Annotated in this window: 58 protein-coding genes (1 of these 58 only partly in view); 33 read left to right on the top strand and 25 right to left on the bottom strand. The window is 44.2% G+C overall.

The window, feature by feature from the left end:
- The 8 genes from C9I43_RS10345 to C9I43_RS10310 form a co-directional block, all read right to left on the bottom strand.
- On the bottom strand, positions 1–16 hold the start of the coding sequence (locus C9I43_RS10345) for a DUF885 domain-containing protein (RefSeq protein ID WP_107883401.1). The gene continues 1,835 nt to the left of window position 1, outside the view; only the first 16 of its 1,851 coding nucleotides appear in the window; it begins with the start codon at positions 14–16; its stop codon lies off the left edge, out of view.
- 152 nt (positions 17–168) lie between these two features.
- Complete coding sequence (gene hemW, locus C9I43_RS10340) at positions 169–1,335, bottom strand: radical SAM family heme chaperone HemW (RefSeq protein WP_107883400.1); 1,167 nt, start codon at positions 1,333–1,335, stop codon at positions 169–171.
- Positions 1,335–1,952, bottom strand: coding sequence for an RdgB/HAM1 family non-canonical purine NTP pyrophosphatase (gene rdgB, locus C9I43_RS10335; RefSeq protein WP_076496568.1), 618 nt, complete (start codon positions 1,950–1,952; stop codon positions 1,335–1,337). Before rdgB ends, hemW begins: the two co-directional genes overlap by 1 nt.
- 139 nt (positions 1,953–2,091) lie before the next feature.
- Entirely contained in the window at positions 2,092–2,526 is a 435-nt protein-coding gene (locus C9I43_RS10330; protein ID WP_107883399.1) for a DUF4426 domain-containing protein, read from the bottom strand.
- A gap of 86 nt (positions 2,527–2,612) precedes the next feature.
- Positions 2,613–2,912 carry a DUF167 family protein YggU gene (gene yggU, locus C9I43_RS10325; protein WP_107883398.1) on the bottom strand — a complete coding sequence of 100 codons (300 nt, stop codon included), beginning with the start codon at positions 2,910–2,912 and terminating at the stop codon, positions 2,613–2,615.
- Positions 2,912–3,460, bottom strand: coding sequence for a YggT family protein (locus tag C9I43_RS10320; protein ID WP_076496571.1), 549 nt, complete (start codon positions 3,458–3,460; stop codon positions 2,912–2,914). The genes yggU and C9I43_RS10320 overlap by 1 nt, the downstream gene beginning before the upstream one ends.
- Before the next feature lie 50 nt (positions 3,461–3,510).
- Entirely contained in the window at positions 3,511–4,329 is an 819-nt protein-coding gene (gene proC / locus C9I43_RS10315) for a pyrroline-5-carboxylate reductase (protein WP_107883397.1), read from the bottom strand.
- Positions 4,330–4,556: 227 nt separating this feature from the next.
- Complete coding sequence (locus C9I43_RS10310) at positions 4,557–5,255, bottom strand: YggS family pyridoxal phosphate-dependent enzyme (protein ID WP_107884108.1); 699 nt, start codon at positions 5,253–5,255, stop codon at positions 4,557–4,559.
- A 35-nt stretch (positions 5,256–5,290) separates the two neighbouring features.
- Here C9I43_RS10310 and C9I43_RS10305 point away from each other — a divergent pair, with 35 nt between their 5' ends.
- From C9I43_RS10305 to hemH, 4 genes are all read left to right on the top strand, one after another.
- Positions 5,291–6,328, top strand: a complete 1,038-nt coding sequence (locus C9I43_RS10305) for a type IV pilus twitching motility protein PilT (protein ID WP_076496574.1) — start codon at positions 5,291–5,293, stop codon at positions 6,326–6,328.
- A 9-nt stretch (positions 6,329–6,337) separates the two neighbouring features.
- Positions 6,338–7,450, top strand: coding sequence for a PilT/PilU family type 4a pilus ATPase (locus C9I43_RS10300; protein WP_107883396.1), 1,113 nt, complete (start codon positions 6,338–6,340; stop codon positions 7,448–7,450).
- Positions 7,451–7,634: 184 nt separating this feature from the next.
- Positions 7,635–8,174 (top strand): glutathione peroxidase, encoded by a 540-nt coding sequence (locus C9I43_RS10295; protein WP_107883395.1) that lies wholly within the window; start codon positions 7,635–7,637, stop codon positions 8,172–8,174.
- A 33-nt stretch (positions 8,175–8,207) separates the two neighbouring features.
- A complete protein-coding gene (gene hemH, locus C9I43_RS10290) occupies positions 8,208–9,221 on the top strand; it encodes a ferrochelatase (RefSeq protein ID WP_107883394.1) in 1,014 nt (337 codons plus the stop codon).
- 73 nt (positions 9,222–9,294) lie between these two features.
- Here the strand turns inward: hemH and ruvX are convergent, their stop codons facing one another.
- The 4 genes from ruvX to C9I43_RS10270 form a co-directional block, all read right to left on the bottom strand.
- Entirely contained in the window at positions 9,295–9,720 is a 426-nt protein-coding gene (ruvX, locus tag C9I43_RS10285) for a Holliday junction resolvase RuvX (protein ID WP_076496578.1), read from the bottom strand.
- Positions 9,721–9,750: 30 nt separating this feature from the next.
- Positions 9,751–10,314 carry a YqgE/AlgH family protein gene (locus tag C9I43_RS10280; RefSeq protein WP_076496579.1) on the bottom strand — a complete coding sequence of 188 codons (564 nt, stop codon included), beginning with the start codon at positions 10,312–10,314 and terminating at the stop codon, positions 9,751–9,753.
- Between the two features lie 68 nt (positions 10,315–10,382).
- On the bottom strand, positions 10,383–10,712 hold the full coding sequence (yciH, locus tag C9I43_RS10275; RefSeq protein WP_107883393.1) for a stress response translation initiation inhibitor YciH: 330 nt from the start codon (positions 10,710–10,712) through the stop codon (positions 10,383–10,385).
- A gap of 165 nt (positions 10,713–10,877) precedes the next feature.
- Positions 10,878–11,195, bottom strand: a complete 318-nt coding sequence (locus C9I43_RS10270; protein WP_076496581.1) for a hypothetical protein — start codon at positions 11,193–11,195, stop codon at positions 10,878–10,880.
- Between the two features lie 191 nt (positions 11,196–11,386).
- Here C9I43_RS10270 and C9I43_RS10265 point away from each other — a divergent pair, with 191 nt between their 5' ends.
- On the top strand, positions 11,387–11,947 hold the full coding sequence (locus C9I43_RS10265; RefSeq protein WP_076496582.1) for a DUF4136 domain-containing protein: 561 nt from the start codon (positions 11,387–11,389) through the stop codon (positions 11,945–11,947).
- A gap of 378 nt (positions 11,948–12,325) precedes the next feature.
- Entirely contained in the window at positions 12,326–12,967 is a 642-nt protein-coding gene (locus C9I43_RS10260) for a trimeric intracellular cation channel family protein (RefSeq protein ID WP_076496583.1), read from the top strand.
- A 61-nt stretch (positions 12,968–13,028) separates the two neighbouring features.
- On the opposite strand, the gene tpx is transcribed toward C9I43_RS10260, so the two are convergent.
- The 3 genes from tpx to C9I43_RS10245 all read right to left on the bottom strand — a co-directional run bounded on the left by tpx (position 13,029) and on the right by C9I43_RS10245 (position 15,265).
- A complete protein-coding gene (gene tpx / locus C9I43_RS10255; RefSeq protein WP_107883392.1) occupies positions 13,029–13,619 on the bottom strand; it encodes a thiol peroxidase in 591 nt (196 codons plus the stop codon).
- A 179-nt stretch (positions 13,620–13,798) separates the two neighbouring features.
- Positions 13,799–14,626 carry a mechanosensitive ion channel family protein gene (locus tag C9I43_RS10250; RefSeq protein WP_107883391.1) on the bottom strand — a complete coding sequence of 276 codons (828 nt, stop codon included), beginning with the start codon at positions 14,624–14,626 and terminating at the stop codon, positions 13,799–13,801.
- 33 nt (positions 14,627–14,659) lie between these two features.
- Positions 14,660–15,265, bottom strand: coding sequence for an OmpA family protein (locus C9I43_RS10245; RefSeq protein WP_107883390.1), 606 nt, complete (start codon positions 15,263–15,265; stop codon positions 14,660–14,662).
- Between the two features lie 326 nt (positions 15,266–15,591).
- Between C9I43_RS10245 and ltaE the strand changes: the two genes are divergently transcribed.
- The gene (gene ltaE / locus C9I43_RS10240; RefSeq protein WP_107883389.1) at positions 15,592–16,605 is read left to right on the top strand and encodes a low-specificity L-threonine aldolase; all 1,014 of its coding nucleotides are present in this window, start codon (positions 15,592–15,594) and stop codon (positions 16,603–16,605) included.
- A gap of 102 nt (positions 16,606–16,707) precedes the next feature.
- On the opposite strand, the gene C9I43_RS10235 is transcribed toward ltaE, so the two are convergent.
- Positions 16,708–17,283 carry a nuclear transport factor 2 family protein gene (locus C9I43_RS10235; RefSeq protein ID WP_107883388.1) on the bottom strand — a complete coding sequence of 192 codons (576 nt, stop codon included), beginning with the start codon at positions 17,281–17,283 and terminating at the stop codon, positions 16,708–16,710.
- A 28-nt stretch (positions 17,284–17,311) separates the two neighbouring features.
- Positions 17,312–18,136: a M90 family metallopeptidase gene (locus C9I43_RS10230; protein WP_107883387.1), complete on the bottom strand. Its 825-nt coding sequence runs from the start codon at positions 18,134–18,136 to the stop codon at positions 17,312–17,314.
- A gap of 273 nt (positions 18,137–18,409) precedes the next feature.
- Between C9I43_RS10230 and C9I43_RS10225 the strand changes: the two genes are divergently transcribed.
- The 5 genes from C9I43_RS10225 (at position 18,410) to C9I43_RS10205 (ending at position 21,228) form a co-directional block, all read left to right on the top strand.
- Positions 18,410–19,009, top strand: a complete 600-nt coding sequence (locus C9I43_RS10225; protein ID WP_076496590.1) for a dienelactone hydrolase family protein — start codon at positions 18,410–18,412, stop codon at positions 19,007–19,009.
- A gap of 185 nt (positions 19,010–19,194) precedes the next feature.
- On the top strand, positions 19,195–19,404 hold the full coding sequence (locus C9I43_RS10220) for a DUF3820 family protein (protein ID WP_076496591.1): 210 nt from the start codon (positions 19,195–19,197) through the stop codon (positions 19,402–19,404).
- Positions 19,405–19,530: 126 nt separating this feature from the next.
- Positions 19,531–19,833 carry an NrfJ gene (locus C9I43_RS10215; protein WP_076496592.1) on the top strand — a complete coding sequence of 101 codons (303 nt, stop codon included), beginning with the start codon at positions 19,531–19,533 and terminating at the stop codon, positions 19,831–19,833.
- A 181-nt stretch (positions 19,834–20,014) separates the two neighbouring features.
- Positions 20,015–20,524, top strand: coding sequence for a GNAT family N-acetyltransferase (locus tag C9I43_RS10210; protein WP_107883386.1), 510 nt, complete (start codon positions 20,015–20,017; stop codon positions 20,522–20,524).
- Between the two features lie 176 nt (positions 20,525–20,700).
- A complete protein-coding gene (locus C9I43_RS10205; protein ID WP_076496594.1) occupies positions 20,701–21,228 on the top strand; it encodes a GNAT family N-acetyltransferase in 528 nt (175 codons plus the stop codon).
- 58 nt (positions 21,229–21,286) lie between these two features.
- Here the strand turns inward: C9I43_RS10205 and C9I43_RS10200 are convergent, their stop codons facing one another.
- Positions 21,287–21,997, bottom strand: a complete 711-nt coding sequence (locus C9I43_RS10200) for a pirin family protein (RefSeq protein WP_107883385.1) — start codon at positions 21,995–21,997, stop codon at positions 21,287–21,289.
- Between the two features lie 11 nt (positions 21,998–22,008).
- Positions 22,009–22,452 carry a DoxX family protein gene (locus C9I43_RS10195; protein ID WP_107883384.1) on the bottom strand — a complete coding sequence of 148 codons (444 nt, stop codon included), beginning with the start codon at positions 22,450–22,452 and terminating at the stop codon, positions 22,009–22,011.
- A 195-nt stretch (positions 22,453–22,647) separates the two neighbouring features.
- On the opposite strand from C9I43_RS10195, the gene C9I43_RS10190 reads away from it, so the two are divergent.
- On the top strand, positions 22,648–23,541 hold the full coding sequence (locus C9I43_RS10190; protein ID WP_107883383.1) for a LysR family transcriptional regulator: 894 nt from the start codon (positions 22,648–22,650) through the stop codon (positions 23,539–23,541).
- Between the two features lie 50 nt (positions 23,542–23,591).
- Here C9I43_RS10190 and C9I43_RS10185 read toward each other — a convergent pair whose 3' ends face one another.
- Both C9I43_RS10185 and C9I43_RS10180 read right to left on the bottom strand, forming a co-directional pair.
- On the bottom strand, positions 23,592–25,337 hold the full coding sequence (locus C9I43_RS10185) for a bifunctional metallophosphatase/5'-nucleotidase (protein WP_107883382.1): 1,746 nt from the start codon (positions 25,335–25,337) through the stop codon (positions 23,592–23,594).
- A gap of 99 nt (positions 25,338–25,436) precedes the next feature.
- The gene (locus C9I43_RS10180; RefSeq protein ID WP_076496599.1) at positions 25,437–26,528 is read right to left on the bottom strand and encodes a CNNM domain-containing protein; all 1,092 of its coding nucleotides are present in this window, start codon (positions 26,526–26,528) and stop codon (positions 25,437–25,439) included.
- A gap of 151 nt (positions 26,529–26,679) precedes the next feature.
- On the opposite strand from C9I43_RS10180, the gene rlmN reads away from it, so the two are divergent.
- From rlmN to der, 8 genes are all read left to right on the top strand, one after another.
- On the top strand, positions 26,680–27,801 hold the full coding sequence (gene rlmN, locus C9I43_RS10175) for a dual-specificity RNA methyltransferase RlmN (protein WP_076496600.1): 1,122 nt from the start codon (positions 26,680–26,682) through the stop codon (positions 27,799–27,801).
- 32 nt (positions 27,802–27,833) lie between these two features.
- On the top strand, positions 27,834–28,622 hold the full coding sequence (pilW, locus tag C9I43_RS10170; protein ID WP_076496601.1) for a type IV pilus biogenesis/stability protein PilW: 789 nt from the start codon (positions 27,834–27,836) through the stop codon (positions 28,620–28,622).
- On the top strand, positions 28,619–29,674 hold the full coding sequence (locus C9I43_RS10165) for a RodZ domain-containing protein (RefSeq protein ID WP_107883381.1): 1,056 nt from the start codon (positions 28,619–28,621) through the stop codon (positions 29,672–29,674). Before pilW ends, C9I43_RS10165 begins: the two co-directional genes overlap by 4 nt.
- A 48-nt stretch (positions 29,675–29,722) precedes the next feature.
- Positions 29,723–30,838, top strand: a complete 1,116-nt coding sequence (gene ispG / locus C9I43_RS10160) for a flavodoxin-dependent (E)-4-hydroxy-3-methylbut-2-enyl-diphosphate synthase (protein WP_076496603.1) — start codon at positions 29,723–29,725, stop codon at positions 30,836–30,838.
- A 147-nt stretch (positions 30,839–30,985) separates the two neighbouring features.
- Positions 30,986–32,266, top strand: a complete 1,281-nt coding sequence (gene hisS / locus C9I43_RS10155; protein ID WP_076496604.1) for a histidine--tRNA ligase — start codon at positions 30,986–30,988, stop codon at positions 32,264–32,266.
- 24 nt (positions 32,267–32,290) lie between these two features.
- Positions 32,291–32,911, top strand: a complete 621-nt coding sequence (locus C9I43_RS10150) for a tetratricopeptide repeat protein (RefSeq protein ID WP_107883380.1) — start codon at positions 32,291–32,293, stop codon at positions 32,909–32,911.
- 11 nt (positions 32,912–32,922) lie between these two features.
- Positions 32,923–34,110: an outer membrane protein assembly factor BamB gene (bamB, locus tag C9I43_RS10145; RefSeq protein WP_107883379.1), complete on the top strand. Its 1,188-nt coding sequence runs from the start codon at positions 32,923–32,925 to the stop codon at positions 34,108–34,110.
- 79 nt (positions 34,111–34,189) lie between these two features.
- Positions 34,190–35,656 (top strand): ribosome biogenesis GTPase Der, encoded by a 1,467-nt coding sequence (gene der / locus C9I43_RS10140; RefSeq protein ID WP_107883378.1) that lies wholly within the window; start codon positions 34,190–34,192, stop codon positions 35,654–35,656.
- A 93-nt stretch (positions 35,657–35,749) separates the two neighbouring features.
- Here der and xseA read toward each other — a convergent pair whose 3' ends face one another.
- Positions 35,750–37,096: an exodeoxyribonuclease VII large subunit gene (gene xseA, locus C9I43_RS10135; RefSeq protein WP_076496608.1), complete on the bottom strand. Its 1,347-nt coding sequence runs from the start codon at positions 37,094–37,096 to the stop codon at positions 35,750–35,752.
- 121 nt (positions 37,097–37,217) lie between these two features.
- Between xseA and guaB the strand changes: the two genes are divergently transcribed.
- Positions 37,218–38,684 carry an IMP dehydrogenase gene (gene guaB / locus C9I43_RS10130; RefSeq protein ID WP_076496609.1) on the top strand — a complete coding sequence of 489 codons (1,467 nt, stop codon included), beginning with the start codon at positions 37,218–37,220 and terminating at the stop codon, positions 38,682–38,684.
- Positions 38,685–38,797: 113 nt separating this feature from the next.
- On the top strand, positions 38,798–40,375 hold the full coding sequence (guaA, locus tag C9I43_RS10125) for a glutamine-hydrolyzing GMP synthase (protein ID WP_107883377.1): 1,578 nt from the start codon (positions 38,798–38,800) through the stop codon (positions 40,373–40,375).
- Between the two features lie 396 nt (positions 40,376–40,771).
- Here guaA and C9I43_RS10115 read toward each other — a convergent pair whose 3' ends face one another.
- Positions 40,772–41,566, bottom strand: a complete 795-nt coding sequence (locus C9I43_RS10115) for an AraC family transcriptional regulator (RefSeq protein ID WP_107883375.1) — start codon at positions 41,564–41,566, stop codon at positions 40,772–40,774.
- 92 nt (positions 41,567–41,658) lie between these two features.
- Here C9I43_RS10115 and C9I43_RS10110 point away from each other — a divergent pair, with 92 nt between their 5' ends.
- On the top strand, positions 41,659–42,849 hold the full coding sequence (locus tag C9I43_RS10110) for an MFS transporter (protein WP_107883374.1): 1,191 nt from the start codon (positions 41,659–41,661) through the stop codon (positions 42,847–42,849).
- Positions 42,850–42,985: 136 nt separating this feature from the next.
- Here the strand turns inward: C9I43_RS10110 and C9I43_RS10105 are convergent, their stop codons facing one another.
- On the bottom strand, positions 42,986–43,870 hold the full coding sequence (locus tag C9I43_RS10105) for a LysR family transcriptional regulator (RefSeq protein ID WP_107883373.1): 885 nt from the start codon (positions 43,868–43,870) through the stop codon (positions 42,986–42,988).
- Between the two features lie 134 nt (positions 43,871–44,004).
- Between C9I43_RS10105 and C9I43_RS10100 the strand changes: the two genes are divergently transcribed.
- From C9I43_RS10100 to tadA, 4 genes are all read left to right on the top strand, one after another.
- Positions 44,005–45,393: an amidohydrolase family protein gene (locus C9I43_RS10100; RefSeq protein ID WP_107883372.1), complete on the top strand. Its 1,389-nt coding sequence runs from the start codon at positions 44,005–44,007 to the stop codon at positions 45,391–45,393.
- Positions 45,394–45,415: 22 nt separating this feature from the next.
- On the top strand, positions 45,416–45,892 hold the full coding sequence (locus C9I43_RS10095; protein ID WP_107883371.1) for a DMT family transporter: 477 nt from the start codon (positions 45,416–45,418) through the stop codon (positions 45,890–45,892).
- A gap of 139 nt (positions 45,893–46,031) precedes the next feature.
- The gene (locus C9I43_RS19220) at positions 46,032–46,262 is read left to right on the top strand and encodes an SMP-30/gluconolactonase/LRE family protein (RefSeq protein WP_107883370.1); all 231 of its coding nucleotides are present in this window, start codon (positions 46,032–46,034) and stop codon (positions 46,260–46,262) included.
- 377 nt (positions 46,263–46,639) lie between these two features.
- Positions 46,640–47,167 (top strand): tRNA adenosine(34) deaminase TadA, encoded by a 528-nt coding sequence (tadA, locus tag C9I43_RS10085; protein ID WP_107883369.1) that lies wholly within the window; start codon positions 46,640–46,642, stop codon positions 47,165–47,167.
- 331 nt (positions 47,168–47,498) lie between these two features.
- On the opposite strand, the gene mltF is transcribed toward tadA, so the two are convergent.
- Positions 47,499–48,926, bottom strand: a complete 1,428-nt coding sequence (gene mltF / locus C9I43_RS10080) for a membrane-bound lytic murein transglycosylase MltF (protein ID WP_076496613.1) — start codon at positions 48,924–48,926, stop codon at positions 47,499–47,501.
- Positions 48,927–49,206: 280 nt separating this feature from the next.
- Here mltF and purL point away from each other — a divergent pair, with 280 nt between their 5' ends.
- The 5 genes from purL to cydX all read left to right on the top strand — a co-directional run bounded on the left by purL (position 49,207) and on the right by cydX (position 57,223).
- Positions 49,207–53,088 carry a phosphoribosylformylglycinamidine synthase gene (gene purL, locus C9I43_RS10075; RefSeq protein ID WP_107883368.1) on the top strand — a complete coding sequence of 1,294 codons (3,882 nt, stop codon included), beginning with the start codon at positions 49,207–49,209 and terminating at the stop codon, positions 53,086–53,088.
- 829 nt (positions 53,089–53,917) lie between these two features.
- Positions 53,918–54,070 carry a hypothetical protein gene (locus C9I43_RS18895; protein WP_181317872.1) on the top strand — a complete coding sequence of 51 codons (153 nt, stop codon included), beginning with the start codon at positions 53,918–53,920 and terminating at the stop codon, positions 54,068–54,070.
- A 284-nt stretch (positions 54,071–54,354) separates the two neighbouring features.
- Positions 54,355–55,917, top strand: a complete 1,563-nt coding sequence (locus C9I43_RS10070; RefSeq protein WP_107883367.1) for a cytochrome ubiquinol oxidase subunit I — start codon at positions 54,355–54,357, stop codon at positions 55,915–55,917.
- 23 nt (positions 55,918–55,940) lie between these two features.
- A complete protein-coding gene (gene cydB, locus C9I43_RS10065; protein ID WP_076496616.1) occupies positions 55,941–57,080 on the top strand; it encodes a cytochrome d ubiquinol oxidase subunit II in 1,140 nt (379 codons plus the stop codon).
- A gap of 26 nt (positions 57,081–57,106) precedes the next feature.
- On the top strand, positions 57,107–57,223 hold the full coding sequence (gene cydX, locus C9I43_RS10060; RefSeq protein WP_076496617.1) for a cytochrome bd-I oxidase subunit CydX: 117 nt from the start codon (positions 57,107–57,109) through the stop codon (positions 57,221–57,223).
- The last annotated feature ends 448 nt before the right edge of the window (positions 57,224–57,671 follow it).

Below are 57,671 nucleotides of genomic sequence, written 5' to 3'. Positions count from 1 at the left end.
TAGTTTTTATTGGCATGATCGGGCTTCCTAGATTGAGTTGCATCAATTCTAAAGAAGCTGAACAAAAATGTATGGATATTAATGTTAGAAAATGTGTTAGTGGTAATGCAGTTAAACTGCAACATTGACGACTAACACATTATTTTATAGCTATTTTAACGTTTAAACTCAGCAGAATTGTGTCAGTAAATCATTAACAAACATATGACCTTTACTGGTTAGTTGCCAATGTTCTGCTGATTCTGTGAGTAAACCGCGCTGTTTGGCTTTTTCCATGCCGGCGATCAATGTCTCTCTGTGCTGTCCGGTGCGCAGTTCAAATTCTTGCTTAGGGATAGGTGTCATTAAGCGCAGGCGATTCATTAAATATTCAAGCGCGCGATCTTCCTCTGCAACTTCAATCGATTCGAAGGTGTAGTTGCTGGCACTCAGATATCCCTTGGGATGTTTAATTTTTACCGTGCGTATAATGCGGTTTTCTTCTGGCAGCGTCACTTTACCGTGGGCGCCACAGCCTATGCCTAGATAATCACCAAACTGCCAGTAGTTGAGATTGTGCTTACATTGGTAACCGGGTTTTGCATAGGCGGATATTTCGTATTGCTCATACCCTAATGCCGCCAGCTTTTGCTGACCTTGCTCATAGATATGCCACAGCGCTTCGTCATCGGGCAGCTGCGGCGGTTTTGAGTGGAATAGGGTGTTGGGCTCAATCGTTAACTGATACCAAGATAGGTGCGGCGGGTTCAGCGCTGCTGCCGTGTCGATATCGGCCATGGCTTCGGCAAAACTTTGGTTGGGTAATCCATGCATTAAATCGAGGTTAAAACTCAAGTATCCCGCTTGGCTGGCTTTTTGAGCGGCGACTTGTGCCTCGTTTTGATCGTGAATACGTCCAAGTAAGTTGAGCTTATCCTTAGAAAAACTTTGTACACCGATAGATAAACGAGTCACGCCCGCTGCACGATAGGCACTAAAGTCATCGTGCTCTAAGGTGCCAGGGTTGGCTTCCATAGTGATTTCAATATTATCACTAAAGGGAATTAGCGCATTGGCACCATCGAGTATGCGTTTGATTTGCAGAGCATCGAAGAGGGATGGTGTGCCGCCACCGATAAAGATGGTATGAACTTGCCGCCCTTGGACGAGATGTAAATCTTGGCGTAAGTCTTCTAATAGTGCATCAACATAAGCTTCTTGCGGCAGCTCACCATTTTGGCCATGGGAATTAAAGTCACAATAAGGACACTTTTGTACGCACCAAGGAATATGGATGTACAGACTCAGTGGTGGCAGTTCAAGCTTTATCGCAGTAGTCACAGCAGTTGATGACATTATTGTGCATTCCCGCCAGTTAACACGCCTTGGGCTTGCATGGCCGCAATGAGTTGCACTAGGGCTTTACCGCGATGGCTTAAGGTATTTTTCTCGTTGCTGCTTAGTTCAGCTGCGCTACATTGGAAGTTTTCAGGGATAAAAATCGGATCGTAGCCGTGGCCATTTTCGCCACGCTGACTAACGTCAATTTGGCCTTCCCATGACGCTTGGCAAATAATTGGGGTTGGGTCTTTCGCGTGGCGCATATACACCAGCACGCATTGAAATCTCGCACTGCGAGGTGCAGGCTTATCTTTTAATGTCTCAAGTAGTTTTAAGACGTTATCTTGATCTTTCGCATTTTCGCCCGCGTAACGCGCTGAATAAATGCCGGGAGCGCCTTGGAGTAAATCGACTTCTAAACCTGAATCATCGGCAATGGCTGCAAGTCCGGTGATTTCGGCGGCATGCCTGGCTTTGATAATGGCGTTTTCGACAAAGGTAGTGCCGGTTTCGGCCACTTCACTGACATTAAATTTGCTCTGTGGCAGCACTGTAACACCGTAGCTTGCGAGCATTTGATCGAATTCAGCGAGTTTGCCTTTATTACCACTGGCGAGGACGATTTGTTGCATGTAACACCTATATCATTGGGGCGATTTATACTGCGGCAATGATACCCAAGCTGAGGGCTAAAGGACAGAAAAAGGGAGGGACGGTACTGGCTTGTACCGTCCAAAAGTGACTTATTATTTGCGATAACCGCAACCTAGCTTATTCGACGTAGAATTTTTGCTTAAACTGCAAATTGGTATTTAACTGGTTACCGTGCTTTATCGCGATATTGAAATTGATCTCTTGATCATCGCGGTAAGGGATTTCTGCAATATAGTAAATCGCATCACCTTCGCGGATCTCTTTGAAAGTTAAGTTGATTCGTGCATCTAGTAAATTATTAGCGACACCGGTGATTTCAACAGGCACCGCGGGTTTATTGGTTTCGCTATTATCTAGTACGGCAATATTAATAATACCTCTATAGCTACTGCGCTGAATACCATAGGATTTAGCTATGCTAGGTGTTAGGAATGTACTACCAAGAGCCATATAGTGAATATCGAAATTACCAATAGTTTCTTTTTGTTCAGCATTTGCAACGCCGCAAAGGCTCGCAGTGAGAGCGAATATAGTGAGAAGATGACGCAGCATAATGGGGTACCTTTCTGTTATGGGGTGAGTACATTTTTCAATAAATTATTGGTATTTAATGTGGCTGTTTTTCAACTGTATCAACCTTAGTTACAGTTGCTCATCAGTTCAGTAATGACACTTGGGATTAGTTTGGGGTCGATAACTCGAATTTGCTTATGCCTGCCAAGTTCACCTTTTACTATATGAATATTACTCTTTGGCACTTTAAAGGCTTTGGCTAAGTATTTGCTTAAATGGGCATTGGCTTTGCCATCTATGGGCGGCGCGGTGATGGCCACTTTTAGCTCATCACCGTGTAATCCTACAATTTGATCACGACTAGCTTTCGGCTGAATATACAGATTAAGCAGCAAGTCACCTTGCTGCAAAGTCACTGCACACATTAGATCACAGCCCAATATGGAATATATTGAGCGAGTAGCATATTGAGGAAGTTCATTCCAATGATAACCAGCATTACCGATAAATCTAAGCCACCTATAGGCGGTATTATACGGCGGATTGGTGCAAGTACAGGTTCAGTGAGTTGACCCATGACCATCACAATCGGATTATAGCCTTGGTTAAACCAACTTAAAATTGCACGTATGATGAGCATCCAGAATAATAAAACACCGGCTTTTTTGATCACAGATACGACAGCAAACATCAAAAACAACAGTATATCTATACCACCGCCAGCGATAAGACTGATCAGCAATACTTTTACAATAACAACCAGTAATGCCAGCACGAAAGATGCGGTATCAAATCGCCCTAGTGAAGGCAGAATACGGCGCATTGGCGCAATAATGGGCTGAGTCGCTTTAACAATAAACTGGCTAAATGGATTATAAAAGTCGGCTCTTGCCATTTGGAGCCAGATCCGCAAAATCACTACCATCAAGTAGAGATCGAATAGAGTGGTGATTAAAAAGGTCAATGCATTCATCGATATTTTTACCTATTTAAGTTCGATACAAAACGCGTTAAGGGTATAAGTTAAAATGTCTTCGCCATTTCTTCTGCACGCTTAATGCAATTATCCATGGCCTTTTTGACTAAGCCTCGCATATCCGCAGCTTCAAAGGTCGCAAGTGCTTGCGCGGTTGTACCACCCTTTGAGGTCACATTTTCTCTTAGATTACCTAAAGTAAGCTGCGGATTTTGCTTTGCCATCATAGCAGCACCGAGTGCGGCTTGCTGCACTAAACTTCTGGCTTTAGCTTCATCCATACCCATTTCTTTGCCCGCATCTATCATAGATTCCATCAGCAAAAAGAAATAAGCTGGTGAACTGCCTGATAATGCAATCACTTGGTCTAATTCTGATTCTTCATTCACCCACACGATTTCGCCGCCGCTTGACATCAAACGATCGCAAATAGCTTTTTGAGTGCTTGAGATAGCTTGAGGCGCATAAAGGCCCGTCATACCCACACCTATTTGCATCGGTGTGTTTGGCATCGCGCGGATAAGTGTAATATTTTGTACTAAATAGTCGGTATAACGCTGTGCTTTAATGCCTGCTGCGATAGTAATGACTAACTTTGTTGACATATCAACAGTTTGTAATGCTTCACAAACCTGCTGCATTAATTGTGGTTTTACCGACAGCACTATGACATCGGCAGTTTGCGCTGCAGCTAAATTATCTTGAGAAACCAAAATGCCTAAATCCGCTTGGAGTGCATCGAGTTTACCTTGGCTAGGATTGGTCGCTTGAATAAGTTGAGCAGGGTAGCCACTGTTCACTAGGCCACTGATGATACTGCGCGTCATGTTGCCGGCACCGATAAAGCAGATTTTTTGTTGACTCATTTGATTCTCTTCAGTGTGTTAACCGTTATCTTGTAACAGATTCACCTTAAATTAAGATGATAAAACGGTTAGTCATTTGAATGTTAAAGCCTGATTGAACGGCTTAAGCTCGTTGATCTTATAATCGTTAAAACTTATGGAACGTAAATAAAGTATTTGGGCGAAATCCATTAAAAACAAGGCTAAAGTAACACGCTATCATTACATTTTATGCCAATGAGTCATTTTTATGCTGGATAATTGCGCTCACCAAAAATAGCACTGCCAATGCGTACCATAGTTGAACCGCAGCGAATGGCTGCATCTAAGTCATTACTCATACCCATTGAAAGCGTATCTATAGAGGGGTAATGCAATTGAAGTTCTTGGAATAATTTATGTAATGTCGAAAACTCTTTCAGTTGTAACTCGGTATCGGCGGTTGCTGTGGGGATCGCCATTAAGCCTCTCAGTGTTAAGTTAGGTAACTGAGTTATCAGTTTAGCGAGTGGTAGCATTTGGTCTGTATCTATACCCGATTTTGTATCTTCAGCGCTGATATTAATTTGAATACAGACATTTAATGGTGTTAATTCGTTTGGGCGTTGATCATTAAGACGTTGTGCAATTTTATCGCGAGACACGGTATGCATCCAATCGAAATGTTGCGCGACTATGTTGGTTTTATTGGATTGAAGTGGGCCAATAAAATGCCATTCAATATCAGGATAAGTCGCTTTAAGTGCGGTAATTTTTTCAGCGCCTTCTTGCACATAGTTTTCAGCAAAGCAGCGCTGTCCGGCTTGGTAGGCTGCTATAATGTCTTCAACAGGTTTAGTCTTGCTAACGGCAAGTAAGCGAATACTGCTAGGCTGGCGATCACATTTTTGTGCGGCTTGTGCAATCCTGCTATGGGCGATTGCGAGTCTGTCTGCTATTGTTGTCATGATGTAATTATCTAGTTGCAAGGATATCCCAAACGATGGAAATCACTGAGTTATTGGCCTTTAGTGTAAAACACAAAGCTTCAGATCTACACCTTTCTGCAGGGGTATCTCCTATGATCCGTGTCGACGGTGAAGTGAGAAAAATTAACCTGCCGGCGCTCGATCATCAAGGCGTACACAGTCTAGTGTATGACATCATGAATGATAAGCAGCGTAAGGACTATGAAGAACATTTAGAAATCGATTTCTCGTTCGAAGTCCCTAATTTAGCGCGTTTTCGTGTTAACGCATTTAATCAGTCCCGCGGTGCTGCCGCTGTTTTTCGTACTATCCCGAGTGATATTTTGTCACTCGAGCAGTTAGGTGCACCGGAAATTTTTAAAAAAATTGCCAGTTTCCCCAGAGGGTTAGTGCTAGTGACTGGGCCAACGGGTTCAGGCAAGAGTACCACACTTGCTGCTATGGTGGATTACGTGAATGAAAATCGACACGACCACATATTAACTATCGAAGACCCCATTGAATTTGTTCACCAAAATAAACAATGTTTGATAAACCAGCGTGAAGTTCACCGCCATACTCACAGTTTTAATGCCGCTCTTAGAAGCGCACTACGTGAAGATCCTGATGTGATCTTAGTCGGTGAGATGCGCGATCTTGAAACCATACGTTTGGCGATGACGGCCGCAGAAACAGGCCACTTAGTGTTTGGCACCTTGCATACTACTTCCGCAGCGAAAACCATTGACCGTGTGGTTGACGTGTTTCCTGCTGGTGAAAAAAGTATGGTGCGCACTATGTTGTCGGAATCACTGCAAGCGGTAATATCGCAAACCCTGATTAAAAAGGTAGGGGGAGGCCGTGTGGCTGCACATGAAATCATGATGGGCACACCGGCTATTCGTAACCTCATTCGCGAAGACAAAGTGGCACAGATGTATTCGGCAATTCAAACCGGTATGGCACACGGCATGCAGACCTTAGAGCAATGTTTGCAGAACCTAGTCAATCGCGGTCTTATTACCCGTGAAGATGCAATGGCGAAGAGTTCAAATAAGCAAGCGACATTTTAAGGATTTATGATGGATGTTCGTCCGTATTTAAAAGTGATCGTTGAGCGCAAAGCCTCTGATTTATTTATCACAGCGGGTTTTCCGCCAAGCGCCAAAATTGACGGTGAATTGCGTCCCTTGGCCGAAAGTGCTTTTACGCCTGCTCAATCATTAGATTTTGTCGAGTCGTTGATGACTGAGGCTCAGAAAGCAGAGTTTCATAGCAGTCGAGAATGTAACTTTGCTTTTGCCGTAAAGGATTTAGGCCGTTTTAGGGTTAGTGCTTTTTGGCAGCGAGAATCTCCAGGCTGCGTTATGCGCCGCATTGAAACAAAAATTCCTGATGTAGATGAGCTTAAGTTACCGCCAATCTTAAAAGATTTAGTGATGAGTAAACGTGGTCTTATCATTATGGTGGGTGGAACGGGTACGGGTAAATCGACCTCTTTGGCGGCATTGGTCGGTTACCGCAATGGCCATGCGCGTGGACATATTTTAACAATTGAAGATCCAGTTGAATTTGTTCACGACCATAGAAAGAGCATTATTACCCAGCGTGAAGTCGGTATTGATACTGAATCTTTTGACGCTGCATTAAAAAGCTCTTTGCGCCAAGCGCCGGATGTGATTTTAATTGGTGAAATACGTACCCAAGAGACGATGGAGTTTGCCCTGTCATTTGCCGAAACCGGTCACCTTTGTATGGCAACGTTACATGCAAACAACGCTAACCAAGCTTTAGATCGTATTATGCATCTCGTGCCACAGAATAAACATCAACAATTATTATTCGATTTATCATTGAATTTACGCGGGATTGTCGCACAACAATTAATTCCTCGACTTGATGGTAATGGTCGCCGCGCAGCGATTGAAGTGTTAATTAACACCCCAAGAGTGGCGAGTTTAATCGCGAAGAACGAACTGCATTTACTGAAAGAAACTATGGCGAAATCGAATGAGCAAGGTATGCAAACATTCGATCAAGCCTTATTGAAACTCTATGTAGATGGTGAAATTAGTTATGCAGATGCACTACATCATGCTGATTCGCCAAATGATTTACGTCTAATGATTAAATTGCAAAGTAAAGAATCTACCGGTTCAGGTTTTATGGAAGGCGTCACCTTAGACATGGATTAACAAGAGTTGATTTCGACGTTAAACGGCCTCTTTATGGGCTGTTTTTTTGTTTATGTAGATAAATTTTCATCAACTAAGTGGTTTCATTTCATCGCTATGCTGCGTCAAACATAGCTTTTATTTTTTAATTCAATATGATCTTTACCTTGCATGCTGACGTAATGTAAAGGTAAAGGAGAAAGCAATGAACAAATTACCCACAATATTGGCCTTAAGCGCGAGCTTGATGAGTGTTGGCGCTATGGCGGCAACTTGCCCCGAGTATCTGAACCTTGAAGTGCGAAAACTACATTCTGAAGAAACGGTGAATCTGTGTGAGTTAACGCAAGGGAAACCGGTGTTGATTGTAAACACAGCCAGTAACTGTGGTTATACGCCACAGTTTAAAGCACTCGAAGCCTTGCATGAAAACTATAAAGACAAGGGATTGGTCGTTATTGGTTTTCCGTCGGATGATTTTTTCCAAGAAGAAAACGACGAAAAAGATACCGCTAAGGTGTGTTACATCAATTACGGTGTCACCTTTACTATGCTGGCCACATCGCCAGTACGTGGCAGCGATGCCAATAGTGTATTTAAATACTTAGCCGAAAAAACAGCGGCGCCAAAGTGGAATTTTTATAAGTATGTTGTTAGCGGCGACGGCACAGTTGTGCAGCAATTTAATTCTAAAGTGAAGCCCGATAGCGAAGAGCTTAAACAAGCGATAGAATCGGTACTGTAATCTTATTGTTATAGACTTAATTAAGAGGCTGTTTTGGCTAAATTTTCAGGCTTATCCAAAGATGTTGGACACGGGCAACGCGGCAAAGTAGGCGTGTTATTATTGAATCTAGGCACCCCAGATGAACCTACAGCATCTGCAGTTAGGCGTTATCTTGCTGAGTTTTTAGCGGATACTCGTGTAGTAGAAATTCCTAAATTAGTTTGGGTGCTGATTTTACATGGGATTATTTTGCGTATACGTCCGGCTAAATCGGCGGCGTTGTACCAGAAAGTCTGGAGCGCTGCAGGCTCACCGTTAATGGACATTAGTTTACGCCAAACGGCAAAATTGGCCGAAAAGTTAAAAACGGATAACCATGACGTTTCGGTGCATTTAGCCATGCGTTACGGTAATCCTTCGGTAGCCAGTACGTTGCAGACAATGCATCAAAATGGCGTTGATAATATCATTGTGTTACCTCTGTATCCTCAATATGCGGCGCCAACAACTGGGTCTGCTTTTGATGCGATTGCGGCTGAGTTATCTAAATGGCGTTATATACCATCATTGCATTTTATTAATACTTATCACGATAATGCTGATTTTATTAATGCATTAGTAAGCTCGATAAAGACAGATTTTGAGGCTCATGGTAAACCACAAAAGCTGGTATTGTCTTACCACGGTATGCCCGAGCGTAATTTGCATTTAGGCGATCCTTATTACTGTTTTTGCATGAAAACAACTCGGCTTGTCACCGAAAAGCTGGGTCTAGGTAAAGACGAGTTTGTGATGACTTTTCAATCGCGTTTTGGTAAAGCAAAATGGTTACAACCTTACACCGATGCGACAATGAAAGCGTTACCTCAAGAAGGTGTGCGTGATGTTGCTATTATTTGCCCAGCTTTTAGTGCCGATTGTTTAGAAACACTGGAGGAGATTGTCGGTGAAAATGGTCACATATTTACTGAGGCTGGCGGTGAGAAGTTCCGTTATATTGCTGCGCTGAACGATAATGATGACCATATCACTATGATGGCAAACTTAGTTAAACCCTATTTTTGATTCGATAAATCATAGCGTAACCGTTATATAAAAAAGGATAAGCCCACTTATCCTTTTTGTTTTTACGGTGGTTTTATTTGCCGAAATTATTTTCAAAATAGCTTTCAATAATCAGCACCGCCGACACGGCATCGATTTGGCCTTTCGTCAGCGCCTTAAAGCCACCTAATTCAAACAATCTGGCTTTAGCATCAGCAGTAGTTAATCGCTCATCTTGAGTGGCTATTTTTACTTTAAATTTAGCATTAATACGATTAGCAAATTTACGCGCCCTATGGGTCATGTCTTGTTCTGTGCCATCCATATTTAAAGGGAGACCTACGACGACTAAGTCGGGTTGCCATTCTTTGATTAAATCCCCAATGTGATCCCAGTTGGGGATGCCATCGACGGCTTTAATTGACAATAATGGTGTGGCACTGGCGGTAATTTCTTGGCCAATGGCTACGCCAATACTTTTGGTGCCAAAATCAAAGCCTAATACAGTTTTCGAGTTCATAGTGTGCAGACTTATATTAATAAATTAGGTTTAAGCGTGGCCCGCTTGAGCTGAAACTTGCCAAGCATCAAACCCAAGAGTTCGGCTAGCTTGCGGCCAACGGTCTTGGTGTTTAATGTCAAATAAGAGTGCATGTGTTGCAGGGATCGTTAGCCAAGAGTTATCGGCAAGTTCTTGTTCGAGCTGTCCTTTACTCCAGCCTGCAAAGCCTAAAGCTACAAGGAACTTATCTGGCGATCTATTACTCCCTATAGCCGTTAATACATCGCGGGAGGTAGTCAACATTAAACCGCAGTTAAGGTCAGTGCTATTGGCCCAATAAGGTTGAGAGGTATGCAGTACGAAGCCACGGTCTTGAGAAACGGGTCCACCCATCATGACATTGGAGTTAAATATAAAATCTGAGGGAATTTGCTCAGCGGGCAATTCCATTTGTTCTAATAAGGAATTGACTTCGATATCAAGTGGTTTATTGATAACTAGCCCCATAGCGCCTTTAGCATCATGTTCACAGAGATAGATAACCGAACGTTCAAAAAACGTATCATGCAGTGAAGGCATGGCAATTAAGAAATGGTTCTGCAAACTCTCCATTAAACGACTCCGTTTGGTATGGCTAAACTGTGTTAGCACATAGGGTTATATTGCTGTGTTGAGTGAGGTTAACCGCCTGCTAATTTTACTTTGTAATTCAGCTTCTCTAGTAATAGCTTGAGTTGTTCACGATTGTCTGTTTGGACTTCAATGGTAAAATCTTTAACAGTTCCACCACAGCAACATTGTTTTTTAAGGGTTTGAGCCAGTATTTTTAACGCGCTGTCATCAAGACCCAAGCCAGAAATAATAGAAACACCTTTGCCTTTTCTGCCTTTACTGTCCCTGTAGATCCTGACGACACCATCAGATTCAGGAATAAGCGCAGCGACAGGCTCTGCATTAATACGGCCTTTATCGGTACTGTATACTAAGGACACATTAGGATCTGTTTTCATAGATTTTATTCATTAGTAATAGAAGTGGTTGGTACTCTTTGAGTTTACCAAATTAGAGGGAGTTCTGGGAGGTAAAAAAAAGACCACTTAAGAATTATTACTAAGTGGTCCGAACAAAATGCTAACTCTTTGCAGGGAGGTAAGCATATTTTTTAAAAAACTAAATTAACTAATGCGTAGGACTAGCATGATAATCAACGCTGCAGCAGTGAGTAAGGCACTGGGCATGATAAATTTATGCAATTTAGGTAATGCAATTAAGCAGGCTGTGATGACAAAGCCAAAAGCCGCGACGGTCGTAAGATTGGCGCCGTTAGCAAGAGCATTAATCACTAGCCAGCCTAATACTATGACAGGTAAAACAAGCAAGCTTGCGGGTAAGTGCCTTTTTAGCTTAGCGTTATTGGCTTCAAGTGAAATCTTTTCTGGTGCAAGAAAAAAAATAATAGACGCTACAATAAATGCGCTCGCAAACCAATACATGTACGCCACCTGCTACCTTTAATCTAATTGATAACTATTATCATCTAATTTTATTTTATTTAAGTCAAGTAAAATGAAATGCGAGTTTACACATCAATTTAGTTGTAGATAAGACTATTGCTATGTAAGCTAAATTCATATTTCTAGCACCTACCTATTTTTGTTCGGTTTGAACTTCTGAGGATATTAAGATGAAAAACATTTTTGTCGCGTTAGCCGTATTGGCACTCAGTGCTTGTAGCACAATGAAGTCAGGTTGGGACTACGATCCTAGCGCCAACTTTACGCAATATAAAACCTATGCTTGGGTTGCTCAGAAATCAGACTCCACAAGTTATCATCTCGATGGTTTAATGGACCAAAGAGTAAGAGAAGCCGTTAATGCACAGTTGGCCGCCAAGGGCATGACGTTAGTCGATGCCAAAGATGCTGATGTGTTAGTTAACTACTTTACTAAGGTTGATAAAAAAATAAATGTCGACACCTTTAACAGCAATTTCGGTTATAGCCCTTACTATGGTCCTGGTTGGGGATGGGGTGGCAATATGCAAACTCAGACTACGGTTAGAGAATATGAAGTGGGTACTCTGATAATTGATTTTGTTGATAATAAAACATCTAAACTTATCTGGCGTGGATCCGTCGTTGATACTATTCGTGATAAAAACACCCCAGAAGAAAGGGTCAAAATTATCAATGAAGCCGTGGGTAGTGTGATGGAAAATTATCCTCCGAAACCTGATGCTAAGTAGTAATCGCCTATTTAAGCCCCAGTTTGAATAGCATTTTAGTAAAAATTAGCAGCCTCATGGCTGCTTTTTTTTGGCTGATGTTTATGCGTTTGCACATTAAAATAGAACTTTGACTACTATTTACAATTTAGTTAAATTTGCTTTATTAATACTTATCATTAATTTATGTGAAATAAAGGGCCGTTAATGTACTACTTTTATAACTAACTATTATTAAAGTGCTTTGTATGATGTGGTTTGATGATGAATCGTAGGCGCTTGAGTTGCTATTTAATTAGTGCATTAAATTTACTAATGATTAATTAGAAAATAAATCATTATAGAACCTCCGTTTTTTCAGGCAGAATCGGCTCCTTTGAATTGTCGGTCGTAGTTAATATGCATGAGACAGAGATTATTGGGTTACTTTGGCTAATAGGTATTCTTGCCGAGGCTATGACGGGTGCTTTAGCGGCGGGTCGCAAACAGATGGATTTATTTGGTGTGGTGATTATTGGTTGCGCCACTGCAATTGGCGGCGGCACGCTAAGGGACATGATGCTAGGCAATTATCCGTTAATTTGGGTTGAGAACGTGCACTACCTCATTGCGATAGCTTTTGCTTCGTTACTTACTGTGGTTATCGCGCCTGTGATGCGCTACTTGTCTAAGTTGTTTTTAGCTATTGATGCGTTGGGCTTAGCGGTATTTTCTATCGTGGGCGCGCAGAAGACCTTAATGCTGGGATTTAGCCCGACGATTGCCGTCGTGATGGGATTAGTGACCGGCGTATTTGGCGGTGTGATCCGTGATATTCTGTGTAATCAAGTACCTCTGATTTTTAAGAAAGAACTTTATGCGGTAATTTCATTACTAACGGCAAGTTTGTATATCGTCTTAAAAGACTATCAATTAACGGAATGGATTAATTTACTTCTTTGTATCAGCGTTGGTTTTAGTCTGCGGATGTTAGCATTACGGTATCATTGGTCTATGCCAACCTTTGATTATCAGGCCAATGGCGATCAACACACGCACTAATTTTTATAGTGGTTGTTATAAGATAGGGCAGCTAAGGCTGCCCTGTTTGATCTGATAGTGGCTACTGAGTTTGAATAGTCTTCAGCGCTTCAAGTGCGGCATCATAGTTAGGATGCTCCGCGATGTTAGGAACTAACTCTTGGTATTGCAGTTTACCTTCAGCATCAATGATAAAAATAGCTCTAGCCAGCAAGCCATAATCTTGAATTAACAAACCATATTTTTCGCCAAAATCACGCCATACAGAATCAGACAGCACTTTAATTTTATCGACGTTTTCAACTTTACAGAAACGCTTTTGTGCGAAGGGTAAATCGGCACTAATTGTTAATATAACCACATCATCAGAAAAATGGCTCACTTCGCTATTGAAACGCTTGGTTTGTAATGCACAAACACCTGTATCTAAGCTTGGGACTGCACTGATGAGTACAGTTTTACCTTTAAAATCACTTAGCATTACAGGCGTAAATTGTTCATCAACGACTTTAAATCCTGGTGCCATTTGAGCTAACTTTGGTAATTTACCTTCTAAGGTGACCGTTTTTTCGCCCATGAGAACCTGTGTCTTGTCATTGGCGATAGCATTTGGACTTATTAGAACTAAGCCATAAATGCAGCTTGCGGCTAAAAATGAAACGTATTTTTGCATGAATCCCCCTCGCAAATGAATGTCAGTATCTTGGCAGCTATCTATCGCTTACGGTACGCTAAAATGGCACTCAGAACCATAAAAAAGGCCTTATCGCATAGCGATAAGGCCTTCGAGAAATATAGATGAGCTTAACTGCACACTATTACATCTATGATTAAGTTTTTGTTGCAAAACCGTTATTGGTTCAAAGGCAATGCTTTAACGTGAATATCCATTTGAGGATATGGGATACTGATATTAGCCGCATCTAAATCACGCTTTATTTCCTCAAGAAGTTGGAAACGGGCAGTCCAATAATCCGCCTTTTTGACCCAAGGACGCACCACAAAATTAACGGTAGAGCTGGCTAATTCAGATAGTCCAATCGTATAGGCCGGATCTTTTAGCACATATTGGTTATTGTCTAAGATATCTTGAAAAATCTTTTTAGTGAGCGCCATATCGGCAGAATAAGAGACGCCAATAACGAGGTCAATACGGCGGGTATCCATCGTCGAATAGTTAGTGATGGTGCCATTCATAATAGATGAATTAGGCGCGGTAATAACCTTGTTATCTGGCGTACGCAGCTTGGTTGAGAAAATAGTAATTTCATCAACAGTACCCGCCACGCCAGCGGCTTCAATATAGTCGCCTACGCGGCAAGGGCGGAATAAAACCATCAATACCCCTGAGGCAAAGTTAGATAAAGAGCCTTGCAAAGCTAAACCTATCGCTAGACCTGCCGCACCGATAACGGCGACCAGAGATGCCGTTTGTACGCCAATTTGCCCTAATGTAGCAATCACCGCAAATACAAACACCACTGCCCAAGCGAGGTTTGCAACAAATGAAACCACAGTAGGGTCTACTTTCCGGCTATTGAGTAACTTACGCGTTAATCTTTGTGCAACACCTGCAAAGTATTTACCAACAAAAAAAATAATAAGTGCAAATAATATTTGCAAACCATAAGTGACTAGTACTTCAGGCGCTTGGTTTAATAAACCTTCTAGGTTCTCCATTGACTCACTCCCTAAATTGATGAAAAAAATGACTTAGTGATTGACGATAAATTGTACTCGTCGATTTAAACTGCGCCCTTCGCTAGAGCGATTGTCTGCGACGGGTTCAGATATTCCTTTACCGATTACGGTAAATCTATTTGGATTAAAGCCATAATCTTCAACCAAAATCCGTTTTACGTTTTGAGCTCTTTGCAGGGACAGTTGATAATTAAACTCTGGAGTCCCGACCACATCAGTGTGTCCAACTAAGGTTAATGCAACATCATTTTGTTCTAAAAATGCTTTCACAAAAGCGAGTGTTTTCCATTGAGCAAAGTTAACTTCAGCGATCGCAAAGTCAAAATACACTACCGCTGAGGAAATATCATAACAATCAGCGCTGGTGTGATTAAGATTGCCAGAATCACAATCGAGTGATGAACCTGTGGCTTCAGCTGTTTCAACCATTGTTTCAACGGGCGTTGCAGGGCAACCATTAGCCATCACTATGGTATTTAGCGGCGTATTCGGACAGGCATCTTTGATATCAGGCACGCCATCTAGGTCGCTATCCGTCCAAGCGAATACGGGGGATATTAGGCTTAAACATAGGATTAAAAACCATACTTTAATCCAACTGTACTGGGAATAATTCACCACAAACCCCTTTATATATGATAAGCCTTAGCCAGAGTCACTAAGATTTGTGCCTTGTTGTGACGCAAATATCTTAGCGAGTAATTCTATCGAGTTAGACGCCTTTGGCCAAGTTAAACCGCTTATAGTAACGAGTGGAGCGACAGCGACAATCTATTGAGTATATTCAGGTTTACACTATTTTGTATGATAAAGAGATATCGTAAGCTTACATTTATTATCAGTTAACGTGCCTCTGGAGTATACCGCAAACTATACAACATGGTTTTTTGGCGCTAGAGTCCTGTGCCTATAAAGTGCCAAGCAGACCTTAAATCGAGGACAAGATGATAGATTTACGCAGTGATACCGTTACCCAGCCAACCGCCGCGATGCGTTTGGCCATGTCCAGGGCAGAAGTCGGCGATGATGTTTATGGTGATGATCCTAGCGTCAATCACTTGCAGGAGATGGCCGCCGACATGTTTGGCTTTGAAAGTGCATTATTTACCTGCTCAGGAACCCAGGCTAATTTATTGGCGTTAATGGCCCATTGCGAACGTGGTGATGAGTACCTGTGCGGCCAGCAAGCACACAATTATAAATTTGAAGGCGGTGGCGCGGCGGTTTTAGGCAGCATTCAACCACAACCTCTTATTAATCAAATTGATGGCAGTATTGCTTTAACTGATATTGAAGCGGCAATTAAGCCTGATGATATCCATTTTGCTCGCACGCGTTTACTGAGTTTAGAAAATACGATTGGCGGTAAGGTATTGCCACAGCACTATTTAGCCAGCGCACAGGCGCTGGCTTTTAATCGTGGTTTAAAAATTCACTTAGATGGTGCACGAGTAGCTAATGCTGCCATAGCGCAAAATATTGCGATAAGTGACATTACCGCGCATTTTGATTCGGTATCGATTTGTTTATCGAAGGGTTTATGTGCGCCCGTAGGCTCATTACTGTTAGGTGATGAGCGTTTAATTAACAAAGCCATACGCTGGCGCAAGATGCTTGGTGGCGGTATGCGCCAAGCCGGAGTGCTTGCTGCTGCTGGTACACTTGCATTAACGGAGCAAGTACAAAGGTTAAGTGAAGATCATGACAATGCGGCTTATTTAGCACAACAGTTAAGTCAGCTTAGCGAATTTACGGTTGATCTCACAGCGGTGCAAACCAATATGCTATTTGTCACCTTAGCGCCAGAGGTCGATATTGAGTTATTAGTCGCACGATGCCGTAGCGAAGGGATATTGATGAGCCCAGGACGCACGATGCGCTTAGTCACCCATAAGGATATTAGTCGCAAGGATATCGATAAAGTGATCCGCATTATTAAGCTGCATTTGCAGTCTTAGTGCTATCGCCTCTTAACTGTATCCACTTTTAATGGGAGATCTGAGCGGTTAAATGCCTGAGTTTTTACTCGGGCATTATTGTTTTACTCAGTCGGGGTTATATTATTGAGGCGCTGAATCACTGGGCGTTGCGGCTGCGACTTTTATTTCAGCCATTATCTGTTTGGCAATTGCATTAGGAATCGGAAAGCTCAAGTGGTATTGAGCGATTTTCCATTTGCCATCCGTTTTGATTAACGTCCCTGTGCCGCGACTCACTCCGTAGGTAGGGCTGGTGAGTAACTCGTCAAATAACATCACATCGCCATATTGAAGCAAAGCGCGTTTGGTTAAATCATAACGCCAACCTGTTGTCGGTCTTGAATAACGTTCGAACTCTTCCATCCCCCAACGTTCATTGGCATCGGTACCGATAAAAATTGCATCTGCACGATAAAGCGCAAAATAGCGATCCCAGTCAGCATGGCTCGAATACTCGTTGAGTAGATCGAGAACCTTAGCTGCGGCTTGCTGATCGCTGTTAGCCTGAACCTGTGTCATAGCATTTGTTGCTGACAACTGTTTTGTTTGATCTTTTGCATAGGTCTGATGGCAGGCTAATATGCTGAGTAACATCATTAACGTATAAAAAATCTTCAGGTTACGATGGCGCTGATTTGAGCTTGTGTATGTCATCATATTGGTCTCATTGTCAGGTTCAGATTATTTAGTGCCAGTTGATGGGGTCGAGCTGATAAAAATGGCTCAGCTCTCGATACAAGGCGGGGTGCTGCTGGTGGAAATCCTCTGGTCGTTCAAAAAAGGTTTCGGTTATTACCGCAAAAAACTCAGCCGAATTAGTTGCACCATAATAATTAAATATAGAGGGGGCACCTACTTTGGCGCAATGCTGTAATTGGGTAAAAGCATGGCTTAGTACGTCAGACCAAGTGCTGTAGTCTGCAAAGTGCTGCAAGATAGGAGCGCCATTGGCCTGGCCATCTTCTTGATCAAGCTGATGGGCAAACTCATGGATGACGACGTTATTACCATCATTGGGATCGGCGGCGCCAGCTAAGGTATTTCTCCACGAAAGCACCACTTTGCCATATTGCCATGATTCACCCGCCAGTACATTGCGCTGTTCCCACACAATACCACTCGCATCTTGATGCTGATTATTAACGATAAAGGCATCAGGGTAGACCAAGATTTGTGTCAGTTTGGGGTAGAAATCTGTTTTACGATTTAGTAATAAAAGACAAGCTTGGGCAGCGATGGTAACTTTAACTTCATCGGTGATTTCAAAGCCATCGCAGCCGACAAACGTCTTTTCATCGATAAAGATCTGAATATGCCGCTTGAGTTGCAGTTGTAAATCTGTTGGTAGCGCATGAAAGTAAGGTAGCCTTTGTTTAAGAATTACTCGCCAGCTTTTAGGGAACGGTCTTGCCGCTATACGACGTCGATGCAATGTTTTACGCCAACGGGTTGAGATTAACCAAGCTATTGTGGCCACACTAAGTAGCACTGTGAGTGAGATCGCGAACATAATGTGCCTTTAGCGAAATGAAATGTCATTACCTATATCAGTTAATGAGGACAAAGTCGGATGAAGTCAACCTTTGCGGCATTATTTTAACATTTATAGCCCTTGGCGCAGTAAGTCGCTGCTTATTTTTTGCGTAACAATTTATTTGTGGCGTCATAACGGTGATGATTTACAGTCGCGGTTAAATTGATTTACCCTAAAGTCTAAATTTCGTGTATTTACTCGTTTAGCAACAGCCTAAGTAAAGTGCGGTTAAATGCATTTAAGGAAACCATGAGAATACTCATATCAACTGATATTTTTGGTGTGACAGCGGATATTATAAGGCTAGTTGGTAGTATAAATAACGAACACGTTATAGTGGAGATTGTTGATCCATACGATGGGGAAATAAAATGCTTTATCAATGAACACTCTGCTTATGAGGCCTTTCTGAAAGAATGTGGCCATGAGCGCTATTTTGACAAAATTCACCATGCTGTTTCATCTTCAGTAGAAGATTTAGTCATTATTGGTTTTAGTGCGGGTGCGTCTGCTGCATGGAGAGTTATGGATTGCTGCTTTAAAGCAGCACCTCTGCATTTTATTGGATTTTATCCTGGGCAAATCAGAAATCATCTTAATGTAATACCCCAATATCCGTGTACATTGATATTTCCAAACCATGAAGAACACTTTAATGTGAGTCAAGTGAGCGATGTGTTGTCCAAAGTCGATAAGGTTTATTGTATTAATACAGAATTTGGACATGGTTTTATGAATCCTTTATCTGCACATTATTCCAGTCGTGGTGCAGATGCATTTAACGCGGTCATTAACCAAATCAGTCAGCTGACAGACGTCACTATGCTTCGTCGGTTATTACAGCGTTAATCTCAATTCACAATAGTGTTAAAATTATTTTTTCTATTGATATTTAAGCCTTTTTAATTATTACATTAAACAATAGTAGGGTATTTTTATAGCATCTTTCAGCTATTTGTTGCGACTTGAACACATAAGAAAATGACTTGGTTTTGCGGTAATATATAGTGCTGGATTGCGTGGAGAATAATGAAGTGGATCAACAGTTACTGATTGATGCGGTTAACCAGACTATGCCGTTTGGTAAATACGCAGGGCGTAAATTATTAACATTACCCGAGCCTTACCTTGTGTGGTTCCATAAGCAAGGGTTTCCTCAGGGGAAGTTGGGTGAGCAATTAGCCTTAATGTATGAAGTTAAGCTAAATGGCTTAGAAGGCATGCTAAAACCGTTATTGAAATGAGTTCCCTGCCTTGGCATAAAAATATTGCTTTTGCGATAAGTGTTGTATTTCGTGATAGAGATTAGCGATTTATTGTTGTTGGCGTGCTTTAATGCGGCATATTAGTAAAACAAAAGGAACATAGGCATGATAGCGAAATTAGTAAAATTAGCAGCGGTAGCAACGTTAGCATTAGGCATGTCAAGTGCTTGGGCGCAGGGCGTAACCCACGAAGGTACTGTTGTTGATACTATGAATGGTGGCGGTTACACCTACGTACAGATTAAAGAAGCTGACACGACTTTTTGGGCAGCGGGTCCTGAAACTCAAGTGAGTAAAGGCGATAAAGTATCTGTAGTTGAACAAATGTGGATGAACGAATTCACTAGCAAAACCTTGGATCGCACCTTTGATAAACTATTATTTGTGGGTCAAATCGAGAAAAAATAGTCAGTAGCATTCAGTGCGCCCTCTTGTGCGCCATACCGATTAAGCGGCTTCGATATTTTCGAGGCCGTTTTTGTTTCTATTGCTTGATGGTGTTAAATGTCAGTTTTTGGCTATCTCGATGGTGCTAAACGCGGCAAAATGTCACTATTTTTAGCTATGCTTTAATCGAAGGAGCAATTAAGTGGCGGCGTTTGAACAGTTTGAAATTCAGCCTTATCAATCATGTTATGCCCGTGAGGTGAGTGAATTATTTCATCTTTGTGTGCATAGCATCAATCATGCCCGTTATTCATCGGCGCAGCTTGCGGCTTGGTCTGCGGCGCCCAGATCAGCTAAGCATTGGGATTTACGCTTAAGCCGCTCAAAAGCGTGGGTGGTATTGGCCAAAGGTGCCCTAGCAACATCGGCAATGTGTATCGGTTTTATTAATATTGAAACCCATTTTAGCCAGCAAGGTTACCTTGATAGTTTATATATACATCCGGATTATCAGCGCAAGGGATTAGGCGAGTGTGCTTACCTTGTTGTAGAGGATTGGGCTAAGGCACAGGGGTATTCTCGTTTGAGCCTAGATGCATCCTATTTATCGAAAGGGTTATTTAATCAAATGGGCTTTACGCAGGTACAGGCCAGTTACCAGCAAAAACGAGGGCAAATTATTCGCGGTTTTTATATGATTAAAGAGATTTAAACATTGTTCAATTTTGGTTTTAGCTAGCTTTTAGTTTGATCAACTTTTGATTCTAAAAAGTGGTGTAAAGAATTGTGTAGTAAAGCATGGGCGTAAAGCAGTTGAAGCTGACTATTTTATTTGTAGCAAAATACCGTTAATCTCAATCTGTTAATCATTTAAGATAAGGGCTGAGAATGAAGATTCGACTATTTACGCCAGCGGACGTTTCGCAGCTCGCGCTAATCTTTGAGGCGAGTGTGATGCAAGGCTCAGGCGAGTATTACTCCTTTGCTGAACGTTCAGCTTGGGCTTATATCGAAGGCGAGAGCCGCAGCGACAGTTATTGGCTTGAGCGTCTTAAAGGAACCACTATTTGGGTGGCTGAGACAGAAAACATGCTAGTAGGCTTTATTAATCTTAAGCTGGGTGATGACACTGAGGTTGAGGCTTCTGCCGAAATCGAATGTTTATTTGTTCATCCTGAATATGCACGCTCAGGTGTGGCAACCACTTTGTATTTTGCGTTATTTGAACAAGTAAAAGGCTTAGCTCTTAAACGATTAACGGTAGAGGCATCCTATTTAGCGCGGCCTTTTTTTGAGAAGCAGGGTTTTCGTAATACGCGCCGAAATGAGCATAAACGCTTTTTAAATACGCTAGATAAGAGTAAAGGGCAGGCCGCTCAAGTTCTGGTTAACTTTAGCATGACTCTTGCCCTCTAATATTTAACTACCGCTGTCAACATACGTTAGCTAGCTATTAAACCTTGTGTACCAAACTTTAGGCATTAGCCGATAAATCAAATACTAACGCCACCGCTTGACCAGAAGTCGCGCTAAAGTCGACACTGCTAAGCTGAGTTAACTGCGCGCCATCTCCTGGCGTCAATGTCGTACCATTGATATCCAGTGTGCCTTCAATCAATTGAACATACAGATGACGACTCGCTTGAGCAGGTGTTCTGTTCATTGTTACGCTTTCACCTTCGTTCAGCACTAAACGATAAACGGTGGCATCTTGTTGTACTTTAAGCGTGCCATTGTCACCAGTGGGAGTCACCACGGCCGTCAGCGCTGAGCTTTGCTCGAAGGCTTTTTGCTGATAACCCGCATCGATACTTAAGGTATCTGGGCGGATCCAAATTTGTAAAAAGTGCAGCGGCTCAGTAGTTGAGGCATTGAACTCACTGTGGTAAATACCTTTACCCGCCGACATCAATTGAAACTCGCCTGCAGGTAAGGTTTTGATATTACCGAAACTATCTTTGTGGGCGATAGTGCCGGATATCACGTAACTGATGATCTCCATATCTTTATGGCCATGGGTATCGAAACCTGCGCCGGGTGCCACTGTGTCATCATTAATCACTCTTAAGGATGAAATTCCCATGTGGGCTGGATCGTAGTAGCTAGAAAAAGAGAAAGTGTGTTGACTCTTAAGCCAGCCTAAATCTGCCTGACCGCGATCCTGTGCTTTGCGTAGTGTGATCATCTTGATTCCCCTTATTTGATGCGGCTAACTAAAAGATTGTCGAGTGATAATTTACCGGCACCTGAAACAGCCAGTGACGCTGTGGCTGCCAGTAGCGCTAAACCAAATTCATAACCGTTGTTAGCAAGGAATAACCCATTACCTATATGCACTGAGAAAATCGCCACTATCATAGTAAATGACAGTATCAAAGCTGTTGGGCGAGTCAGTAGACCCAATAACAACAACAGTCCACCAAAAAACTCACTTGAACCTGCCATTAAAGCCATTAAGTAACCGGGCGTTAGGCCAATTGATGCCATCCATTGGCCTGTTCCCTCTAAACCGTAGCCACCAAACCAGCCAAAAAGTTTTTGTGAACCATGGGCGATTAAGATAATTCCGATAGGAATACGCAGTGCCAGAGGGGCAAAACTTGGTGCCGATTTCAGTATTTTTGTAATGAGTGTTTTCATGGTATGTTCCTTGTTTCAAATTATTTAAATTATGTTTAAGTAATATTTAAGCGTGTTATTAACGGGTTCCTCATTGTCTTTAGTCGTGCATCTGAAAGAACACTTCTATTGCTAAGCAGTGTAGACTTGATCTTTACTGAATAAAATCGGAACATTTTCAATTTGTATTTCAAATAATTTGAACAAGAGGTGTGTATGTTGCCATCTATTAGTCTTGATGGATTAATCGTGCTCGATGCGATTGATAAAAAGGGCAGTTTCTCTGCTGCGGCTGAGTCTTTGTTTCGAGTACCGTCGGCGTTGACTTACACAGTGCAAAAACTAGAAAGTGATTTAGGGACGAAATTATTCGAACGTAAAGGGCAGCGCGCTGAGCTGACTTTAGTTGGTCAACTGGTATTGCGCCAAGGTCGAGAAATCCTCGCCGCAACATCAAGGCTTGAAGAGGCAGTACGTCAATTGGAGACGGGCTGGGAGTCTTCGCTAACCTTAGCCATAGATACCGTGGTGCCAGATTTACCCCTGTTGCAGTTGATTGGTGAATTTACTGAGTTAGGCAAGCAAGTGACCGTGAATATTAGTGAAGAGTCTTTAGGTGGCGGCTGGGATGCACTTTATTCTGGCCGTGCCGATATCGCGATTGGCGTGACAGGTGATCGGCCCAAAGGCCAATATCATGTGGTTGAAATGGGTGAATTAGAGTTTGTGTTTGCCTTAAATCCTGCCCACCCATTAGCGCAATATAGGGATCCTATTCCGACTGAGGCCTTATTGCAGTTTCCCTCGATTGTGGTGGCCGACAGTTCAACCGCACTGGCGCAACGTTCAAGTGGTTTATTTGATAGTCGTCAAGTGATTAGAGTGCCGAACATGCAGACCAAAATTAAGGCGCAGCAATTAGGGTTAGGTGTGGGTTATATTCCACAACACCTGATCTTGGATGCATTGGCTACGGGGACGTTAGTTGCTTGCCACGTAGACATTCCGCGCCCAGCCCAAAGTGTATTTATGGCTTGGCGTAAAGATAAAGAGGGTAAAGCGCAGGCATGGTTTACTGAGCGCTTACTCCAATGTATTTGGCCATTTTAGATGTTTGAGTTTGCCATTTAGGAACAATATGCAGATACAAGATGCCGCGTTTATTTTCCACGCGGCCTGTGGCTGGTGTAATGCACATGTTGTGACCACAAATCCGATAAATTAGGTGAGCGCTTTAAAAAACGAATAAATGCCTGTGGCAACGTTAATGATTCCATCGACTCCTGCCAGCGAGCTTGCAGCAGTGGATGATAACCTTCTTTCCCTGCAGCGGTGTAAGAGGTTGAAACCCCCATGTACAATGATTCGTACTCTACAGTCTGCCAAAGAGATTGGCTGCCCTGTTGCATCATTTCTAACCTAAATAAACGTTCGCCCAATGGACGTCTGCCATCGTAGTAATAACGCAAACCATAGGTATACGGGAAACTACCCGCGCCTGTACCTAACACACTATTGTTAGTGGCGGAGTTAATAGCAGATTCTAGTGCCTGGTACAGAAACTGGCCTTGGATTTCATACTTTACTAGCGGTAATTCGAAGGGTAGTAATTGTCCCATCACATCAGCAAGCGTCAATTGCCCTTGGGAAACAGACTGGCGCACACCGCCAGCGTTATGCAGGGCAAAGTTTATCCGTGGGTCAACAAGTTTAGCCTCTTGAAACATGCTGCGACTCACCCAAGGCGCAATTTGACTGCCGTGGGGCAAACTTTTTGAGGGCAAACGAGTATGGACTAAATTTTTAGGAACTTGTGCGATGACATAATTTTCCATCTCGGCAATAGCGGGTTTGTAGATATCCCTAATCACACCAGCGATATCTGCATCGGCTTCGTCCCACAAAATATGTGGATGATGGTTGAGTTGCTGACGTACAGCTCGGTAGTCGGTATCGTTGACAGCGACGTTAGCACTTAGCACAAAGTGTTGATCGAGCATAAAGTAGTTGCCGCCGTTTAAGGTTAGCATTTTCCCTTCAGCATCAAAGGTTATCTGGGCTAAACCGACCACTTCAGCATATTTGCCCGCATGCACTATTGGCGTGTTATTGATAACCTCACCGTAGGGCATATTGCTCAAACCCAGCGCACGAAAATCGCCCTGTAACGTATGAGTGTGTCCACCTACGATAAGGCTAATGCCATCGATTTCGGCCGCAAGACGTTTATCCTGATCTAAGCCTAAATGACTGAGCACAATAATATGCTTGATACCTTGTTGTTTAAGGTGCTCAACTGTGCGCGCAGTGGTGGCAATGGCATCAACAAAATGGGTATCGGGGTCGGGACGTGCTATTTCTTTCATCTGATCTAAGGTAATACCGATTATGGCCAGCGTTTTATCGTGAAAAGGCTTAACGAGGTATTTAGCTAATTTTAGCTCATGGTCATAATCCAAAAGATTAGGCAAACCCCGTAGGCAACCCGGCTTATTAATATCCTCTTGGCTTAAATCCATATTGCCTGCAAGCAATGGGAAATCAATCTGCTTAGCAAACTCGGCAAGTGTTGCGTTACCTTCATCGATATCATGATTGCCAATGACCATCGCATCGGGCGCTAACAGGTTGAGTAAGTGAGCATTAGCCTTGCCTTTAAAGTGGCTGAAATAAAGCGTGCCTTGAAAGCTATCGCCGCCGTGCAAAAAGATAAAAGGTGTATTGGCTTCTGTCGCCGCTTGGCGCGCCTTGGCAATATGATGGCCAATACGGGCATAACCACCGCTATGGCTCGTCATATCAAACTTAAGATGACCTACTGTTAGATTAAATTGCACGCGGCTAGGTTCAAAATTGGAATGGGTATCATTAATGTGCGCGAGTGAGAGTGTGTAACTCTGTTTCATAACTGACCTCTATTACGGCGGGAGATGATAGCTGTCTCCCCTAAAACAAGTAAGGGAGCTAGGCTCCCTTACTTCATTAATTGCTGAATTATACGCGTTTTAGCCAGATTTGGCTTCATCGTCATCGGATGCGGCTTCAAAATCACCATCATCGGATAGACGAATGCCTTTTTGTTTCATGCGCTTAGTCCACAGTTTTCGGGCTAATTGTTGCATATCGGTGGCAGGATCGTTCAAGTCAACAATCTCCAGTCCTAACATAGACTCGATAATATCTTCTTGAGTAACGATTCCTTGGCTGCTGCCGTATTCATCAACGACCATAGCAATTTGGGTATTACGTTTAATCATTCTCTCAAATAATGGCAGGATTTTTGCCGTTTCAGGCACGACAAATAGACTGCGTTTGAGTTCACCAATCGGGGCGTCTGGTGTATAGCGCTCAGCCAGTAATACATCGGTGCGAGTGATATAGCCAATCACATCATCATGATCTTGGTCATACACAGGAATACGGCTAAAAGGCTTGTCGCGATACTGGCGCACAAACTCATTTTGGGTTAAATCAATCGGTAACGAGAACATCACTGTTCGCGGCGTCATAATTGCAGTGACTGGCATATCTCGAACTTTAAGCATTTGAGTTAAAATTTTTGACTCTTGCTCATCGAGTTCACCTGATTCATGGCCGATTTTTGCCATTGCGCTCATTTCTTGACGGATATATTGGCCTTCATCGCCTTTACCCATCAAACGAGTCACTTGCTGTGACATCCAAATCAACGGTTTGGTTACGCGCTTCATCCATGTCACTGCAATAGAAACACTCGGTGCAAGACGACGCCAATGGTTAGCACCCAGTGATTTAGGAATAATTTCTGAGAAGAACAGGATAATAAAAGTTAACACGCCTGAAAACACACCCAGCATGTCATCCCCAAAGATTTTTGCTGCCTGAGCACCCGCAACGGCAGCGCCAACGGTATGGGCAATCGTATTTAGAGTGAGAATTGACACTAAAGGAGCCTCGACATTCTCTTTCAATTTACGCAAACGCGTAGCTGCCGCTTTGTCAGTTTGTTCGAGTGAAGCGATATAACTAGGGGTAACAGAAAGAAGAACAGCTTCGAACACACTGCACAGAAAAGATACTGCGACAGCGACAAGCACTATAATGATGAGGGTTAACATATAGGTGGAATTACAACTCCGTATTTTAGGTCAACATTGGCCCAGCAGTATTCTACCATAGGTTAATTGAGTTACTGGCTAAAATTTATTTGCGTCTGTATAATTCGCCGCCCTGTTGCAGGATCCGGTTTTTGATGTTGAGGTTAGTTATATGAGTGAAAAGAAGATCAATTTGTTAGACCTTGATCGTAAGGCAATGCGCGCATTATTTGCGGATATGGGGGAGAAACCCTTTCGTGCCGACCAACTCATGAAATGGCTTTATCATTTCGGTGTCAGTGACTTCGAAGAGATGACCAACATCAACAAAGTGTTACGTCAAAAGTTGGCGGCGCGCTGTGAAATCGTTGCACCAGAAATAGCCAGTTTTCAAAAATCGACTGACGGTACCATCAAATTTGCAATCAACGTTGGTCAAGGTCAAGAAGTCGAAACGGTATATATTCCTGAAGAAGAACGTGCCACTTTATGTGTATCATCACAGGTGGGATGTGCCCTTGAATGTACTTTCTGCTCTACCGGCCAGCAAGGTTTTAACCGTAACTTAACGGTTTCTGAAATCGTCGGCCAAATCTGGCGTGTATCGCACTTTTTAGGTTTTGCTAAAGACACCGGCGAGCGTCCTATCACTAACGTGGTGATGATGGGCATGGGCGAACCATTACTCAATTTAGCCAACGTAATCCCAGCAATGGATATTATGCTCGATGATTTTGGTTTTAGTTTATCAAAACGCCGCGTGACCCTATCAACATCAGGCGTGGTTCCAGCGTTAGATAAATTAGGTGATGCGATTGATGTGGCTCTTGCGGTCAGTATTCATGCACCAAATGATGAGCTGCGTGATATTTTAGTCCCCGTTAATAAAAAATATCCGCTGAATGAGTTTTTAGCGGGTATTCGTCGTTATATTGCCAAGTCCAATGCTAACCGTGGCCGTGTCACAGTTGAGTATGTGATGCTCGATCATATTAACGACAGCACGGACCAAGCCCATGAGTTAGCTAAATTGATGGCAGATACGCCTTGTAAGATAAATTTAATTCCATTTAACCCTTACCCTGGTTCACCTTACGGCCGTTCGTCTAATTCTCGAATTGATCGTTTTTCTAAGGTGTTAATGGAATACGGTTTTACTGTGATAGTGCGTAAAACCCGTGGCGATGATATTGATGCGGCCTGTGGTCAGTTAGCAGGAGATATTCGCGATAGAACCAAGCGTTTAGCAAAAAAACGCATGCAAGAAAATCAGATATCAGTCACAATAGATTAACTCTTTGTTTGCACAGATTTATAGGCTTGCCAATGAAGCATGGATTGCCAAAGTTTTCGTTAGTGTTAACCCTGTCTTTATTAATAACAGGGTGCGTTACTGAGCGTACTTATACCGGAACCGATATTCCTGTTTCGGAGCGAAAGTTAGACAAGGTCGCCGCTGCGCGCGAGCGGATGCAACTGGGATTAACCTATTTAAATCGAGGCAATTCAGAACAAGCTAAATATAATCTCGATAAAGCATTAGAATATGCTCCAGAGCTTGAAGATGTCCATATTGCTTTGGCTTATTACTACCAAACCGTGGGCGATTTAGTACGTACCGAAGAGTCGTACATGAATGCCATTAGTACTAAGGACGCCTCTGGCGATTCCATGAATAATTTCGGGGTGTTTTTGTGTCAACAAAAGCAATACAACAAAGCTGAAAAAATGTTTTTGGCCGCAATTGAAATGCCCAAATATACGCGTACTGCTTCAAGTTATGAAAACTTAGGCCTTTGTAGCCGAGAAGCTAGACAAGCAGAAAAGGCAAGACAGTATTTTCAGATGGCGTTAAAGTATGACCCGAGACGTTCGGTGTCGTTGCTGGAGTTAGCTGAGTTAGAAGCCGAACAGGGTGATTATATACAGGCGCGAAATCAATTAGCGCGTTATCACCAAGTTGCCGAACAAACTCCAGAAAGTTTAGCGCTCGGAATTCAAATAGAGCAGGCAGTGAATGATGATGCCGCTGTGAAAAGATTTGGTATTTTATTGCTTGCCAAATTCCCAGCATCACCTCAGGCCAAGCAATACAGAGCTAATTTGCATCAATGAAAGATCATGAAACCCATGCACCAGTTGAATCCTTAGTAACAGAGTCAATTGCGCCAGATGTAACGCTTGGAACTTTATTAAGACATGGCCGTGAAAAAATGGGCCTCAGTCTTCAAGAAGCTGCAGTAAAACTGCACTTACGTCCTAGTGTTTTAGAGGATATTGAAGCTGATAACTTCACCAACATTGCTTCACCAACCTATACCCGTGGCTATGTTAAAAACTATGCCCGTATGGTTCATGCAGACACATCTTTAATTGAAGCAGGCTTATTACGGCAGGTGCCGGTAGCAACCGAGCCTTCAATGCAAAGCTTTTCACGTAAGACAACCTATCAAGCCAGCGACAAGCGTTTAACTTGGTTGAGTATTTTTATTGTCATCGTGTTGCTCGGTTTATTGGTGGTCTGGTGGATGCAAAAATCAACCCTACTGACAACCGTTGATTTGTCACAACCTACAGCAGAAGAGGTCGCGGCGGTTAATCAAACTTTGCCCGGTGACGTACTTTTGACCGAAACCGATGCGAGCCAACAGTTAACGGAAATAGCCGCTAATGGCTCTATGTCAATCGATGGCCCCATTAAAGATACTGATGTTAGTACTATCGATATCAGCACAGGGCCAACTGACAATAATTATGCACGAGCAGCTGACATAAATAATGAAGATGGTGGTTCTGTCATTGCAGCCACGACAACAACCTCACAAACGGCTCCAATAGTTCAACAGCCTCTTGTCGCGTCAACTCCTGCACCGATTCCGGTATCTCCAGCCACTAGCACCAATACCGTGGCAGTAGTTGAAGGCCAATCTACAATAGATCTTCAGCTGAGTGGTGATTGCTGGATAAACATTGTCGATGCTAAAGGCAAGGCCTTAGTCGATGGCGTTAAGGGGGCTGGCGCTGTCGTACAAGTGAGCGGTATGCCGCCGTTTAAAATTATTTTAGGGGCGCCCCATGTGGCAACCTTAAGCTTAGATGGTCAAATCGTTAATTTAGCGGATTTCCCCAAGGGGCGTGTTGCACGTCTAACCTTGCCTAAAGTCTGATGACCACGTAATGATCTGCAGCACGAACTGAAATAGAGCGTATTAAGCATGTATAATGAAACTCCCATAAAAAGACGTCCTTCCACCCGCATTTATGTGGGTAATGTACCGATTGGTGATGGGGCGCCGATTGCTGTTCAGTCAATGACCAATACTAAGACTACCGATGTTGAAGCAACCGTTGCTCAAATTCGTGCCTTAGAAAAAGTCGGTGCCGACATAGTACGTGTCTCTGTGCCGACTATGGATGCGGCAGAAGCCTTTAAGCTCATCAAACAAGCGGTTAATGTGCCTTTAGTCGCTGACATTCATTTTGATTACCGTATTGCCTTAAAAGTGGCCGAATACGGTGTTGATTGCCTGCGTATTAATCCAGGTAATATCGGTAATGAAGAACGTATTCGTAGCGTGGTTGAATGTGCCCGTGACCACAATATTCCTATTCGCATTGGTGTGAATGGCGGTTCATTAGAAAAAGATCTGATGGACAAGTACAAAGAGCCAACACCACAAGCCCTGCTTGAATCAGCCATGCGTCACGTAGATATCCTAGACAGATTAAACTTCGACCAATTTAAGGTCAGCGTTAAAGCGTCTGATGTTTTTTTAGCGGTTGAATCCTATCGTTTATTGGCCAAACAAATTCGCCAGCCGTTGCATTTGGGGATTACTGAAGCGGGCGGTGCGCGCGCCGGTTCAGTTAAATCTGCGGTAGGTTTAGGCATGCTATTGGCCGAAGGTATTGGCGATACATTACGTATTTCGCTTGCCGCCGATCCCATCGAAGAAATCAAAGTCGGTTTTGATATTCTAAAATCGCTGCGTATTCGTAGCCGCGGCATCAACTTCATTGCCTGCCCATCGTGTTCTCGGCAAGAGTTTGATGTGATAAGTACGGTTAATGAGTTAGAGCGTCGTCTCGAAGACATTACTACCGCTATGGATGTGTCTATTATCGGCTGCGTCGTTAACGGTCCAGGTGAAGCCTTAGTGTCACATATTGGCTTAACAGGCGGATATAATAAGAGCGGATATTACGATGAGGGCGAACGCCAGAAAGAGCGTTTTGATAACGACAACATAGTCGATTCCCTCGAAGCGAAAATACGTGCAAAAGCCAGCTTAATGGCCAACCGCATTCAAGTAAAAGATACTACTGAGTAATTATGCACTCGCATTTAGGCATCGATTGTTCTCAATAAATGTTGAGCCAGCCCTCGGAACCGATGGGGGCGTTTTACGTTTAGCCTTGAAAAGCCTATAATGCGTGACATTTTTTATTAATTTAGCGAAATTAAACGAGTCGATACAGTGGCAAAACAGATCCAAGCGATTCGCGGAATGAATGATATTCTGCCAACTCAAAGTCCTCTATGGCAAAAAGTGGAAGCAGTACTACGTTCAAGCGTCAGTGCTTACGGTTACAGCGAGATCCGCACTCCAATAGTCGAAAATACTGATCTTTTTAAACGCTCTATTGGTGAAGTAACTGATATTGTTGAAAAAGAAATGTATACCTTCGCTGACAACAATGGTGACAGCCTAACGTTGCGCCCAGAAGGTACGGCATCAACCGTGCGTGCGGGTAACGAAAATGGCCTACTGTATAACCAAGAGCAACGTCTCTGGTATATGGGCCCTATGTTCCGTCATGAACGCCCACAGAAAGGCCGTTATCGCCAATTTAACCAATTCGGTGTTGAAGTCTATGGCATAGGTACGCCTGACATTGATGCTGAAGTCTTAATGTTATCTGCCCGCCTGTGGGACAAGCTCGCAATTAGTGAGCATGTTTCATTAGAGCTAAACACCCTTGGCGATCCAGCCGAACGCGCGGTTTACCGTGATGCTTTGATTGCGTTTTTAGAGCAGCATAAAGATGCGCTCGATGAAGAAAGCAAGCGCCGTATGTACACTAATCCGCTACGGGTTTTAGATTCAAAAGATGCCAATGTACAAGCTATTTTAGCCGATGCGCCAGAGTTGATGGATTTCCTCGGTGAAGAATCAAAGACACATTTTTCGCAATTGCGTGAACTACTTGACGCTGTTGGTATCAAATACACCATTAATCCGCGCCTAGTTCGTGGTTTAGATTATTATAATCGCACGGTATTTGAATGGGTTACATCTAGTTTAGGCTCGCAAGGGACTGTACTTGCTGGTGGTCGCTACGATGGTTTAGTTGCTCAATTAGGCGGTAAAGATACTCCTGCAGTCGGTTTTGCGATGGGGCTAGAGCGCATTGTATTGTTGCTTGAAACCTTAGAGCTGACAAAAGATATTCCTGCAGCTGTCGATGTCTATGTTATCGCTCTGGGTGATAGTTGCCTTGTCGAAGCGATTAAAGCGGCGCAGGAATTACGTGATGCACTGCCAAGTCTTAAAGTGATGAGTCACTGTGGCGGTGGCAACGTGAAAAAACAAATGAAACGTGCCGATAAAAGCGGCGCGAGTGTAGCGTTACTGTTAGGTGAGGATGAACTTGCTGACGGCATGGTTACAGTGAAACATTTACGCAATAACAACGAACAACAACGGATAGCTCGACATGCCTTAAGTGCATATTTAGCTGAACTGGCCATTAAGTAACAGATTACATAAGAGGACGTGCGCGTGGAAATTTATAGCACAGAAGAACAACAAGTTGATGCTATCAAGCAGTTCTGGAAAGATTACGGCAGTTCAATTTTAATTGGGGCAGTAGTGGGATTAGGTGGTTTATATGCGTGGAATTACTATTCCGACGCAAAAGTGGCGCAGGCGGAAGAAGCCTCAAAAGCGTTTCACGAATTGACCACAAAATCTGCCGACGAAGCCGCAATGCTTGCGGGCGTTGCAGAGTTTGCTAAAAGTCATGATCAAAAGGGTTATCAAGCTTTATTAGAACTTATCGTGGCAAAAACAGCGGTAGAAGCGAAAGATTACCCTAAAGCTATTGATGCTTTAAACAAGGTAATAGCAGCAAAACCGGGTGCAAGTCTTGATGTGATTGCAACCTTGCGTTTAGCACGCGTTCAGGCAGAACAAGATCAAATGGATGCAGCGCTTGCAACATTAGAGCAAGTGACTGACAAAGCGTTTATTGCCCAACGCGAAGAATTGAAAGGTGACTTTTTAGTTCGTCAAGGTGAACATGAAAAAGCCAAAGTGGCTTATCAAGCTGCCATGGATAATGGTGGTGTGGTGACAAGCCCAGCGCTTAAAATCAAACTTGATAGCCTAAATCAGGCATAAGGGATCCTTTGATGAAGTCTTGGTGCAAAAACCTGCTGGCCGCTGGATTAAGTCTGGCGATGTTATCCGCCTGTTCGTCCAGCGATGTTGAAGAGGAGCCAGTGAGTGAGCTAACGGAAATTCAGGCAACTGTGTTTCCTGAAGTGAGTTGGAGCGCCTCTGTTGGTAGTGGCGTGGGTGACTATTATTCTCGCCTAGCTCCGGCTGTGAATTACGGCAAAATCTTTGCTGCCGATCGCTATGGACAAGTTATCGCCTTTGATCAAACGACAGGCGAGCGCGTGTGGACTAAAGATTTCAGTGAAGAATTTCGCGACAATGTCTTAGCTAAAAACAAAGGCGCGCGTATTGCCGCTGGCGTTACTGCTGCGCGTGATAAAGTGTTTATAGGTGGTGAAAGTGGGCTGTTAGCCGCGCTCAATGCCGAAGACGGCCAAGTATTATGGTATGTAGTTGCAGGCGGCGAGTTACTGTCAGCACCTACGGTTGCCGATGATGTGGTGGTGGTTAGCACGAGTTCAGGCTCACTCGAAGCATTTAACGTTGATACAGGCGCTAAGCTATGGGTGTATGAAATGCAATTACCGAACCTAACCCTGCGTGGGACTGGTTCAGCAGCTTATGAAGCCGGTGGTTTCTTCATTGGCACCGCCGATGGCAAAGTGGCTGTAGTGATCAAAAATAATGGTCAAGCAGCATGGGAACAAGCGATTTATAACCCAACCGGTGGTAACGAGTTTACTCGTATGGCGGATGTGGATATGACGCCGTTGATCCTAGGCGACAACCTATATGCAGTAAGTTACAACGGTAACTTAGTGTCGATGGAACTGCGCACGGGACGTGTCGTGTGGACGCGAAAGTATTCTAGCTTTAACGAGTTAGCCTCAGCGGGCTTAGGCTTGTTTTTAGTTGATGACCATAGCCGTATTTACTCGGTTGATAAGCGTAACGGTTTAGAGTTATGGAGTAACTCAGAGCTCGCCAATCGAACGTTGACTTCGCCCGCAGTGTATCAAGACTATTTAGTGGTAGGTGATTTTGAAGGTTACCTACATTTTATCGATCGCAGTACAGGGACGATTGTTGGTCGTGTCCAAGTGGACAGTTCTGGGTTATACAGCCAACCATTAGTGGTTGATGATAAAATCTATGTTCAAGGTCGCAGCGGAAAGTTAGCTGTTGTAACACTTCCATAGTTAACAGTGTTATCCTTGTAGAGCCCCTGGAAGTGTGTTCCGGGGGCTTTTTATTGAAAAGTTTTTTAGAGGCAAAATCATGATCCCTGTAGTGGCCCTTGTTGGTCGGCCGAACGTCGGTAAATCCACCCTATTTAATCGCCTTACGCGCACGCGTGATGCGTTGGTTGCTGACTTTCCTGGCCTAACACGTGACCGTAAATATGGTCGCGCATTCTTATCTGGCTATGAGTTCATTGTGGTGGATACCGGTGGTATCGACGGCACTGAAGAGGGGATCGAGACTAAAATGGCCGAGCAATCCCTTGCCGCCATTGAAGAGGCCGATGTCGTTTTATTTATGACTGATGCGCGCGCGGGTTTGACTGCTGCGGATCTTTCTATTGCTCAGCATTTACGTAGCCGTCAAAAAACCACTTTTGTGGTTGCTAACAAGGTTGACGGTATTGATGCCGACTCAGCCTGCGGTGAATTTTGGTCATTAGGTTTAGGTGAAGTTTACCAAATGGCAGCGTCTCAAGGACGCGGCGTCACCAACATGATTGAATATGCGCTAACGCCTTACGCCGAAGCTATGGGTATTGTGCGCCAAGAAGACGGTGAAGTGACCGAAGAGCGCGAATACACCGAAGAAGAAGCTGAAGCTGAGCAAAAGCGTCTACAAGATTTGCCTATTAAGCTGGCGATTATCGGTAAGCCTAACGTCGGTAAATCAACGCTTACTAACCGGATTTTAGGTGAAGAACGTGTCGTGGTATTTGACGAGCCTGGTACAACTCGTGACAGCATTTATATTCCAATGGAACGTGAAGGCCGCGAATACGTGCTTATCGATACTGCGGGTGTACGTCGTCGCAGTAAAGTACATCAAGTCATTGAGAAATTCTCGGTGATCAAAACCTTGAAAGCAGTTGAAGATGCCAACGTGGTGTTGCTTATTATCGATGCCCGTGAAGGTGTTGCCGAGCAAGATTTAGGTCTATTAGGTTTCGCACTTAATGCGGGCCGCGCGTTGGTGATCGCTGTTAACAAGTGGGATGGTATAGATCAAGGCGTTAAAGACAGAGTGAAGAGCGAACTTGACCGTCGCCTTGGCTTTATTGACTTTGCCCGTATTCACTTTATTTCGGCGCTGCACGGTACTGGTGTTGGCCATTTATTTGAATCGATTGAAGAAGCTTATGATAGTGCCACGCGCCGCGTCAGTACTTCTATGCTGACTCGTATCATGCAAATGTCACAGGATGATCACCAACCTCCATTGGTCAATGGTCGTCGTGTTAAGCTTAAATATGCTCACGCGGGGGGGTATAATCCTCCAATCGTGGTCATTCACGGTAACCAAGTGAGTCGCTTACCTGATTCTTATAAGCGTTACATGATGAACTACTTCCGTCGTTCACTCAAAGTGGTTGGTACGCCGATTCAACTGCGTTTCCACGAGGGTGATAACCCATTTGAAAACAAGATTGAAAAATTGACCATGAGCCAAGAGCGTCGTCGCAAGCGCGCGCAAAGCCATATCAAAGACAGAAAAACCAAATAGTGTTATTTACCATGCACATTTGAAACAAAAGGAACCCTAGGGTTCCTTTTGTATTTTAAGCGCGTTTAACCTTTGTGTGATGCGTTCTTTTACTTATTCGAGCGAAGTTATCTGCGTAACCGTTGAGATTAGCTGCCCGTGGCGCAAGCGGGTTTGCACACTATCACCGATTGCTAGGTTATCGGTACAATCTATGACTTGGTTATGCACATCGGTGGTAATGCTGTAGCCGCGGCTTAAAGTGGCAAGCGGACTGACGGTTTCAAGCTGATGGGCCGCGTATTTTATCCGCTGCTCACTTTGGCTCAGTTTGTCCTGTAATGCATCCTGTAAGCGACTGGTAAGGTAACTTAGCCTGTTAGCCTCAATCGCGAGCCTATGCTTGGGTGATTGCTGTTCAAGGCGACTGGTGAGCAATTGCTGGCAGCGGCCAAGCTGGTGTAATCGATTCGATAGCGCCGACTCTAGCCTTAATTGCATCTCATCGAATCGTTGTTCGAACTGCTGCAAGCTACGTTTAGGATCTTGGCGCTGCAGTCGGTGTTCAAGCAAACTTAAGCGCCGTTCCTGCTTGAGCTGATAATGCTTCGCACTTTGAGCTAGGCGCGATAATGCCATTGCCAGTTTCTGTGTTTTATTGTCGCTATCTTGGGATAACAACTCGGCGCCAGCAGAGGGCGTTGGTGCGCGAATATCGGCCACATAATCACTGATGGTGGTGTCGACTTCGTGACCTACTGCGCTAACAATGGGCAGAGCGCTGTTATAAATGGTCTGCGCGAGGGCTTCGCTGTTAAAACACCACAAATCTTCAAGCGAGCCGCCACCACGGGTGAGCAGTAACACGTCAACTTCTAGCCTTTGATTGGCGATATTAATCGCTTGGCAAATGTTGATGTCAGCATTAGCGCCTTGCACTTGAGTCGGGTAAATAATGACTTCAATCGAAGGGTCGCGCCTTGCTAATACGTGCAGCACATCACGAATGGCCGCGCCCGTTGGCGAAGTAATCACACCAATACGTTGGATATTTTTCGGCAAAGATCTTTTGGTATCTGCGGCAAATAGCCCCTCGGCGGCGAGTTTCATTTTGAGTGCATCAAACTGCTGCGCCAGTAGCCCATCGCCAGCGGGTAACATGGACTCAATCAATAATTGATAGTCGCCTCTGGGCTCATATACGCTGATCGCGCCTTTGACTAATACTTGCTGACCATTGATAGGCTTAAAACTGACGCTCTGATTACGCCCTTTAAACATAGCGCAACGAATTTGTGACGAGTGGTCTTTTAAGGTTAAATACCAATGACCTGAGCTGGGTGATGAAAAGTTAGAGATTTCACCATTGAGCCAAATTTTACCCAGTTGCCCCTCGAGAATTTGTCTGACTTCACCGTTGAGCCGCGAGACAGTGTAAATATTATTTTTGGTGCCTTGCATCGTTTTACTCAAAAAATGGGTGATATTTACTATTTTCCATTTACCAGTGGTGATATGCAAGGTATAATCCCGCCGCAATATTTCACCTCTAAAATCCTACTCAAATTGGGAGATGTTGCAAATGCTACGTTTAATTAAAGAAGCGCTTACTTTTGACGATGTGTTACTTGTTCCTGCGCATTCGACTGTACTCCCAAATACCGCCATCCTAAAAACTCGCCTGACCAAAACCATTGAATTGAATATCCCACTCGTGTCTGCTGCTATGGACACAGTAACCGAAGCTCGTCTTGCCATTGCTATCGCGCAAGAAGGCGGTTTAGGTTTTATTCATAAAAATATGAGTATTGAACAGCAAGCTGAAGAAGTTCGTAAAGTGAAAATTTACGAAGCAGGCGTGGTCCAACAACCTGTCACTGTTACCCCATCAACGACCTTAGCTGACCTCAAAATATTAACCTTGAAGAATGGTTTTGCGGGTTACCCCGTGGTTAACGATGCCAATGAACTCGTTGGAATCATTACCGGACGTGACGTGCGCTTTGTGACTGATTGGAGCCGAACGGTAGAAGAAGTGATGACGCCAAAATCGCGTTTAGTCACGGTTGCCGAAGGCACTAAATTAGATGAAGTGCAAAAGCTAATGCATTCGCATCGCATTGAAAAAGTCCTTGTTGTTGATGATAATTTCAAACTAAAAGGTTTGATCACGGTTAAAGACTTCGAGAAAGCCGAACGTAAACCTAACGCTTGTAAAGATGAGTTAGGCCGCTTACGTGTTGGTGCAGCCGTGGGTGCTGGTGCGGGTAATGAAGAGCGTGTTGACGCACTCGTTAAAGCCGGTGTTGACGTACTACTTATCGATTCTTCCCACGGACATTCAGAAGGCGTTTTACAACGTATTCGTGAAACCCGTGCTAAGCACCCCGATTTACAAATCATTGGTGGTAACGTTGCTACGGCGGAAGGTGCATTAGCGCTAGTTGAAGCTGGCGTTAACGCAGTTAAAGTGGGTATCGGCCCTGGCTCTATTTGTACCACGCGTATCGTAACTGGTGTGGGCGTACCGCAAATTACTGCTGTTTCTGATGCGGCAGAAGCATTGAAAGGCCTAGGTATTCCGGTTATTGCCGATGGCGGTGTGCGTTTTTCTGGCGATTTAGCTAAGGCTTTAGCAGCGGGCGCATCGTGCATTATGGCGGGTTCTATGTTCGCAGGAACAGAAGAAGCCCCAGGCGAAACAGAACTATTCCAAGGTCGTACTTATAAGTCATACCGCGGCATGGGCTCATTAGGTGCTATGTCTCAAGGTTCTTCAGATCGCTATTTCCAATCTGACAATGCTGCCGACAAACTGGTGCCTGAGGGCATTGAAGGCCGCGTACCTTACAAAGGTAAGCTGAAAGAAATCATTCATCAACACATGGGTGGCCTGCGTTCATGCATGGGCTTAACCGGTTGTGCCACGATTACCGAACTGAATGAAAAAGCGCAATTTGTGAAAGTGACCTCTGCGGGCATGGGTGAATCCCATGTGCACGATGTCATGATTACTAAAGAAGCACCAAATTACCGTTCAGGTTCTTAAGCGTTTGATGAGAGGGCGCTAAGGCGCCTCTTTAATACTTATGATCCAATACTCAAGGTTGGCCATGGCCGCGTTGAGCAATGTTAAAACAATAGATGAGATAAAGGTTCCCCATGAGCGATATTCATGAGCACAAGATACTGATCCTCGATTTTGGATCTCAGTACACTCAATTGATTGCCCGTCGTATCCGTGAAATCGGTGTGTACTGTGAATTATGGGCGTGGGATGTAACAGAAGCCCAAATCCGCGAGTTTGCCCCGAACGGTATTATTCTTGCTGGCGGCCCTGAAAGTGTGACGGCTGAAAACTCGCCACGTGCACCTGAATACGTATTTACTGCTGGCGTGCCTGTGCTTGGCATTTGCTACGGCATGCAAACCATGTCTGAGCAGCTGGGCGGTAAAGTCATTCAAGGTGTGGGTGAGGGCGAGTTTGGCTACGCACAAATAGAAATGCTGACAGATTCTTTGTTATTTAAAGGCATTGAAGATGCAGTCAGCGGCGAAGGCAAGCCACTACTAGATGTATGGATGAGCCACGGTGACAAAGTCTCGGTGATTCCTCAAGGATTTGTTGCGGTTGCTAAAACTGACACTTGCCCGTTTGCAGCGATGGCCAATGAAGAAAAGCGTTTCTATGGCGTACAATTCCACCCAGAAGTGACTCACACTCGCCAAGGGCAGCGCATGTTATCGCACTTTGCCTTAGACATTTGTGGCTGCGCGGCAAATTGGAAACCTTCATCAATTATCGAAGATGCGATTGAGCGCTTGAAAAAGCAAATTGGTGATGATGAAGTGATCCTCGGTTTATCAGGCGGTGTTGATTCATCGGTGGTGGCTATGCTGCTGCACCGTGCAATCGGTAAAAATCTGACCTGCGTATTTGTGGATAACGGTCTACTGCGTTTGAACGAAGCTGAGCAAGTGATGGACATGTTTGGCGATCATTTTGGCCTGAATATTATTCATGTTGCTGCAGAAAACCGCTTCCTTGACGCGCTGAAAGGCGAGGCCGATCCAGAAGCTAAGCGTAAGATCATCGGTCGTGTATTTGTAGAGATTTTTGATGAAGAATCAAAAAAATGCGCCAATGCAAAATGGTTAGCACAAGGCACGATTTATCCTGATGTGATTGAATCTGCTGGCAGCGCCACAGGCAAAGCCCATGTGATTAAATCTCACCATAACGTGGGTGGTCTGCCTGCTGATATGGCTTTAGGTTTAGTTGAGCCACTGCGCGAACTGTTTAAAGATGAAGTGCGCAAAATTGGTCTTGAGTTAGGCCTACCTTACAATATGCTTTATCGCCATCCGTTCCCTGGGCCAGGTCTTGGTGTGCGCGTATTAGGTGAAGTGAAGAAAGAATATTGTGACTTGCTGCGCCGCGCCGATGCTATCTTTATCGAAGAACTGCATAAAGCCGACTTATACAACAAAGTCAGCCAAGCCTTTACGGTGTTTTTACCTGTACGCTCAGTTGGCGTAATGGGTGATGGCCGTAAATATGATTGGGTTGTATCACTGCGCGCCGTGGAAACAATCGATTTTATGACCGCCCATTGGGCGCATCTACCGTATGATTTCTTAGGCCGCGTATCAAACCGCATCATCAATGAAGTCGATGGCATTTCCCGTGTGGTTTACGATATCTCTGGCAAACCACCAGCGACTATTGAATGGGAATAGGCTAAGTTATAAATAGCTATCCTAGTCGTTATAAAATAAAAAAATACCAGTCAGTAATACTGACTGGTATTTTTTACTTTTACTTTTCATTATGATGCTTGCCTACTATTTTTCATCGTTGCTGTATAGCAACGGTCCAGTTATAGAGTGTTGGTCTCTGTAGTGGAACACTAAATGTTTCAGGCTCAAAGAATGCTTCTTTGGAACATTAGTGGCTGTATCGGCGATTCTTCTTATTTCGAAACGCTTTAGTATTCCAGTTTCCTTCCCTGATGCTAGATAATTGTTGCAAATTAAGGGTGTTGAGAGGCCCTCTTTAAATTTGGTAAATATCAATGACTCCGATCCCATTGATTCTATAAAGCATAACAACGTCTAACACGCCTCCTTCAAGCTTTATCGCAGCGATGAAAAATATTGGGTAGGCGATTTACCCAATGCTTTTTTGAACATAGTGATAAAAGCATTAACTGAATCATAGCCTAGGTTACCAGCGACACTTTGCACCGATTTCCCCTCTGCCAATTGGCTCAGTGCGATCATCAGATGCAGCTGCTGTCGCCAGCGTCCGAAGCTCAATCCGGTGCTGTTTTCTACAAGTCTGGCTAGCGAACGTTCACTGGTTGCAAGTCTAGCTGCCCACTTGCGCAAAGTAGTACGATCGCTCGGGTCTGCAAAAAGTGCATCAGCAATTTGTCTAATTTTGGGGTGGTCTGATATTGGTAAATGCAGCTCTTTGAGCGGCGCATCAGACAGCTGTTCGAGAAGCACGGCAACAAGACGTGCTGTTTTACCCTGCGAAGGGTAAGAGGGATCCTGTTCGGCAAGATGTAGAATCAACTCTCGGACGAGAGGTGTTATGGCAACCGTGCAGCATGCATCGGGCATTACTGCCGCGCTAGGCTCAACAAACAAAAAGCAGGTACTAGCATTTTGGGTAATTCGGCAGCTGTGAGGGGTACCGCTTGGGATCCAGACCGCATGCTGAGGAGGAACGAGCCACAGTGCATCTTGTACTTCACAGCTCACCGCACCATTCAAAGACAAGATCAACTGACCTTTGCGGTGGTCATGCGGCCTAATACCTGAATGGTTCAGTTCAGGCTCAATCTGCAGTGCAATGGCTGCCTGCAAAAACTCATCGGAATCAAAATCTTCCGGTGAGGAAATCATTTTTTTAAAATCTGGCATAATTTAGGTATCGTCTGTCATATTGCCTATATTATACGTACTGCCGATACTTTATAGTTCTTTTTTTTCTAAAGTAAAGAAGGTTAGAGAACATGTTGGACACTAAAAACAAGTGGAATACCATTGCACTTGTGGCGGGAATTCTTTTTATTGCGGTTAACCTGCGGGTTCCTTTTACCAGTATAGCGCCCGTGCTGCCGCTTATTCAAAGTGATTTCGGCTTAAGCTCCTCAGCCGTAGGTCTGCTTACTTCATTGCCATTGCTGGCATTTGCCGCATTCTCGCCACTGAGCGCACCTGTTGCACGGAAGTTCGGGCTTGAGCGCACCCTTTTTGGCGCACTATTAATCATTTCGCTGGGTATTTTGCTGCGTACTACAGGAAGCGTATGGTCGTTGTATCTCGGTACAATACTAATAGGTACAGGGATCGCCTTGGGTAACGTACTGCTGCCTGGTCTAGTTAAGCGTGACCTTTCAGCAAATGTTGCGTCCATGACGGGGGCTTATTCCATTACAATGGGGGCGGCGGGTGCGATAGGGTCTGCTATCATGATCCCCATAACGCAGGTTTGGGGCTGGAATATTGCGCTTGTTTTATTAATCACAGCCCCGCTGCTTGCTCTTATTGTGTGGTTGCCGCAGCTTAAAAAGCATGAACCAGTAAGCCTGTCTAATCCGAAAAAATCAGCGACTGTAGCGGTCTGGAAATCGCCTCTAGCATGGCAAGTCACACTGTTTATGGGTTTCAATGCAATGCCTTTTTATGTCGCCGTAGGCTGGTTGCCGACAATTTTGATCGATCAAGGTATATCCGCCTCTGAAGCAGGGACCGTGCATGGGACACTGCAACTGGCTACGGCCATTCCGGGATTAATACTAGCCGCCACGCTGCGCCGCCTGAAAGATCAAAAACTGGCGGCCGTAACAACCAGTCTGTTGGTTGCCTTATCGCTTATCGGGCTTATTTATGCGCCTGAGTTTGCCATCTTGTGGGCTGCGCTTCTGGGCTTTGGTTCTGGTGCCAGCATGATGCTAGGCTTGACTTTCGTAGTGCTGCGTACAAAAAATGCTGGCGACGCGGCCGCTCTGTCAGGAATGGCCCAGTGTGTAGGGTATCTAATGGCAGCAGCAGGTCCCTTATTCCTAGGTCAACTGCACGACTGGTCAGGAGGCTGGACGGTGTCGCTATTAATTACGGCAGTTATCTCCATTGCTGGCGCATTCACTGGCATGATGGCTGGTCGAAACGTCCACCTTGAACCTGCTCCATCGATGAGTTAAACCAATATTTATGAGATACGTGATAGAACCCTTTCCCTGCATTAGCAAAATTACGGTTGTATAGGAAAATATGACCGTAATAGTAATCAAAAAAAGGGGTTTTAGTTATTGGCAATCAGATTGACGAATTGCTGCCTTAAATAAGTTCGGTTACCCAGTCGGAAAAGGCACGCATGGCTGGCGATAGAAAACGTTGATGCGGATAGAGTAAAGTAACAGGTACGGACGCGGGTTGCCATTCCGCCAATACTTCAATTAGCCGGCCTTCTGCCAGATGATCTGATACCACTTTCTCAGCAAGCTGCACCAATCCTAACCCTTCAAGACACATTTTTATGTAGAGTCCTGTCTCATTAGCGGCCATAGCGCCGCTGACCGAGATTGACATTTTTTCAGAGCCGCTAACAAAACTCATTTCATTCGCTCGCTTAGCATGTCCTGAAAAATAATGGACGGCTCGGTGGTCAGATAAATCTTCTGGCGTCTTCGGAATCCCGTTCTCTTTAAGATAAGCAGGAGAAGCACATGTCACCCAGCGAAATCGACCAAGCGGTCGGGCAATGAGCGCTGAGTCATTAAGCTCACCGGTTCGAATCACACAATCTACGCCTTCCTGAACGAGATCTACCTGCCGGTCGTTGACACCTATCATTAGATAGATATCCGGATATCGTCTGTAGAAATCTTGCAGATTTGGCATGATGACAAAATGTGCAATACCTCCAGGCATATCAACCCGTAAGCGCCCCTGTGGCCGTTTAACTGAATCGGTCAAGCTAGACTCTGTATGCTCTATTAATTTAAGTATTTCCTGACATTGCGCCAAATATTGTGCGCCCTCAGTCGTCAGGCTGACCCGTCGCGTTGTTCTGTTCAGCAAACGTACCTGCAAATATTTTTCAAGGTTTTTAATTGTGCTACTCACCGTTGAGGCTGGTAAGGACAACGTTTCCGCCGCGTGAATAAAACTCCCTGCTTCTGCTACACGGACAAAAATTTGCATTGCCTGAATACGATCCATATTGTTTCCATGATCCACAACAAAGCGCGCTATTGTTCGTGATTATTGAATAATGAAAACAGTTTAACTGTCTTTTTTGAAAGTGTCACTTTACGTATCTTTGCTTCACAAAATTTCAAAAAGGTGAATTAAAGATGACTAATTATACTCGAAATATAGTAAGAACCACTGAATCACTAGCTGCTCGGACGCTAATTAAAGGAGCTACTGTTCTAAGCATGGACGATGATATAGGCAATTTAGTCAGCGCTGATATCCTTATCGAAGGCAGCACCATCATAGCCATTGGTGAAAATCTTGAGGCCAGTGACGCCGTCATTATCGATGCGGCTGGCATGATTGCCATGCCGGGGATGGTGGATTCTCATCGTCACTCATGGGAAGGACAATTGCGCCGTATCAACCCTAATGCCACCTGTTTAGAAGACTATAGCAACGCCACACATTTCTCGTTCGCCAAATATTATCGTCCAGCTGATAATTATATCGGCAACTTGCTGACGGCTCTGGGCTGCATTGACGCGGGCATCACCACCGTTATTGATAATTCCCATAACAGCCGCACCGCGGAACATTCAGATGCCGCCGTTGAGGCCCTGTTTGATTCAGGTATTCGTGCCGTACATGCTTCCGGAGCACCGGTCGCCGGAGAGTGGGACAAAGCGCATTGGCCGGCTAATTGGCAGCGCCTGCAGGAAAAGTATTTTAAGAATAATCCTGACAGCCTTGTTTCTCTTGCGGTCATGGCTCAGTTAGAACCAGAGTTGTGGGCTGAAGCTCGCAGATTAGGGCTGCCCATTGTGACTGAGTTCTTTGGCTCTTTTATGGCATCTGAACTTGAGTCGCTGCATCAACGTGGTCTTCTTGGCCCAGATAATATTTTCAACCACTGCACGTCGTTGCCTGATGAAGGTTGGAAGATATTGAGTGAAGCAGGGGTTCGGGTGAACGTTTGTCCACGCTCTGATGCGCATTATGGCATTGAAGATGGTATGTATGCCATTGAGGCGGCGCAGCGTCATGGTATCGCTCCAGGACTTAGTGTTGATAATGAAACCTCTTACAGCACCGACATGTTTATGGAAATGCGCGTGGCCTTTTATCTGCAGCGAGTTATGGGCATGCATCAGCAACATACTTGTGGCTCTAAAAAGGCGCTAACAACACTTCCGGCCGCACAGCTTCTTAAATCGGCGACCGTCGATGGTGCTTACTGTGCAGGATTACAAGACAAAATTGGTAGTTTGACTCCGGGTAAACAGGCTGACCTGATTTTGATTAACGCCAATGACATCAACCTTTACCCATCTGGTAATGCTTTTGGCACGGTCGTGCATGCCACAGAGCGCAGCAACATCGATACCGTGATGATCGCCGGACGCATTGTTAAGCAGAACGGTCAGGTGCTGGGTGTAGACAGTGAACGTCTGCGCGCTGCCATCGATGAATCTCGTGCGCATCTGTTTGCTGCCTCTGGTTATCAGCCTGATATCTTTGCTGACGTTTTCCTGCCGCTAGAGTAAGCGAGCAAATAAAGGAATATGCATGAACATAATTTATTACTTGATTGCTTTTTTTGCTGGTTTGGGTATTACGTTGCAGACAACCCTGAACAGTCAGTTAGCAAAAGGGTTGGGTGGGGATTCAGTCACAGCCGCGCTGTTTTCCTTCTCGGCTGGAGCATTCAGCCTTGGGTTTTTCTCACTATTGCGAGGAGAGGGATTCTCCTCGCTTACCGCAATTCCTTCGCAGCCATTGTGGACTCTTGCGGGTGGCGTGATCGGCGCATGCGCATTATTTAGCTATGTCCTGCTCGCCCCCAAAATTGGTTTTTCAGCTCTGCTCGGATTGGCGATTGTCGGACAGTTGTTGTCATCACAGTTCATAGACCATTTTGGTTTGTTGGGCTCCATCCGCAGACCCATCTCGGCGCTGAAGCTAGGCGGTATGCTGGTCATGCTGATTGGGCTAGCCATTATGTTGTTTGGTGATAAGTTATCAACGCGTTTTGTGCACGGATAAAGGCAAGTTGCTTGCTAGGGACGAGCCCTCGCAAGCTTTGCCTAATCAGGTGTCAGCTCCGGAGAGTTAACATGTTTTCTATTTTTTGATGTTAGTAATGCGTTAAAAGTGTTCGCTCTGATGTGAACAAACACGCAGAGTGTTTTGGACAGACATTGAAGGTTGTGAGCTGCTCGCCTTGGTAGAAGAAAATGGCCTCGTCAAACTCTGGTCCTTGCCTGAGCGTCTTGGAACGTTTGCATTGACGGAAAACCTAGATGCTCTTTTGTTAGGGCTGACGTCACGTCTTGGCTTTTTTGATCTAAATACAAAACGTTCACGCCTGTTGTATCCTCAACAGCTATACCCAGCTACAAGTGGGAGATATTAGGTGGAGATAGCTACATCTGGTCCGCGTTTGCTTACTGCAGAAGAAAAATAAGAGCTTCGTCGTGATATGACAGAATCGTCAGCCTGGGCCAAAGCCGAACTAAAATGTCGAAGAGTAACAAAAATAAAAAATTCTACGCATGGTATAGATGATTGTATCGATAACGGCCACTTTTCTGACTAGCTGTTATGTAGGTGGGTTTTCTTCTTATTAATATTCGAGTGGGAATGAGTTCATCATTTTAATTAACGTGAAAGGCGCCAAGTGCGCCTTTTTTGTTGTTGATGGAGCAACCTGGGTTGAATGACTCTGTTATGAAATATGGTTAATTCACTGATATAATCCGCCTTATTTTTGGTGGTGAGATAGGGGCATGAGTGGATCAAATTGAGCTAGATGAGCCATCACAGCAAGACGAATATTGGATGCAAGTGGCAATGCAGATGGCCGAAAAAGCCGAGGCCGCAGGCGAAGTGCCCGTGGGCGCCGTATTGGTAAAGGACGGTCAGCAAATTGCCACTGGTTACAATTTATCGATTAGCCAACACGATCCTAGTGCCCATGCAGAAATTTTATGTTTGCGGGAAGCGGGGCGCTTAGTCGAAAACTATCGTTTGTTAGATGCAACTTTGTATATCACGCTTGAGCCTTGCGCTATGTGTGCTGGTGCTATGGTGCATAGTCGTATCGCAAGGGTGGTGTTTGGCGCGCGGGATGAAAAAACGGGTGCAGCAGGCTCTGTGATCAACTTACTGCAACACCCTGTATTTAATCACCAAGTTGAAGTCACTTCTGGAGTATTAGCCGAGGCTTGTAGCGCACAATTGAGTCGTTTTTTTAAACGTCGCAGGGATGAAAAAAAAGCCCTGAAACAGGCTAAAAAGGCGCAACAATCGATTGAGTGAACATTGATTTAAGCGGCAGAATTAATCTTGAGATTGGATAAAAGTGAAGAACAGTTTTTGACGATTTAGAATACGTCTATGACGTATTTTGAGTAAAGTGCGACGACGCGCAGCTGTGTTGCTGATGGCTTTTCTTTTCATATAGACCCCATTTATTGTTATTTTGCTGTCGGTTAACGCATTATCATCGCCGTTAAGCCACGACAGTAGCAGTTGCATTAGAATGCGGCAATAGCACGGGTTAGATAAGCTTAATTCAGCATGTATTTAGCCTACAGATGTGTTTTAGCCTGAGTCTCGGCTAAGCTTACGTCTTTAAAGGTGAGTGAGGTTATTTAGGCTGATCTGGGCTTAATGTTCCTGCTGGGAGTGTGGGTTGTTCTTCCTCTAAATCGCTACTATCGTCATCGGGATGGGGCTTGGATTGATTATCCATCCACACCAGCGTGTCATAATAGCGGCGAATACTATCGACATAATGTACCGCTTCACTGCCGCGAGCATAGCCATAGCGAGTTTTTTGATAGTATTTACGCTTTTGCAGTAGCGGTAACACCTTCTTTAAATCTCGCCATGCATTCGGGTTTAATTCCATTGATTCAGCGAGTTTACGCGCATCTTCAACGTGGGCATAACCTATATTGTATGACGCCAGTGCAAACCACATGCGCTGACTTTCAGGGATCGATTCTGGCAAACGGTTAATCATATCATTGAGATAAGCCGCGCCGCCGCGAATGCTTTCTTCCGCATCCAAACGATTAGTAATACCAATTTCTTTAGCCGTGGGTTGGGTCAGCATCATCATGCCACGTACCCCAGTTGCTGAACGAGCATTTGGGTTCCAGTGCGATTCTTGATAGCTTGTCGCCGCCAGTTTACGCCAATCTAAATTGCCAGCGTATTTTTCAAATAAGTGACGATAACGGGGTAATACGGTTTCGATGGCGCGGATAAATGCGCGAGTATCGACATAATCGAAACGTTTCACATGACCAAAGTATTTTTCATTTAAGTGGTCGAGTGTACCGGCGCGTTTTTCTTGATGCCAAAAGGCCAGCAATTGGCTCATAAGCTGGTCGCTATGATTGGGAGGTAATAACCAGACAACATCGAGCTTCTCTTCTAACACTGGGCCTGAACGTAAGTCGGGTAAATAACGGCGGTTGATTTGTACACTGCTTGAATCGGCGATGGTGTAGTCAATTTCCTTATTGGCGATCATTGCCAATAATTCTTCGCTGTCCTTGTCGGCAATTTGATCCCATACCAATGTTGGATAGTGTTTTTGCAACTGGGTTAAGGTTTCGACGAAGGCCGAATCGGCTATCACAGTAATCTTACCTTTTAAGTCACTGATATCTTTTGGGACAGGCATACCTTCACGATAAACTAAGACTTGATTAACACGGTATAGCGGTGGACCAAGGCGAAACTGCTCTCGTCTGGCGGGCGTTTCAGTCATGCCTGCGGCAATAATATCAATGTGATTTTTTTTAAGGGCTTCGTACAGTTCTGCATGATTAGTATAAGGCACCATTTTTAACGGCACGTTTAAGTATTCAGCAAACAGCACCGCCATATCGTAATCAAAACCGCTATCACCTTGGCCAGAGGTCATATAAATCTGTGGACCGTACAAGGTGCCCACTCTTAATTCTGTTAATTTTTTCGGCACAAATTCTGTTTCGTCCACGGTAGTAGGCTGACAGGCAGTCAGTAAAAAACCTAGGGAAAAAACTATCAAGAATCGAATCATCAAATGCGCTTATATTAAGTAAAATCAATGGTGTAAATAAAGAGTTAACAGTAGGGTATACGTGGTGAGCTGAGTAACAGTGGTGGGATTATATCCGTTTGTCGGGAATAACGTAAAAAAATCGTTCGTAGAGGTAAATGATGACTTAAAAATATGCCGCTTTTTATATTACAGGAAACACTGTTTTGCGTAATGACACAGGTGATTTGTGCTAGACATTTCCCTATAATAGCGCCAATTCTGACCCCTGCAATAATAAATAATAAGGTGAATAGACGTGATGGAAATCATCCGCGGAGCCCCTGCACTCTCGACGTTTAGAATGCAAAAGCTGATGGAGGCCTGCGAAAATGCGGCGCTTCCGGTACGCCAAATCTATGCTGAATATGTTCATTTAGCGGATTTGAGCGAGTTGCTCGACACTAACGAACGCCAGCAACTTGAAACAATTCTCACCTATGGACCCGCGATAGAAACTCATATCCCCCAAGGTTCACTTCTGTTTGTCACGCCTCGTCCCGGTACTATTTCTCCTTGGTCTTCAAAAGCCACTGACATTGCCCATAATTGTGGTCTTGGTAAAGTGAAGCGTTTGGAGCGAGGCGTTGCGTATTATGTTGAATCAGATGCACTGACTGCAATGCAGCAACATGCCTTAAATGCACTGCTGCATGACCGCATGGTTGACATCATTCTCGATGATTTTGCTAAAGCTGATGTGTTATTTAAACGCACCGAGCCAGCACCATTTAAGAGTGTAAATATTCTTGCCGAAGGCCGCCGTGCGTTAGAGGTAGCCAATACTGAACTGGGCCTCGCCTTAGCCGAAGATGAAATTGACTATTTAGTCGAAAACTTCGTCCGTTTAGGCCGTAATCCCCACGATATTGAATTGATGATGTTTGCTCAGGCGAACTCAGAGCATTGTCGTCACAAAATTTTTAACGCAGATTGGACGATTGATGGCGAAGTACAGCCAAAATCATTGTTCAAAATGATTAAGAACACCTTTGAAACCACGCCAGATCATGTGTTGTCGGCCTACAAAGATAACGCTGCTGTGATGGAAGGTTCAGTTGCGGGGCGTTTTTTCCCAGATCCTGATGGGGTGTACAACTACCACACTGAACCTATGCACATTTTGATGAAAGTGGAAACCCACAACCATCCAACTGCTATCAGCCCATATCCAGGCGCTGCAACGGGTTCAGGCGGCGAAATTCGTGATGAAGGCGCAACTGGCCGCGGCTCTAAACCTAAAGCGGGTTTAACCGGTTTTAGCGTATCAAATTTGAATATTCCCGGTTTTGAACAGCCGTGGGAAACCCATTACGGTAAACCCGATCGTATTGTGAGTGCGCTGGATATTATGACCGAAGGCCCATTGGGCGGCGCGGCATTTAACAACGAGTTTGGCCGTCCTGCGCTGGTGGGCTATTTCCGTACCTATGAGCAAGAAGTTAGTAGCCATAACGGTGTTGAAGTACGCGGTTACCACAAGCCCATTATGTTAGCCGGGGGTTTAGGTAATATTCGCGAAGAACATGTGCAAAAGGGTGAAATCACCGTTGGCGCTAAGCTGATTGTGCTCGGTGGCCCTGCGATGAACATTGGTCTGGGCGGCGGCGCGGCTTCATCTATGGCATCGGGTCAATCGAGCGAAAATCTTGATTTTGCTTCTGTACAACGTGAAAACCCAGAAATGGAGCGACGTTGTCAGGAAGTGATTGACCGTTGCTGGCAGCTTGGCGATAAAAATCCGATCCAATTTATCCACGATGTGGGTGCGGGCGGCTTATCAAATGCTTTCCCTGAGTTAGTCAATGACGCAGAGCGTGGTGGTCTGTTTAATCTGCGTAATGTGCCATCGGACGAACCGGGAATGAGCCCGCTAGAAATTTGGTGTAACGAGTCACAAGAGCGTTATGTGATGTCAGTTGCCCCTGAAAATCTCGCATTATTCACGGCAATCTGTGAGCGTGAACGTGCGCCATTTGCCGTAGTGGGTGAAGCGACAGCTGAAAAGCATTTAACGCTTAGCGACAGCCATTTTGACAATAACCCTATCGATTTACCGCTTGAAGTTTTATTAGGCAAAGCACCTAAGATGAGCCGTGATGTGGTATCAGCTAAAGCGGTATCTCCGGCGCTAAAGCAAGATAACATTGATGTAAAAGAAGCGGTTAAACGTGTATTAAGCCTACCTACCGTGGCGGATAAAAGCTTCCTTATCACCATTGGCGACCGCACAGTTACAGGTTTAGTTAACCGTGACCAAATGGTGGGGCCATGGCAAGTGCCAGTTGCCGATTGCGCGGTCACTGCGGCTAGTTTTGATACCTACACCGGTGAAGCTATGTCGCTGGGTGAACGTACACCTTTAGCGCTGCTTGATTTTGGCGCCTCTGCCCGTATGGCAGTTGCTGAGTCAATCATGAATATTGCTGGCGTTGATATTGGTTCGTTCAAACGGATTAAATTATCTGCTAACTGGATGTCTGCCGCAGGTCACCCAGGTGAAGATGCAGGTCTTTATGAAGCGGTTAAAGCCGTAGGTGAAGAATTGTGCCCAGAGCTGAGCCTGACCATTCCGGTCGGTAAAGACTCGATGTCGATGAAGACCGCATGGCAACAAGATGGCGCGGATAAAACTGTTACCTCGCCAATGTCCTTAGTCATCACCGCCTTTGGTGTGGTGCAAGATATTCGTAATACCGTGACACCAGAACTACGCACAGATAAAGGCGAGACGTCTTTATTGTTAGTGGATTTAGGCGCGGGTAAAAATCGTTTAGGTGGTTCTTGTTTAGCGCAGGTGTTTGGTGAGCTAGGTGATATCGCGCCAGATCTTGATGACGCTGCACTACTGCGCGGTTTCTTTGAAACCATGCAAAATTTAGTCGCTAAAAAGTCTGTTATCGCTTACCACGATCGCAGTGACGGCGGTTTATTTACCACGTTAGTAGAAATGGCCTTTGCAGGTAATACTGGTTTAGACATCGATATAGACGATTTGCATGGCACTGATTTAGAACGGCTCTTTAATGAAGAACTCGGCGCTGTGCTGCAAGTGAGCCGCGACAACGCCGCAAAAATTGCTGCTCAGTTTGCTATCGCTGGCGTACCTTGCCATGTGATCGGGACTTTAGCCGATGATCAACTCATCACTATTAACGATGGCGCGCGTGAAGTTTTCAGCGATACCCGTGTAGCGCTGCGTACTGTGTGGTCAGAAACTACTTATCGTATGCAAGCACTGCGTGATAACCCAGAGTGCGCGCTTGAAGAGTTTAAGCTCAAACAAGACGAAACCGATTTAGGCTTAACGGTTAATTTAAGTTTTGACCCAAGTGTTGATGTCGCTGCGCCTTATATCCTTAAAGGTATCGCCCCTAAGATGGCTATTTTACGTGAGCAGGGCGTTAACTCTCAGGTAGAAATGGCTGCCGCCTTTGATCGTGCCGGATTTGAAAGCCACGATGTGCACATGTCGGATATTTTATCGGGCCGTATCAGCTTAGATGAGTTCGAAGGCCTAGTGGCTTGCGGCGGTTTCTCCTACGGTGACGTATTAGGTGCGGGTGAAGGTTGGGCTAAGTCGATTTTGTTTAACGAGCGTGCCCGCGATGAGTTTTCACGTTTCTTTGAGCGTGATTCAAGTTTTGCCCTTGGCGTGTGTAACGGCTGCCAAATGCTGTCTAACCTGAAAGAAATTATCCCAGGAAGTGAGCATTGGCCACGTTTTGTGCGTAACCGCTCAGAGCGTTTCGAAGCGCGCTTCAGCTTAGTTGAGGTGCAACAGAGCCCGTCGTTATTCTTCCAAGGTATGGCAGGCTCACGTATGCCTATTGCCGTATCCCACGGTGAAGGTTTGGCTGAGTTTGCCAGTGCACAATCGCTGGCAAAGGCCGAAGCGTCAGGCACGATTGCACTGCGTTTTGTCAATGGTATGGGTGATATCGCGACTCAGTATCCACAAAACCCGAATGGCTCGCCAAACGGCTTAACGGGTATTTGTACAACAGATGGCCGCGTAACGCTGATGATGCCGCACCCAGAACGTGTGTTTAGAACTGTAGCTAACTCTTGGCATCCCGATGCTTGGGGTGAGGATAGCCCGTGGATGCGTATGTTCCGAAATGCACGAGTGACCCTAGGTTAAGTGATTAAAACACACTACTTTTACCTATGTTGAAGCGTAAAAACCGGTTTATGTCATCATAAAAAAAGGAGCGATAATTTCGCTCCTTTTTTCATATTTAAAATGCACTTTTACAAAACTCGATGTATTTCAGGCTATTAATTTTTATTGCAAATATTCTAATAGATCAAAGTGATAAAACGGTCGTTTCAACTATTAAGTACCCATTACTAAGTAGGTCGTAGCCAAGTTGATAAACGATAGCATGATTTACTTCTCTCTATTACTCAGGAAAACCATCTTGAGTGATAAGTAAAAAAAAGCCCCCATCTCAATGAGATGGGGGCTTTTTTATTAATAAAACGTCAAATTAATCCAATGAACTTTTCGAGTCATTCGGAGTGTTATTTCAGCTCGTTAGCGGTATAAAGTTCAACAAAAACACGCTTATAACTGTTAACCAGACGTTCAAATAATTTAGTCATATCAATATCTCCACACCAAAAGTTAATACCAATGTGCGCGAAGTAGGTTTGGGCTGGGCGACGACACCGTGTTACCCAATTGTCTCCTTAACACAGGCTATATATTAGACAAACCAAATGCGCTTATCAAACGAGAAAAAATACAATTAAGCATTAGATAAATTAATGAATGTTTTTTAGTTTTTATGGGTTTCAATTTGGTTAACGTGTTAAGTTGTTGTTATTTAGTGTTAATTTTATAAGTTGTTTATTTTGTTCTTTATTTGTTATTAGCCTGATTGTTGTAGTTTTTTTAATTTGTTTTTGTTTTGACCGTTAGCATGCCATTTTTGTGGCTAAGCTGTAAAAACATGGTTTTGTATAGAATGATGCGTGTTTGCTACTCCCATTGGTTGGTGTTGTCAATACCGCTGGGTGGGGAAGTGTGTGCCTTGCCGCAAAAACCATCTAAACCACTGAGTTTGATTGATTTGAATCAAACTCAGGCGTATAAAATACCGGTAGATGAGCGTAAATAAATATCTTAACTTGCTGATATTTATATTGATGACTCATTTGACCTATTAAGTAGTAAAGTATTGCTCCCAATGTTATGTAATAGTGTGACCCATGTCTCGATATGTTGTGAGGCTGAGGGCTTTTTACACCGTACAGCTTGGATGTAATGCGAAAGATTAAATTTAACGGTTTATACTGATGACAGATATAAGCACAAAATGAAACTCACTATCCTACCAAGGCACTTGTTGCGAATAATTGTGTATGTTCACAGCAATTGGACGCACCACGTAAGGAGTCACCGATGATTGTTGCAGAGGTTGTTGAGCTGTCACGGTTGCAGTTTGCGCTGACAGCCATGTATCACTTCCTATTTGTTCCCTTAACTTTGGGGCTAGCATTTTTGCTGGCTATCATGGAATCACTGTATGTGATGACCGATAAACAAATTTATAAAGATATGACGAAGTTCTGGGGTAAGTTATTTGGAATTAACTTTGCCTTAGGTGTGACGACGGGTTTGGCAATGGAGTTCCAATTCGGAACAAACTGGTCTTACTATTCGCACTATGTAGGCGATATTTTTGGCGCGCCATTAGCGATTGAAGGCCTGATGGCATTCTTCTTAGAATCGACCTTTGTGGGAATGTTCTTCTTTGGTTGGGATCGCTTCTCTAAACGCCAACATTTGATGGTGACTTGGTTAGTCGCTTTTGGTTCTAACATGTCGGCGCTGTGGATTTTAATCGCAAACGGTTGGATGCAAAACCCAGTCGGTTCTGTGTTTAACTACGAAACGATGCGTATGGAGATGGTCAGCTTCGCTGAGGTGGTATTTAACCCCGTCGCGCAGGTGAAATTTGTTCATACCGTAGCATCTGGTTATGTCGCTGGTGCCATGTTTGTATTGGCGATCAGTGCTTACTATATCCTCAAAAAACGTGATTTACCTTTTGCTCGTCGCTCATTTGCGATTGCGGCCAGTTTTGGTATGGCGTCGATTTTGTCGGTTATCGTATTAGGCGATGAGTCTGGTTATAAAGTGGGTGAAGCACAGCGTGTTAAATTAGCGGCGATTGAAGCTGAGTGGCACACTGAACCTGCTCCAGCGGCTTTCACTGCGGTTGGTTTTCCTAATCAGGAAACGATGCATACTGATTATGCAATTAAAATACCCTATGCAATGGGCATTATTGCTACTCGCTCACTTGATGAGGAAGTCACGGGTATTCACGATTTAATTGCTGAGCATGAAGTGCGTATTCGTAACGGTATGAAAGCGTATGCCATGTTAGTCAAATTGCGTGCGGGTGATGTCACTCCTGAACTGCGTGCCGCTTTTGACGCTGCAAAAGTGGATTTAGGCTACGGTTTTTTACTCAAACGCTATACCGATAATATTGTCGATGCGACCGAAGAACAAATTAAAGCCGCTGCTAAAGATTCAATTCCAAATGTAGCACCTATTTTCTGGAGCTTCCGTTTAATGGTGGCTGCAGGCTTTATTATGTTGTTTGTTTTTGCTGCTGCATTCTGGCAAAGCACTCGTCATCAAATTCAAGAAAAAAAATGGGTACTTAGAGCTGCGGTTTATAGTTTGCCATTGCCTTGGATTGGTATCGAGTGTGGTTGGTTTGTCGCTGAGTATGGTCGCCAACCTTGGACCATTTCAGAGATATTACCGACCTTTATGTCGGCCTCGAGCTTAACGACTAGCGACTTATGGTTCAGTATTTTATCTATCACCTTGTTTTACACTGTGCTGTTGGTGATTGAGGTATTCTTGATGCTTAAGTTTATCCGTATTGGTCCGAGTAGTTTAAAAACGGGTCGTTATCATTTCGAGACTAATGCTTCACAAAATTAGAAGCCTAAGCAGAGGATTTCATTATGTTTGATTATGAAACGTTGAGAGTTATCTGGTGGGCTCTGATCGGCGTACTGTTCATCGGATTTGCGTTAACGGACGGTTTTGATATGGGCGTGGGTGCGTTGCTGCCGATTATTGGTAAGGACGACACCGAACGCCGCATTATGATCAATACCATTGCTCCCCATTGGGATGGCAACCAAGTATGGTTAATCACAGCGGGCGGCGCGTTATTTGCCGCTTGGCCTATGGTGTATGCAGTGTCTTTCTCTGGCTTTTATATCGCCATGATGTTGGTACTGTTCGCGCTTTATATGCGTCCAGTTGGCTTTGATTACCGTTCAAAAATTGAAAATCCACAGTGGCGCAAGTCATGGGATTGGGCCTTGTTTATCGGTGGTTTTGTGCCTCCGCTGATCATCGGCGTCGCTTTTGGTAACTTGTTACAAGGCGTTCCGTTTGAATTTGACGAGTTCCTACGTGCTAAATACCACGGTGGTCTATTTGGTCTGTTGAATCCTTTTGGTTTACTCGCAGGTCTAGTGAGCGTAAGCATGTTTATGATGCAGGGCGCTTCTTGGCTACAAATGAAGACAGATAGTGAGCTGCGCGTTCGTGCTGCAAAAGCTACGCAATTTTTTGCGCTATTAGTAGCGGTGTTATTTGCAGCAGCAGGCGTGTGGCTAGCCAATGGGATTGATGGTTATGTAGTGACATCGACACTCGATCATTATGCGGTTTCTAACCCTGCATTAAAAACGGTTGCGATTGAAGCCGGTGCTTGGCTTACTAACTATGATAAATACCCCATTACTATGTTATTCCCAATCTTAGGTGTGGTATTACCGCTGTTAGTGATTATAGTGAGTCGCTTTAACCGTTCCGGTTTTGCTTTCCTATTTAGTTCACTTACTGTGGCTATGGTGATTTTGACTTGTGGTGCAGCAATGTTCCCATTCGTCATGCCATCGTCATTAGATCCGAATGTGAGTTTGACTATGTGGGATGCAACAGCCAGTGAAACAAGCTTAGGTGTGATGACGGTTGCCGCTGCGATTTTTGTACCCTTAGTATTAAGTTACACTGTGTGGACTTACTTCAAAATGTTTGGTCGTATTAGCCGTAAACATATTGAAGATAATAAAGTCTCACTCTACTGATACTGACAATTTAAGGAGCATATACTATGTGGTATTTCACGTGGCTATTAGGGGTTTTGTTAGCCTGTTCTTTCGGTATCATCAACGCTTTATGGCTTGAAAATACTGAGAATATGGACAGAGCGGCAGATGACGCTGACTAACGTCTAAACTCGAATTGAAAACCTCGCGCATGCGGGGTTTTTTATTGGGCTATTTTTAATAATTTGAGGTGTGTAAAGAAGGAACAGTCCAACATGCAAGGCGTGATGATGGTTCGTTAGCGTTGACTTTATATGAGTTATTCCACTCTCGCCTCTAATCTACCTTTATCTTAATTCTACCCAATCTTATTTTATACCAATCACATTAACTATCTAATCAGTTCAGAGCCTCACAGGGCGGCTGATTTAACTGTATGGCAACGCGCTTTATACAGCGTTTAAGGCTTTTGGCAGAGCACCACTATGTCTTCAATCCTTCGCCTTGTCTAAAGCGCGTTGAACTCCCGCTGAATGAACAGATAGTTAATGCAATTGTTGTTAAATATTGTTTTATATACTTATTTTTCATCAGTAGAACATTTAAAAATGCCGCCCATGTGGACGGCAT

Origin of the sequence: Shewanella morhuae, from assembly GCF_003028295.1 — a bacterium.
In the GTDB taxonomy this organism is placed as follows: Bacteria; Pseudomonadota; Gammaproteobacteria; order Enterobacterales; family Shewanellaceae; genus Shewanella; species Shewanella morhuae.
This window is presented reverse-complemented; position numbering and strand designations above follow the sequence as displayed.

Coding starts and splice junctions, on each gene's coding strand:
- hemW (WP_107883400.1), bottom strand. CDS start 1,335: ATGTCATCAACTGCTGTGACTACTGCGATAAAGCTTGAACTGCCACCA.
- rdgB (WP_076496568.1), bottom strand. CDS start 1,952: ATGCAACAAATCGTCCTCGCCAGTGGTAATAAAGGCAAACTCGCTGAA.
- C9I43_RS10330 (WP_107883399.1), bottom strand. CDS start 2,526: ATGCTGCGTCATCTTCTCACTATATTCGCTCTCACTGCGAGCCTTTGC.
- yggU (WP_107883398.1), bottom strand. CDS start 2,912: ATGTGTGCAGTGACTTTGCAGCAAGGTGACTTGCTGCTTAATCTGTAT.
- C9I43_RS10320 (WP_076496571.1), bottom strand. CDS start 3,460: ATGAATGCATTGACCTTTTTAATCACCACTCTATTCGATCTCTACTTG.
- proC (WP_107883397.1), bottom strand. CDS start 4,329: ATGAGTCAACAAAAAATCTGCTTTATCGGTGCCGGCAACATGACGCGC.
- C9I43_RS10310 (WP_107884108.1), bottom strand. CDS start 5,255: ATGACAACAATAGCAGACAGACTCGCAATCGCCCATAGCAGGATTGCA.
- C9I43_RS10305 (WP_076496574.1), top strand. CDS start 5,291: ATGGAAATCACTGAGTTATTGGCCTTTAGTGTAAAACACAAAGCTTCA.
- C9I43_RS10300 (WP_107883396.1), top strand. CDS start 6,338: ATGGATGTTCGTCCGTATTTAAAAGTGATCGTTGAGCGCAAAGCCTCT.
- C9I43_RS10295 (WP_107883395.1), top strand. CDS start 7,635: ATGAACAAATTACCCACAATATTGGCCTTAAGCGCGAGCTTGATGAGT.
- ruvX (WP_076496578.1), bottom strand. CDS start 9,720: ATGAACTCGAAAACTGTATTAGGCTTTGATTTTGGCACCAAAAGTATT.
- C9I43_RS10280 (WP_076496579.1), bottom strand. CDS start 10,314: ATGGAGAGTTTGCAGAACCATTTCTTAATTGCCATGCCTTCACTGCAT.
- yciH (WP_107883393.1), bottom strand. CDS start 10,712: ATGAAAACAGATCCTAATGTGTCCTTAGTATACAGTACCGATAAAGGC.
- C9I43_RS10270 (WP_076496581.1), bottom strand. CDS start 11,195: ATGTATTGGTTTGCGAGCGCATTTATTGTAGCGTCTATTATTTTTTTT.
- C9I43_RS10265 (WP_076496582.1), top strand. CDS start 11,387: ATGAAAAACATTTTTGTCGCGTTAGCCGTATTGGCACTCAGTGCTTGT.
- C9I43_RS10260 (WP_076496583.1), top strand. CDS start 12,326: ATGCATGAGACAGAGATTATTGGGTTACTTTGGCTAATAGGTATTCTT.
- tpx (WP_107883392.1), bottom strand. CDS start 13,619: ATGCAAAAATACGTTTCATTTTTAGCCGCAAGCTGCATTTATGGCTTA.
- C9I43_RS10250 (WP_107883391.1), bottom strand. CDS start 14,626: ATGGAGAACCTAGAAGGTTTATTAAACCAAGCGCCTGAAGTACTAGTC.
- ltaE (WP_107883389.1), top strand. CDS start 15,592: ATGATAGATTTACGCAGTGATACCGTTACCCAGCCAACCGCCGCGATG.
- C9I43_RS10235 (WP_107883388.1), bottom strand. CDS start 17,283: ATGATGACATACACAAGCTCAAATCAGCGCCATCGTAACCTGAAGATT.
- C9I43_RS10230 (WP_107883387.1), bottom strand. CDS start 18,136: ATGTTCGCGATCTCACTCACAGTGCTACTTAGTGTGGCCACAATAGCT.
- C9I43_RS10225 (WP_076496590.1), top strand. CDS start 18,410: ATGAGAATACTCATATCAACTGATATTTTTGGTGTGACAGCGGATATT.
- C9I43_RS10215 (WP_076496592.1), top strand. CDS start 19,531: ATGATAGCGAAATTAGTAAAATTAGCAGCGGTAGCAACGTTAGCATTA.
- C9I43_RS10205 (WP_076496594.1), top strand. CDS start 20,701: ATGAAGATTCGACTATTTACGCCAGCGGACGTTTCGCAGCTCGCGCTA.
- C9I43_RS10200 (WP_107883385.1), bottom strand. CDS start 21,997: ATGATCACACTACGCAAAGCACAGGATCGCGGTCAGGCAGATTTAGGC.
- C9I43_RS10195 (WP_107883384.1), bottom strand. CDS start 22,452: ATGAAAACACTCATTACAAAAATACTGAAATCGGCACCAAGTTTTGCC.
- C9I43_RS10190 (WP_107883383.1), top strand. CDS start 22,648: ATGTTGCCATCTATTAGTCTTGATGGATTAATCGTGCTCGATGCGATT.
- C9I43_RS10185 (WP_107883382.1), bottom strand. CDS start 25,337: ATGAAACAGAGTTACACACTCTCACTCGCGCACATTAATGATACCCAT.
- C9I43_RS10180 (WP_076496599.1), bottom strand. CDS start 26,528: ATGTTAACCCTCATCATTATAGTGCTTGTCGCTGTCGCAGTATCTTTT.
- rlmN (WP_076496600.1), top strand. CDS start 26,680: ATGAGTGAAAAGAAGATCAATTTGTTAGACCTTGATCGTAAGGCAATG.
- pilW (WP_076496601.1), top strand. CDS start 27,834: ATGAAGCATGGATTGCCAAAGTTTTCGTTAGTGTTAACCCTGTCTTTA.
- C9I43_RS10165 (WP_107883381.1), top strand. CDS start 28,619: ATGAAAGATCATGAAACCCATGCACCAGTTGAATCCTTAGTAACAGAG.
- ispG (WP_076496603.1), top strand. CDS start 29,723: ATGTATAATGAAACTCCCATAAAAAGACGTCCTTCCACCCGCATTTAT.
- bamB (WP_107883379.1), top strand. CDS start 32,923: ATGAAGTCTTGGTGCAAAAACCTGCTGGCCGCTGGATTAAGTCTGGCG.
- der (WP_107883378.1), top strand. CDS start 34,190: ATGATCCCTGTAGTGGCCCTTGTTGGTCGGCCGAACGTCGGTAAATCC.
- xseA (WP_076496608.1), bottom strand. CDS start 37,096: ATGCAAGGCACCAAAAATAATATTTACACTGTCTCGCGGCTCAACGGT.
- guaB (WP_076496609.1), top strand. CDS start 37,218: ATGCTACGTTTAATTAAAGAAGCGCTTACTTTTGACGATGTGTTACTT.
- guaA (WP_107883377.1), top strand. CDS start 38,798: ATGAGCGATATTCATGAGCACAAGATACTGATCCTCGATTTTGGATCT.
- C9I43_RS10115 (WP_107883375.1), bottom strand. CDS start 41,566: ATGCCAGATTTTAAAAAAATGATTTCCTCACCGGAAGATTTTGATTCC.
- C9I43_RS10110 (WP_107883374.1), top strand. CDS start 41,659: ATGTTGGACACTAAAAACAAGTGGAATACCATTGCACTTGTGGCGGGA.
- C9I43_RS10105 (WP_107883373.1), bottom strand. CDS start 43,870: ATGGATCGTATTCAGGCAATGCAAATTTTTGTCCGTGTAGCAGAAGCA.
- C9I43_RS10100 (WP_107883372.1), top strand. CDS start 44,005: ATGACTAATTATACTCGAAATATAGTAAGAACCACTGAATCACTAGCT.
- C9I43_RS10095 (WP_107883371.1), top strand. CDS start 45,416: ATGAACATAATTTATTACTTGATTGCTTTTTTTGCTGGTTTGGGTATT.
- mltF (WP_076496613.1), bottom strand. CDS start 48,926: ATGATTCGATTCTTGATAGTTTTTTCCCTAGGTTTTTTACTGACTGCC.
- purL (WP_107883368.1), top strand. CDS start 49,207: ATGGAAATCATCCGCGGAGCCCCTGCACTCTCGACGTTTAGAATGCAA.
- C9I43_RS18895 (WP_181317872.1), top strand. CDS start 53,918: ATGATGCGTGTTTGCTACTCCCATTGGTTGGTGTTGTCAATACCGCTG.
- C9I43_RS10070 (WP_107883367.1), top strand. CDS start 54,355: ATGATTGTTGCAGAGGTTGTTGAGCTGTCACGGTTGCAGTTTGCGCTG.
- cydB (WP_076496616.1), top strand. CDS start 55,941: ATGTTTGATTATGAAACGTTGAGAGTTATCTGGTGGGCTCTGATCGGC.
- cydX (WP_076496617.1), top strand. CDS start 57,107: ATGTGGTATTTCACGTGGCTATTAGGGGTTTTGTTAGCCTGTTCTTTC.